Raw genomic sequence first — 56,780 nt, 5'->3', positions numbered from 1 at the left:
CCGCGCATCCAGCTCGGCACCTTCCAGCCGGCGATCCAGTGGGCGATCACGCCGGCGAGGACGCCGCCGACGATGGCGCCGAGGAAGCCGGTGGCCGGGAGCCCGGTGGCCGGGTCGCCGCTGTCGGTGACGTTGAAGATGTTCATGGCGAGACCGCCGACGATGAAGCCGGGGGCGATGCCCGGGCGGTCGGCGATCGCGTAGGCGATGTAGCCGGCCAGCGCCGGGATGAAGAACATGAACGCCGTCTTGCCGATGATGAAGAGCAGCGCGCCGAGGTACGCCGCGAGGCCGGAGCCGAGCAGCACGTGGTCGAGCCCGTACGCCGCGGGGTCGGGCAGGTCCGCCAGGGAGTGGTCGACGGCGATGTCGCCGTACGCGTCCGTGATGTCGTAGCCGCCGAGCAGGAAGCCGAGCGCGATGAGCAGGCCGCCCGCCGCGACGAACGGGATCATGTAGGAGACGCCGGTCATGAGCACGCGCCGCGTGCGGCCGCCCCACGACTCGTTCTCGCTGCCCCGCTCGCCGGGCGACGCGCCCGGGCCGTCGCCGTCCACGCGGGCGGCGTTCGGGTCGCTGGCGGCCGCGAGGGCCTCGACGATCATCGCGTCCGCGTCGTCGATGGGGCGCTTGACCGAGGAACGGACGAGCGGCTTGCCGGCGAAGCGACCGCGGTCGCGCACCCCCACGTCGACGGCGAAGATCGCGGCGTCCGCCGCGGCGATGACGGACGGGTCGAGCGGCGTCGACCCGGCCGAGCCCTGGGTCTCCACGTGGAGCGTGACCCCGGCGCGGCGGGCCGCGGCCTCGAGGGCCTCGGCCGCCATGTAGGTGTGGGCGATGCCGGTCGGGCAGGCGGTGACCGCCACGAGCGACGGGGGGTTGCCGACGTGGCGGCCCGGGTCCGTCGCGGCGCCGCCGGCGGGGGTCGTGGCGGCGCTCGCGGCGGTGGCTCCCGTCGCGGCGGCGGGTGCCGTCGTACCGGCCGGGGTGGCGGCGGGCAGCGAGACGACCTCCTCGACGATCGTCACGACCTCCTCGGGGGTGGTCGCCGCGCGCAGCGCCTGGGTGAACGCGGGCTTGGCGAGCGCGCGGGCGAGCTGCTGCAGGATCTTCATGTGCAGCGCGCCGCCGCCGTCGGGGGCGGTGATGAGGAACGCGAGGTCGGCCCCGCCGTCCTTGGCGCCGAAGTCCACGCGCGGCGCGAGCCGCGCGAAGGTCAGCGTCGGGTGGGCGACGCCCGCGGTGCGGCAGTGGGGGATCGCGATGCCGCCGGCCAGTCCGGTGGCCGACTTCTCCTCGCGGTCGCGCACGTCGGCGAGCACCGTCTCGGGGGCGTCGGTGCGGCCGGCCTCGGCCAGCACGGCGACGAGGGCGCGGATCGCGTCGTCCTTCTCCGGCCCGAGGTCGGCGTCGAGCCGGACCAGGTCGGGGGTGATCAGCGCGGGGCTGGTGTCGTGGGTCATGAGTCACCTCGGGTGAACGGGACGGGGGAGACGGCGACCAGCTCGGGACGGACCTGGTCGGGGAGCGGAATGGTGGTGCCGGGGAGCCCGGCGGCGGCGCTGCCGTAGGCGACGCCGAGAGCGAGGCGCTGCTCGGCGGGGAGGCCCCGCCGGCAGCCGAGGAGGTAGCCGAAGAGGCTGGAGTCGCCCGCGCCCACCGTGCTGACCACGGTGGTGGGGGGCGGGGTGGCGTGCCAGGCGCCGACGGCGCCGGTCGCGTCGCGGTGCAGCAGGACGGCGCCGTTGCCGCCGAGGGTGGCGAGCACCGTGCCCACGCCCTGCTCGAGGAGCTGGTGCGCCGCCGCGGCGGTCGCGGCCGGGTCGGCCTCGAGGACGTCGGCGTCGGCGCCGGTGAAGGAGGCCAGCTCCTCGGCGTTGGGCTTCATCAGCTCGGGGGCCGAGCCGGGGAGCGCGGCCACGAGGGCCTTGAGCGGGGCGTCGCTCGTGTCCACCGCCACGCGCGTGCCGCGCGAGCGCAGCCGGGCGGTGAGGGCGGCGTACCACTCGGGCGGCGCACCGGGGGGCAGGGACCCGGCGAGCACGGTCCAGTCGGCCTGGCCGGCGTGGTGCAGCAGCACGTCGGTCAGCTCGTCCAGGACCCGGGCGTCGACCTCGGCCCCCGGGCTGTTCAGCTTGGTCGTCGTGCCGTCGGGCTCGGCGAGCGTGACGTTGACGCGCACGGGGCCGCTCGGGTGCACGGGGCGGCAGTCGACCCCGCCGGCGAGCAGCTCGAGGACGAAGGGGTCCTCCCGCAGCGCGGGGAGCACGGCGATCGAGGGCTCGCCGGCGGCGACGGCCGCGCGGGAGATGTTGACGCCCTTGCCGCCGGGCTGGGACGTCGTGGTGGCGACCCGGTGCACGGCACCGCGGGCCAGCCGCTCGGTGAGCGCGACGGTCTGGTCGACGCTCGGGTTCGGGGTGAGGGTGAGGATCATGCGAGGTCGACCTCCAGGCCGGTGGCGCGCAGGGCGGCGAGCTCGCCGGGGTCGGCGTCCGTGGTCGTGACCAGGGCGTCGACCTCGTCGAGCTCGGCGAACTTCCGGGTGTGCTCCTCGCCGACCTTCGTGCCGTCGGCGAGGGCGACGACGGAGCGGGCGGCGGCGACGAGCGAGCGCTTCACCGCGGCCTCCTCCGCGTCGGGGGTGGACAGGCCGTGCGCGGTCGAGATGCCGTTCGCGCCGACGAAGGCGACGTCGACGCGGAGCCGCTCGAGGTGGACGACGGTCTCGGGGCCCACGGCGGCCAGCGTCTGCGGGCGCACCCGACCGGGCAGCAGGTGCAGGTCCAGCTGGGGCAGGCCCGCGAGGCGGGCCGCGATCGGCACCGAGTGGGTGACCACCACGAGGCGGTGGGCCGGCGGGAGCGCGGCCGCCAGGGCCGCGGTGGTGGTGCCCGCGTCGAGCAGCACCGTGCTCCCCGGGCTCGGCAGGTAGCGGACCGCGAGGCGCGCGATGCGCTCCTTCTCGGCCGTGCGGGTGCGGCTGCGGTCCGCCACACCGGCCTCGATGACGTGGAGGGCGTCGGCGGGCACGACGCCGCCGTGCACCCGGCGCACGAGGCCCCGGCGCTCGAGGCCGGACAGGTCGCGGCGCACCGTCTCCGTCGTCACCGCGAACTCCGCGGCGAGCGCCGTCACGGACATGCGGCCCTCGGCCGCCACCCGTTGGGCGATCGCGTTCTGTCGTTCCTCGGCGTACATCTCCGCCTCCCTGGGCCGCCCGGTCGCGCCGGCGCTGATCCGGACGATCTGTGTTCGTGTTGTTCTATGCCCGTTCATGTTGACTGTCAAGGGGTCGGGGCGCAAACTCGGGGCATGGTCACCGCTGACTCCGCCGGCTCCGCTGCCGCCACCGGCCCCGCCGCTCCCGCCGCTCCCGCCGCCCCCGTCCGGACGCGCCGCGGGACGCCCGTCGTGCCCGGCGTCGCGCACGCCCCCGTGCTCCGGGTGGCGACGGAGGTCGACCCCGCGGCCGTCGCGGCCCTGCGCGCCTCGGCGCCGACCGAGGAGGAGCCCGCGCTCGCGGCGTACGACGCGGCTGCCGCAGCCGTCGCGGACGGGTACGTCGCCCGCGCCGCGCGGGTCGAGGGCGCGGCCGCCCAGGTGCTCACCGCGAGCGCCGGTCTCGCCCGCGACCGCGGGCTGCGCTCGGGCGTGCGCAAGCAGCTGCGGGGCGGGGCCGACCTGCTCGGCGCCGTCGAGTCGGCGGTCGACACCTTCGTCGCGCTGTTCGAGCAGCAGGGCGGCCTGATGGCCGAGCGCGTCACCGACCTGCGCGACATCGAGCGCCGCCTCGTCGCCCGCCTGGCCGGCGCCCCGGAGCCGGGCGTCGTGCTCCCGACCACGCCGGTCGTGCTCGTCGCCGCCGACCTGGCGCCCTCGGACACCGCCGGCCTCGACCCGGCCGTCGTGGTCGGCCTGGTGACCGAGCGCGGCGGCGCGACCAGCCACACCGCGATCATCGCCCGCCAGCTCGGGATCCCCTGCGTGGTCGGCGTCGCGGGGGCCCTCGAGCTGCCCGACGGCGAGCCCGTGCTCGTGGACGGTTCCGCCGGCACGGTCGAGCTCGCGCCCGACGCCGAGGAGGCGGGGTCCCGCGTCCGGGCCGACACCGAGCTGCGCGCCGCCACCGCGGCGTGGACCGGCCCGGCCGCCACCCGCGACGGCGTGCGGGTCAAGCTGCTCGCCAACGTCGCCGACCCCGCCTCCGCGCAGGCGGCGGCGAGCGAGCCGGTCGAGGGCGTCGGCCTGTTCCGCACCGAGCTGTCCTTCCTCGACCGCCCGACCGAGCCGACGGTGGCGGAGCAGGCGGACATCTACGCCGAGGTGCTCGCGCCGTACGCCGGCCGGGGCCAGCACGTCGTCGTGCGCACCCTCGACGCCGGTTCCGACAAGCCGATCGCCTTCGCGACCCACGAGGGGGAGGAGAACCCCGCCCTGGGCGTGCGCGGCCTGCGGCTCGCCGCCGACAACCCCGCGCTGCTGGCCCACCAGCTCGACGCGGTGGCGGAGGCCGCGCGGCGCACCGGCACCGAGGCGTGGGTCATGGCGCCCATGGTCGCCACGCGCGACGAGGCCGCGGCCTTCGCCGAGCAGGTGCACGCCCGGGGCCTGAGGGCGGGGGCGATGGTCGAGGTGCCGGCCGTCGCGGTGCTCGCCCACCGGGTGCTCGAGGTCGTCGACTTCCTGTCGATCGGCACCAACGACCTGACGCAGTACACGATGGCCGCCGACCGGCTCGCCAGCGACCTGGCCCACCTCACGGACCCGTGGCAGCCCGCGGTGCTCCACCTCGTCGCCATCACGGCGGCGGCGGGCCAGCAGGCCGGCAAGCCCGTCGGCGTCTGCGGCGAGGCCGCCGCCGACCCGCTGCTCGCCTGCGCGCTCGTCGGCATGGGCATCACGTCGCTGTCGATGGCGCCGAGCGCGGTCCGCGCCGTCGGCGCCATGCTCGCCCGCGTCACGGCCGACGAGTGCCACCAGGTCGCCGAGGCCGTGCTCGCCGCGTCCGACCCGACGGCGGCCCGCGCCGCCGCCCGGGCGGTGCTCGCCGCGGCCGAGGGCGGGCAGCCGGAGGCCTGAGCCCCGCCGTACCGCGCTGTTTTGGGGGCGTCGCGGCGCCGCTGGTACGTTTCTCCGGTTGCCGTCAGGACGGCCGCGGAACCCAGTGCCCGGGAGAACAGGCCCCGGCGCGCCGCGCAACGAGTCGAGAGGAGCCCGCATGTCGATCGGAACCGACGCGGAGACCAAGAAGAGGATCATCGCCGAGTACGGCACGACGCCGGGCGACACCGGCTCGCCGGAGGTGCAGGTCGCGCTGCTGAGCCACCGCATCGCGCACCTCACGGAGCACCTGAAGCAGCACAAGCACGACCACCACAGCCGTCGTGGCCTGCTGCTGCTGGTCGGCCAGCGCCGCCGCCTGCTCAACTACCTCAGCAAGACGGACATCAACCGGTACCGCTCGATCATCGAGCGCCTCGGCCTCCGTCGTTGATCGCGCCAGGAGCGGTCGCCCACCCGGGCGGCCGCTCCTGCTGCATCCGGCCTCCTTCGTCCAGCGGCGCCGAGCCGCTATCGTCGGAGCCGTGCGCGCCGCCCGACGGCGCGCCCCGCACCACCGGCACCACCCCGTAGGCACCACCCCGTAGGACCGCAGGACAACAGAACACCGGAACCATCCACCAGGAGCGACCCGCACCGTCCGGCCCGGTCCTCGGTAGTGGCCCTCGGATCCCCGCGTCGCACGTCGACCGGCCGGCTCCGCGGGCCTCGATCGAAGACCGGCACGCAAGCCGCGGGACCTCGACGAGGCCCCACCCGCGCGTGGACGGCCCCCGTGCATCGCGACAGGCGAGCACGCCGCGGTTCGCTCCGCACACAGAACAGGGATCTCCTTGACCGAGTCCACCCCCACCGGGCCCGTCATCTCCGCCGTCGAGACCGTCCTCGACAACGGACGCTTCGGCACCCGCACCGTCAAGTTCGAGACCGGGCTGCTCGCCCGGCAGGCCGCCGGCTCCGTGACGGCGTACCTCGACGACGACACGATGCTGCTGTCCGCCACGACGGCGGGCAAGCACCCCAAGGACCACTTCGACTTCTTCCCCCTGACGATCGACGTCGAGGAGCGGATGTACGCCGCGGGCCAGATCCCCGGCTCGTTCTTCCGCAGCGAGGGCCGCCCGGGCGAGGACGCGATCCTCGCCTGCCGCCTCATCGACCGCCCGCTGCGCCCGACCTTCAAGAAGGGCCTGCGCAACGAGGTCCAGGTCGTCATCACCGTGATGTCGCTCAACCCCGACACCCCGTACGACGTGCTGGCGATCAACGCCGCGTCCATGTCGACGCAGCTCTCCGGCCTGCCGTTCTCCGGCCCCATCGGTGGCGTCCGAGTGGCGCTCATCGAGGGTCAGTGGGTGGCGTTCCCGACCCACAGCCAGCTCGAGGACGCCGTCTTCGACATGGTCGTCGCGGGTCGCGTCACCGACTCGGGCGACGTCGCGATCATGATGGTCGAGGCCGAGGCCACCGAGCAGACCTGGACCCTGGTCCAGGGCGGCGTGCAGGCCCCCACCGAGGAGGTCGTCGCCGGCGGTCTCGACGCGGCCAAGCCGTTCATCAAGCAGCTGGTGGAGGCCCAGGCCGAGCTCGCCAAGGCCGCCGCCAAGCCGGTCGCCGACTTCCCGGTCTTCCTCGACTTCGAGGACGACGTGTACGCCGCCGTCGAGGCCGCCGTGAGCGGCGAGACCGCCGCGGCGCTGACGATCGCCGGCAAGCAGGAGCGCGAGGAGAAGCTCGACGAGGTCAAGGCCGCGCTGCTCGAGCGCATCGGCTCCGACTTCGAGGGCCGCGAGAAGGAGGTCGGCGCCGCCTACCGCGCGCTGACCAAGCAGCTCGTCCGCGAGCGCGTCCTGCGCGACAAGGTGCGCATGGACGGTCGCGGCCTCGCCGACATCCGCCCGCTGCACGCCGAGGTCGGCGTGATCCCGCGCGTCCACGGCTCGGCGCTGTTCGAGCGCGGCGAGACGCAGATCCTCGGCGTCACGACGCTCGGCATGCTCAAGATGGAGCAGCAGCTCGACACGCTGTCGCCGGAGAAGCACCGCCGCTACATGCACAAGTACGTGTTCCCGCCCTTCTCCACGGGCGAGACCGGTCGCGTCGGCTCGCCGAAGCGCCGCGAGGTCGGCCACGGCGCGCTCGCGCGCCGCGCCCTCCTGCCCGTGCTGCCCTCGCGCGAGGAGTTCCCCTACGCGATCCGTCAGCTCTCCGAGGCCATGGGCTCCAACGGCTCCACCTCGATGGGCTCGGTCTGCGCCTCCACGCTCGGTCTCCTGCACGCGGGCGTCCCGCTGAAGGCGCCGGTCGCGGGCATCGCGATGGGTCTCATCTCCGGCGAGGTCGACGGCCAGACGCAGTACGTCGCGCTGACCGACATCCTCGGCGCGGAGGACGCGTTCGGCGACATGGACTTCAAGGTCGCCGGCACGCGCGAGTTCGTCACCGCGCTGCAGCTCGACACCAAGCTCGACGGCATCCCGGCGCAGGTGCTGGCCGGCGCGCTGACCCAGGCCCGCGACGCGCGCCTGGCGATCCTCGACGTCATGGACGAGGCCATCTCCGTCCCCGGCGAGATGTCCGCCACGGCGCCGCGCATCATCACGGTGAAGATCCCCGTCGACAAGATCGGCGAGGTCATCGGCCCCAAGGGCAAGGTCATCAACCAGATCCAGGACGACACGGGCGCCCAGATCTCGATCGAGGACGACGGCACCATCTACATCGGTGCCCAAGAGGGCTCGGCCGCCGAGGCCGCCCGCTCCGCGATCAACGCCATCGCCAACCCGACGATGCCCGAGGTCGGCGAGCGCTACCTCGGCACCATCGTGAAGACGACGAACTTCGGTGCGTTCGTCTCGCTGATGCCGGGCAAGGACGGCCTGCTGCACATCACCAAGCTGCGGGCCCTCAACGACGGAAAGCGCGTCGAGTCCGTCGACGACGTCGTCTCCGTCGGCCAGAAGATCCAGGTCGAGATCGGCGAGATCGACGACCGCGGCAAGCTGTCGCTCGTCCCCGTGGTCGAGGAGGCCGGCGAGCCGGCCGCCGAGGCCGCCGAGGTCGAGGGCGACTCCGCGGAGTGACCTCCCCGCACACCACCGGTCCGGCCGGCCAGCAGTCCGCTGCTGGCCGGCCGGCCCCGTTCCCGGCCCCCTCCCCGGCCCGCGCGGGGGGCGGCGTCGAGCCGACCCCGCTGCCGGCGGGCGTCCGCCGTACCGTCCTGCCCAGCGGCCTGCGCGTCGTGAGCGAGCACGTCGCCGGCGTGCGCTCGGCGAGCATCGGTGTCTGGATCGGCGTGGGCTCGCGCCACGAGGTGCCCGCGCTGCACGGCGGCTCGCACTTCCTCGAGCACGTGCTGTTCAAGGGCACGCGCGACCGCTCGGCGCTCGACATCTCCGTCGAGCTCGACGAGGTCGGCGCGGAGGTGAACGCGTTCACCGCGAAGGAGTACACGTGCTTCCACGCGCGGGTGCTCGACGCCGACGTCCCGCTCGTGCTCGACGTCATGGGCGACATGCTGACCTCCTCGCTCATCGCCGACGCGGACGTCGAGGCGGAGCGCGAGGTGATCCTCGACGAGATCGCCATGCACGACGACGACCCCGACGACGTCGTCCACAACCTCTTCGCCGCGCAGGCGTGGGGGGACTCGCCGTACGGCCGCCCGATCGCGGGCACCGAGGCCTCCATCGAGGCCATGTCGCCCGCGGCGGTGCGTCGCTTCCACCGTCGTCACTACCGGGCGCCGCGGATGGTGGTCTCGGCGGCGGGCAACGTCGACCACGACGCGCTGGTCGCCCTGGTGACCCGCGCCTTCGGCCGCCGTGGCTTCCTCGACACCGAGGCGGCCCCCGAGACCCCGCCGCTCGCCGACGCGGCGCCGCGCCCCACCGTGCGCCGGGTGCGCCCGGGACGGGCGAGCGCGACCCGCGGCTTCGAGCAGGTCAACGTCGTGCTGGGCACGGCGGGCCTCGCACGGGGCGACGAGCGCCGCTTCGCGATGGGCATCCTCACCACGGGCCTGGGCGGCGGCACGTCGTCGCGCCTCTTCCAGGAGGTGCGCGAACGGCGCGGCCTGGCGTACTCCGTCTACGCCTTCACCACGCAGCACGTCGGCGCCGGGCTCGTCGGCGTCGCGGTCGGGTGCCTGCCCGCGAAGCTCGACGCGACCCTCGAGGTGGTGCGGGCCGAGCTGGCCGCCGTGGCCCGCGGCGGCCTCGACGCCGACGAGGTACGCCGGGGCGCCGGCCAGCTGCGGGCCGGGCTCGTGCTCGGCATGGAGGACACGGCCTCGCGGATGCACCGCCTGGGCAAGGGCGAGCTGCTGGGGGAGCGGCTGCTCGGCGTCGACGAGGTCATCGAGCGCATCGACGCGGTCACCGTGGACGAGGTGGCCGAGCTGGCCGCGACCGTCCTGGGCGGCCCCGAGGTGCTCGCGGTGGTCGGCCCCTCCTGACGCGGGCCGGCCCGGGGCCGGCCGGGGCCGGTCAGATCTGGGCGGTGACCCGCTGCCCGACGATGCCGACGGAGCCCTGCTGCGGGTTCTGCACGACCGAGACGCGGAAGCCGCCCTCGGTGAGGGCCCGGCTCGCCGACTCGACGATGCGCTGCTTGCCCTCGGGACGCGTGGCCTCGTAGAAGAGGAACAGCTTGCCGCCGGGCAGCAGCTTCTCGTGCAGCAGCGCCACCTCGTCGGCGGCGCCGCGCACCCAGAACAGGTTGACGTTGAAGGCGAACGCCTTGTGGAGCCGCTTCACGGGCACGCGCAGGGTCGCGAGGTCGATCTGGCGCACCGTCAGCCGGCCCGCGTCGACGTATGCCGCGCAGCGCCGCTTCGTGCGGTCCACGCCCGACTCCGAGCGGTCGATGGCGAAGAGCTTGCCGGTCTCCAGGCGGGAGCAGACGAGCTCCGCCGCCGCGCCGGGCCCGCAACCGACCTCCAGGAGCTGGTCGCCGGGCTGGACGTCCATGACGTCGACTCCCCAACGGATCCGGGCCGGGATGGTCTGCTGCCTCATGCGGTACAGCCTGCCACCTGCGCCGAGCGGGTGCTGGCACCGCCACGGCCGGCGGACCCCTCGACCGGGTGGGCGACGGCGGCCGCGGCCCGCGTAGGTTGTCCTGCTGTGAGCGAGAACGGGACGCAGCGGACCCGGGTCGGCGTGCTGGGCGCGCGCGGCAAGGTCGGCCAGGAGATCTGCCGGGCGGTCGAGGCCGCCGACGACCTCGAGCTGGTGGCGCAGGTGGACGCCGGGGACGACGTCGCGGTGCTGCGCACCTCGGGCGCCGAGGTGGTCGTGGACTTCACCCACCCCGACGTGGTGATGGACAACCTCGAGGTGTGCGTCGCGGCCGGCATCCACGCCGTCGTCGGCACCACCGGGTTCGACGACGAGCGTCTCGACCGGCTCCGGTCGTGGCTCGCGGACTCGCCCGGCACGGGCGTGCTCATCGCCCCCAACTTCTCCATCGGCGCGGTGCTGATGATGCGGTTCGCGGCCGAGGCCGCCCGCTTCTACGAGTCGGTCGAGGTCGTGGAGCTGCACCACCCGACGAAGGCCGACGCCCCCTCGGGTACGGCGCGCCGCACCGCCGAGCTCGTCGCCGCGGCCCGGCGCGAGGCGGGCTGCCCGCCGATGCCGGACGCGACGTCGACGGCGCTCGACGGCGCCCGCGGCGCGGTCGTGGACGGCGTGCCCGTCCACGCCCTGCGCATCCGCGGGATGGTGGCCCACCAGGAGGTCGTGCTCGGTGGCCCGGGGGAGACCCTCACGATCCGCCACGACTCGATGGACCGCGCGTCGTTCGCGCCCGGCGTGCTCGTGGGCGTCCGCGAGATCGGCGCCCACCCCGGCCTCACGGTCGGGCTCGAGGCGTTCCTCGACCTCGACTGAGCGCTGGAGCGGACCGCGCGGGGCTCAGCCCACGCCCGCCGCGCGCAGCCCCGCGGCGGTGAGCGCGGCCAGCACCACGACGAGGAGGAAGTTCGCGCGCAGAGCGAGGGCGACGACCGCCACCGCGAGCCCGGCGACCCGGGCGTCGACGACCAGCCGCGACCCGTCCGCGACGGCCTGCACCGCCACCAGGGCGGACAGCAGGGCGATGGGCAGGGCCAGGGCCACCCGTCGTACGACGGGCCGTTCCAGCACCTCCGCGGGCAGGGACAGGCCCGCGAGCTTGAGCAGGTAGCTGCCGGCCGCGAGCACCAGCAGCGCGACCCACGTGGTGCTCACGACGCGCTCCCTTCGGCGGGGACCGGGCCTGGCGGCGAGCGCCGGGGCAGGAGCGCGGCCAGGAGGGCCACGGACGCGGACGCGAGCACGGGTACGCCGGCCGGCGTGGCGGGCACGAGCAGCAGGGCCAGCGCAGCCGCCACCACGGCGACGACGACGGCCGGCCGGTCGCCCAGCCGCGGCCACAGCAGGGCGAGGAACGCGGCGGCGACGGCCGCGTCGAGACCGTAGGTACGGGGGTCGCCGATGGCCGTGCCGGCGAGCGCGCCGACGAGGGTCATGAGGTTCCACAGCACGAAGACCGACCCGCCGGTGACGAGGAAGCCGAGGCGGGCGTGGTCGGTGCGGGTGGTGGCGGTCGCCACGGCGCTGGACTCGTCGATCACGAGCTGCGCGGCGCCGGCGCGCCGCAGTCCCCGCCAGCCGAGCAGACGCACCAGGCCGAGGCCGTAGAGCATGTTGCGCGCCCCGAGCATCAGGCCGGTGGCCGCGCCCGACCAGGGGGAGCCGCCGGCGGCGAGCACGCCGACGAAGGCGAACTGGGAGGCGCCGGAGAAGACCAGCAGCGACAGTGCGCAGGCCTGCCAGACGTCGAGCCCGCCCGCGACGGCGACGGCCCCGAAGGAGGTGCCGTAGAGGCCGGTCGCGACGCCGATGGCCAGGCCCTGGCGCACCAGGGCGCGCCGCCCGTCGACCTCCTCGGCCGGGCCGCTCACCCGGTCAGCGGTAGTCGTCGCCGAGGCGGGTGCCGATCTTGACGCGCGGCTTGGGCAGGCGCCACGGCTTGATCTGCAGCGAGCGGCTTACCGCGTAGAAGGTGAGGCCCTTGAAGGGCTCGTCGGGGAAGCGGCGGCGCACCTCGCGGCGCAGGCGGAAGCGCAGGTAGAGCACGTCGAGCACGACCAGCAGCAGCATCGTCGTCAGCACCAGGGTGCCCATGGCGACGAGGTCGGCGTTGCCCGAGTACTGCAGGACGAGCGAGAGCACCATGACCGGCAGCGTCAGCTCGGTGAAGGAGAAGCGCGAGTCCACGAAGTCGCGGGTGAAGCGGCGCACCGGCCCGCGGTCGCGCTTCGGCATGAAGGTCTCGTCGCCGGTCTTCATGGCCTGGCGGACCTTGTCCTGGCGGGCCTTGCGGTCGGCGCGCTCCTTGGCCGCCAGCTCCTTGCGGGAGCGGGCGGGCTTCGCGCGGGCCCGCGCCGCCGCCTCGGCCTCGCGCCGGCTCGGCGTGGGGCGACCCTTGGCGGCGGGGTTCCTCGAGGGGCGTCCGTCCACCTCGCCCGCGGGGTCGGGGGCCTCGGTGGTCGAGGGGCCCGGGTCGACGGGGGTGGAGCTACGACGGAACAACGCTGGCCTCACAGGACGGACGGTGGGGAGCGCACGGCACGGGGCCGGGACGCTCGCGGAGGTGCCAGGGTACCGGCCCGCCGCGGGCCGCACCCACCCTCGCCCGCCTTGAGGTTTGCGCCTAGTGTTGAGCGGGAAGCCGCAGCGGGCCCCGACCGCGGTCGGGAGCACCGGACGCACCGCCGCACGAGCACCGCCCGAGGAGAGGCCACCCGATGAGTCTGATGAAGCGCATGAGCCTGATCTTCAGGTCGAAGGCCAACACCGCCCTCGACCGGGCCGAGGACCCGCGGGAGACCCTGGACTACAGCTACCAGCGCCAGATCGAGCTGCTGAGCAAGGTGCGCCGCGGCGTCGCCGACGTCGCCACGAGCCGCAAGCGCGTCGAGCTGCAGGTGAACCAGCTCGAGCAGCAGGCCCAGAAGCTCACCGACCAGGCGCAGAAGGCGATCCAGGTCGGCCGCGAGGACCTGGCCCGCGAGGCCCTCACGCGCAAGTCGGGCCTGAGCCAGCAGATCGCCGACCTCCGCACGCAGCACGCGCAGCTGCAGGGCGAGGAGGAGAAGCTGGTGCTGGCGCAGCAGCGCCTGCAGGCCAAGGTCGAGTCCTTCCGCACGCGCAAGGAGACCATCAAGGCCACCTACACGGCGGCCGAGGCGCAGACGCGCATCAACGAGGCGATGTCCGGCATCGGCGAGGAGATGGGCGACGTCGGCCTGGCCATCCAGCGCGCCGAGGACAAGACGGCCCAGATGCAGGCCCGCGCCGGCGCGATCGACGAGCTGCTGGCCTCGGGTGCCCTCGAGGACGCCTCGTCGCTCAACCGCGGCGACGACATCGCCCGCGAGCTCGACGCGCTCAGCTCGGGTGCCGACGTCGAGGCCGAGCTCGCCGCCCTCAAGGGCCTCTCGGCCCCGTCCGCCCCCCAGGCCATCGAGGGTGCGCCGGCGAGCGGCGACATCCTCCAGCCGGAGGCGGTCAAGCGCACGGAGGGCGGTCAGCAGTGATCGTCCGCATCCTGGGTGAGGGCCAGTTCGACATCACCGACGCCTGCTTCGCGTCCCTGAACGCGCTCGACGACGCCGTGGAGAAGGCGGTCGAGGACGGCGACGAGGCGGCCTTCCGCCCCGCGCTGGCCGCGCTGCTCGCCGGCGTGCGCGCCGAGGGCGTGCCGCACGCCGCCGACGCGCTCGACGAGTCCGACCTGATCCTCCCGCCGGAGGACGCCTCCCTCGAGGAGGTCCGGGCGATGCTCGGCGACGACGGTCTCATCCCCGGCTGACGCCGGGCACCGCATGGCTCGGACCCGTTTCCTCCCCGATCGGGGCCTCACCGCCCGGATGACGCTCGTGCTCTTCCTCCTCGGCGCCCTGTTCGTGGCGCTGGTGGTGGGGATCATGTACGCCGTCCGCAGCCCCGGTCTCGCGGTGGTGGTGGGCCTCGTCGGTCTCGCCATCGCGTTCTTCCAGTGGTGGTCCTCGGACACGCTCGCGATGCGCGCGATGCGCGCCCGTGAGGTCTCCCCGCAGGAGGCGCCGGAGCTGCACGGCATGATCGACCGGCTCTGCGCGCTGGCCGACATGCCGAAGCCCCGGGTGGGGGTCGCCGACATGGACATCCCCAACGCGTTCGCCACCGGGCGCTCGCCGGACCGGGCGGTGGTCTGCGTGACGACCGGGATCCTGCGCCGCCTCGACGCCGAGGAGCTCGAGGGCGTGCTCGCCCACGAGCTGTCGCACGTCGCGCACCGCGACGTCATGGTCATGACCATCGCCTCGTCCGCGGGCATCGTGGCCGGCATGGTCACCCGGGGCGCGCAGTACGGCGCGTTCATGGGCGGCGGCCGGGACCGCAACGGCAAGGGCGGGGGCGCCGCGGCCCTGCTCCTCGCGCTGGTGATCTCGCTCGTGGTCTACGCCATCAGCTTCTTCCTCACCCGGCTGCTCTCGCGCTACCGCGAGCTGTGCGCCGACCGCTCGGGCGCCTACCTGACGCTCAAGCCGGCGGCGCTGGCGTCGGCGCTGCAGAAGATCACCGGGGAGATGGCCTCGATCCCGCAGCGGGACCTGCGCACGTCGCGGGCCATGAACGCGTTCTTCATCGCTCCCGCGATCAGCGGGGCGTCGCTGTCGACCATCACCTCCACGCACCCGTCGCTGGAGCAGCGGCTCGAGCAACTGGCGCGCATCCAGGCCGACCTCGGCCGACCGGGGGTGTGACGTGGGGTTCTGGGACGCGGTCCTGGGGCGCCGTGCGCCGAAGCAGGCCGACCTCGACGCGCTGTTCGGCGTGCCGAGCGCGGCCATCACCCTGCAGACCGCCCTGGGGCTCGAGCCCACCGGCGTCGGCTCGGTCTGCTTCCGGTCGGCGGACGGAGCGGCCTTCCGGTCGACGGAGGCCGACATCGTGGCCCTCCTCGACGCGGACCCCCGCACGCCGGCCGCCGAGCGCACCGTCGACGAGTTCGGCTTCACCTGGCTCGTCGTACGACGGGACCCGGCGGACGTCGCGGGCCTGTGCACCGACCTGCACGCGGTGAACGTGCTGCTGGAGGAGCAGGGGTTCGGGCCGTCGCTGCTCTGCTCGGTCGTCGGCTTCGCCGCCCCCGGCGACGGTCCGCGCCTGGGCCTCGTGTACCTCTACAAGCAGGGCACCTTTTACCCGTTCGCCCCCACCGGCGCGGACACGCGTGACAACCTGACGGAGATCAACGTGCGCGACCAGCTCGCGACCGAGCTGCCGGTGGAGCCGAGCCTGCAGCGCTGGCTCGCGCTCTGGGGCGCACCCGGGCTCTGAACCGCTGGACCGAGGCCCCGCGCAGGCGCGGGGTGGGAGGAGGACGGGCCGATGGGCCAGCAGGCGAAGGACCTCGAGGAGGCGATCGACCGCTACGGGTTGCTCGACCCCCCGCCCCGCGAGGTGCAGGCGGTCGTCGAGATGGCGGCCTTCGTGGCCCGCGTGCCCCTGGCGACCGTCAACGTCATCACCTCGACCCAGCAGCACCAGATCGCGACGGTCGGCTTCGATGCCTCGATCTGCCGGCGTGAGGACTCCATGTGCGCCGTCACGGTCGAGCTCGGCAGCCCCGTCGTGGTGCCCGACGCCCGCCTCGACGAGCGCTTCAGCGCCAACCCGTTCGTCGACGGTCGCATCAACACGGTCCGGTTCTACGCCGCGCACCCGCTGCGGACGCAGGACGACGTCGTCATCGGCACGCTGTGCGTCTTCGACACCGAGCCGCGCGAGCTCGACGAGACCCAGCGCCTGGCGCTCTCGACGCTCGCCGACCGCGTGGTCGACACCCTCGAGCTGTCCCGGCGGGCCCGTGCGCTCGACGCGTCGCTGCGCCGTACCGAGGAGATGCGGGACGAGCTCGCGCGCTCCAACGAGCACCTCGCGGCCTTCGCCGGCCAGGTCAGCCACGACCTGCGCAACCCCCTGTCGACCGTGGCCATGTCGCTCTACCTGCTGCAGGAGCAGCTGGAGGAGCAGGGCGGCGCCCGCACGGTCGACCGCGCGCTGCGCGGCACGAAGCGGATGGAGGCCCTCATCGAGGACCTCCTGGCGTTCGCCCGCGTCGGGGGCACCCTGCGCCGCGACGACGTCGACCTGGGCCAGGTCGTCGCCGCCGTCCTGGGCGACCTGGACGGTGCGCTGTCCGGCGCGTCCGTAACGGTGGGCGAGCTGCCCACCGTGTGCGGCGACGCCACCCAGCTGCGCGCCGTGCTGCAGAACCTCGTGGCCAACGCGGCCAAGTTCACCCGGCCCAGCGAGCCGGCGGCCATCGACGTCGCCGGGCGGCGCGTGGACGGCGGCTGGCGCATCGAGGTCGCCGACCGGGGGCTGGGGATCGCACCGGAGGACGCCGGGCGCGTGTTCGAGCCGCTCGTGCGCCTCGACACCCAGGCCGACGGGTCCGGCATCGGCCTCGCCACGTGCCGACGGGTGGTGGAGGCCCACGGCGGACGCATCGGGCTGGAGCCCCGCGAGGGTGGCGGCACCGTGGCCTGGGTCGAGCTGCCCGACTCCTGAGGCCCCGGGCCGGGGCTTCAGCGCGCGGTGCGCCCCGGCAGGTCGAGCATGCGCTGCAGGGCGACCTTCGCCCACTCCTGCGTCTCGTCGTCCACCCGGATGACGTTCGGCACCTGGCCCGCGACGAGCGACTCGAGCGCCCACACCAGGTGGGGCAGGTCGATGCGGTTCATCGTGGAGCAGTAGCAGACCGTCCGGTCGAGGAACGAGATCTCCTTGTCGGGGTGCGCCGCGGCGAGCCGCTTGACGAGGTTGAGCTCGGTGCCGATCGCCCAGCGCGAGCCGGGCTCGGCCGCCTCGATGGTCCGGATGATGAACTCGGTCGAGCCGACGAGGTCGGCGCGGGTGACCACCTCGTGGCGGCACTCGGGGTGCACCAGGATCTTGACGTCGGGGATGGTGGCGCGCAGCTCGTCCACGACCTCGGGGGAGAAGCGGCCGTGCACCGAGCAGTGGCCCTTCCACAGGATCATCTTGGCGTCGCGCAGCTGCTCGACCGTCAGCCCGCCGTTCGGGCGGTGCGGGTTCCACACCACGCAGTCCTCGAGCGAGAGACCCATCTCGAGCACCGCGGTGTTGCGGCCGAGGTGCTGGTCGGGCAGGAAGAGCACCTTTCCCCGGCCCTCCGGGCGCTGCGCGAACGCCCACTCCAGGGCGACGTCGGCGTTGGACGAGGTGCACACGGCGCCCCCGTTGCGCCCGCAGAACGCCTTGATGTCGGCGGAGGAGTTCATGTAGGTCACGGGCACGACGTCGTCGGCGACGCCGGCGTCCACGAGCGCGTCCCAGGCGTCCTCGACCTGGGGCAGCAGCGCCATGTCGGCCATGGAGCAGCCGGCGGCGAGGTCGGGCAGCACGACCTGCTGGCTGTCCGAGGTGAGGATGTCGGCGGACTCGGCCATGAAGTGCACGCCGCAGAACACGATGTACGGCGCGTCGGGGCGCGCCGCCGCCTCGCGGGCCAGCTTGAACGAGTCGCCCGTGACGTCGGCGAACTGGATCACCTCGTCGCGCTGGTAGTGGTGCCCGAGCACGAAGACCCGGTCGCCGAGCGCCTCCTTGGCCGCCCGGGCGCGCGCGACCAGCGTCGGGTCGGAGGCCGGGGGCAGGTCGCCGGGGCAGTCGACGCCCCGCTCGGAGTCGAGGTCGCTGCCGCGACCCAGGGGGAGCAGGGTCAGCTCGACGGTGGTCATGGGCTCCATGGTAAGCGCCGGGCAGGATGGGCGCGTGCGTGTGCTCATCGCCCCGGGCCCCTTCGCCGGCACCCTGACCGCCGGTGAGGCGGCCCGCGCCGTCGCCGACGGCTGGCGCTCGCGCGCCCCGGGCGACGAGCTCGACCTCGCCCCGGTCGCCGACGGCGGCTCCGGCTTCGTCGAGGTGCTCCACGCCGCCCTGGGGGGCCACCTCCTCGCGGTGGCCGTCCGCGACCCGCTCGGCGGCACCGTCCCCGCCACCGTCCTGCGGGCGGGGGACACGGCGTACGTCGCGTCGGCCCAGGCCTGCGCGGTGGGGCCCGGCGACCCGGCGACGGCGGAGCGGGCGTCGTCGTACGGCGTGGGGCAGCTGGTCGCCGCGGCCGTCGGCACGGGTGCGCGGCGGGTCGTGGTCGGCGTCGGTCCCAGCGCGGCGACGGACGGCGGGGCCGGGCTGCTCGCCGCGCTGGGGGCCCGGGCCGACCGCGCGCTCGACGCCGGGCCGGTGGCGCTCGACGGCGTGCGGGAGGTGGACCTCTCGGCCGCCCGCGCGGCCGTGGCAGGCGTCGAGCTGGTCGTGGCCCACGACGTGCCCATCCCGCTCACCGGCCTGTTCGGGACGGCCAAGGCCGCCGGGGTGGAGCGCGGGATCGCCGAGGAGCGGGTGCCGGCCGTCGACGGTCTGCTCGAGGGGTGGGCGGCGGCCGCGGGCCGGCGTACCTCGCTCGAGCCGGGGGCCGGGGCCGGGGGCGGGGTCGGGTACGGGCTGCTGCTGCTCGGGGCCGCTGCGGCGCCGGGTGTCGAGCTGGTGCTCGGCGCGGTCGGTCTCGAGGACCGGGCCCGCGCGGCGGACCTCGTCGTCACGGGGGAGGGCCGGCTCGACCCCGCGAGCCGGACCGGCAAGGCCCCCCACGGCGTCGCCCAGGTGGCGACCCGTGCGGTCCGGCCGTGCGTGGTCGTCGCCGGCGAGGTGCTGGTGGGGACCCGGGAGATGCGTGCGATGGGGGTGGAGACCGCCTACGCCGTGGTCGACGTGGCGGGGCGGGAGGCGGCGACCTCGGACCCGTACGACGCGCTCGCCCGCACGGCGGCCCGCGTGGCCCGGGCCTGGTCGCGCTGACGGCCCGCCCCACGCTGACACCCCCGCCTCGCGCGGGGCGGCGCGGCCGGGCACCGTGGGAGCGAACCGGGCCGCGGTCCGGATCGCGTCCGTCCAGGCCTCGGGAATACGGCAGGGGTGTGTCACCATTGACCTCACTGCACGAACAACCGCCGAACCTCCAGGGAGTGCACATGACCGAGCAGGTGGACATCCAGACGACCACCGAGCGTCGCACCGACCAGATCAACCTGAGCGCGACCGCGGCGTCCAAGGTCAAGAGCCTGCTGGAGCAGGAGGGTCGCGACGACCTCTCCCTCCGCATCTCGGTGCAGCCCGGTGGCTGCTCGGGCCTGCGCTACCAGCTGTTCTTCGACGAGCGGACCCTCGACGGCGACGTCGTCACCGACTTCGACGGCGTGACCGTGGTCGTCGACCGCATGAGCGTCCCCTACCTCAACGGTGCCGAGATCGACTTCGTCGACACCATCGAGAAGCAGGGCTTCACGATCGACAACCCGAACGCGACGGGCTCCTGCGCCTGCGGCGACTCGTTCCACTGAGCCGCGTCCGCCGGGTCGCCGGCGGACCAGCGCGAGCGCGACGAAGGCCCCACCTCCACGGAGGTGGGGCCTTCGTCGTCCCGGCGCCCCCGGCGCCGAGAGAGGCTGGCGGCGGGTGTCAGTCCTGGTAGATCGCGGAGGCCAGGCGCGCGGCGGCGGCGCTGACGGCGATCTCGGGCTTGCGGACCTCGCGGGGCTGGTCGTCGTACGCCAGCGAGGGTGCGGGGCGCAGCGCCGCGCGGGCCAGGCGCGCGGCGGGGGTGTCGAGGCGCAGCTCGCGGGTGGCCGCCCGGCAGTCCTGGACCAGGTCGGCGGGGGCGGCGGGGTCCGCGTAGGCGGGGCGGGGGGACGGCGTGGCGGGGGTCATGTCGCGAACGTAGGCGCTACCGCCGGGTAGACCCAGGGCTACCTGACGGTAGTGTCCCGGGCCCGCGCCGCGCGACGCCGCGGGACGGGGGCTGGGTGCTCCGCCGGGCCTCGCGTAGGGTCGGGCGTCGTGTCGCTCCTCATCACGGGATCCATCGCCACCGACCACCTCATGACCTTCTCGGGCAAGTTCGCCGACTCCCTCGTCGTCGACCAGCTCGACAAGCTGTCGGTCTCCTTCCTCGTCGACGACCTCGACGTACGACGGGGCGGGTGCGCCGCGAACATCTCGTTCGGCCTCGGCAACCTCGGCCTGCGGCCGATCCTGGTCGGCGCGGTGGGCGAGGACTTCGCCGACTACCGCTCCTGGCTGGAGCGCCACGGCGTGGACTGCGACTCGGTGCACGTCTCCGACACGCGCCACACCGCGCGCTTCGTCTGCACCAACGACGCCGCGATGGCCCAGTTCGCGACGTTCTACGCCGGCGCGATGAGCGAGGCCCGCGAGATCGAGCTGCAGCCGATCGTCGAGCGCGTCGGCGCGCCCGACTACGTGCTCGTCGGCCCCAACGACCCGGCCGCGATGCAGCGCCACACCGACGAGTGCCGCCAGCGCGGCTACCGCTTCGTCGCCGACCCCTCCCAGCAGCTCGCCTTCGGCGACGGCGACCTCATCCGCCCCCTCGTCGACGGCGCGGACATCCTCTTCTCCAACGAGTACGAGGCCGCGCTCATCGTTTCCAAGACCGGCTGGACCCACGAGGAGGTCCTCGAGCGGGTCGGCACCTGGGTGATCACGCTCGGCCCCGACGGGGTGCGCCTCGAGCAGGAGGGCGCCGAGCCGGTCGTGGTCGGCGCCGTGCCCGAGATCGCGAAGGTCGAGCCCACCGGGGTCGGCGACGCGTTCCGGGCCGGCTTCCTCGCCGCGCTCAGCTGGGACCTCGAGCACGAGCGGGCCGCGCAGGTCGGCTGCCTGCTCGCCGTGTACGTCGTGGAGCAGGTCGGCACGCAGGAGTACACGCTCGGCCGCGCCGCGTTCCTCGAGCGCCTCGAGGGCACCTACGGTCCCGAGGCCGTCGCCGAGGTCGAGCCGCACCTCCAGACGTTCCGCCCCTGACCGACGTCCCGCGCCCGGCCCCTCAGGCGCCGAGCGCCACGCGGTAGCGGGCCACCCCGTCGGCCGCGCGGTCCTCGCCGAGGAACCGGTGCCCCCGCATGCGGCACCACGCCGGCACGTCGACGCGCGCCGCCGGGTCGTCGGCCACCACGGCGAGCTCCGTCCCGTCGGGCCGTCCCCGCGCGGCCTTCGCGAGCGCCAGCACCGGCGCCGGGCACGGCAGCCCCCGGCAGTCGAGCTCGGTCACATCCCCACCTCCGCCCGCAGCCGTGCGACCACGCCCGGCAGGACGTCGAGGAAGCGCTCGACCTCGTGCTCCGGCGTACCGGGGTGCAGGGAGAGGCGGACGTTGCCGTGGGTGAGCGCACCCATGGCCGCGAGCACGTGCGAGGGCTCGTGGGTCGACGCGGTGCACGCGGAGCCGCTGCCCACGCCGAAGCCGGCGCGGTCGAGCTCGGTGACGAGGGCCTCGCCGTCGACGTAGAGGCACGAGAAGGTCAGCAGGTGGGGGAGCCGGTCGTCCGGGTCGCCCACGACGTCCACGTCCGGCACGCGGGCGGCCACCTCGCGGCGTACCCGGTCGACGAGCCGGTGCAGCCGTGCGCCGGTCTGCTCGGCCTCGGACACGACGGCCCGGAGCGCGGCCGCGGCGGCGACGGCGCCGGGCACGTCCTCGAACCCGCTCGCGCGCAGGTCGCTGCGGTCGTCGGCGGGGTACGGGTCGCGCCAGCGCACGCCCTTGCGGACCAGCAGCACCCCGACCCCGGCGGGCCCGCCCCACTTGTGCGCGGACGCGGCCGCCACGCCCCACCCGGCGGGCAGCGGCTGCCAGCCCACCGACGCGCACGCGTCGACGAGCAGGGGCACCTGGCCCGCGAGCCCGGCGAGCTCGGCGGCCGCGGCGACGGGCTGCGTCGTGCCGACCTCGTGGTTGGCCGACTGCAGGGCGAGGGCGGCGACGTCGCCCGGGGCCAGGGCCTCCCGCAGCGCGTCGAGGTCGAGCCGTCCGGACGCGTCGACCGCGACGGGTCGGGCGGAGCAGCCCAGGTCCCGCACGGCCCAGTCGGTGGCGTGCAGGACGGCGGAGTGCTCGACGGCGGAGTGGGCGAGCACGGTGCCCGCGCGGCGCCGGCCGCGCGCCAGCCCGAGGAGGCCGCGGTGGACCGCCTCGGTGCCCGAGCCGGTGAAGGTGACCTCGTCGGGACGCACGCCGAGGGACCCGGCGAGCACCTCGCGTGCGTCGTCGAGCAGCCGGCGGGCCTGCCGGCCGCCGTGGTGCAGGCGGCGGGGGTCGGCGTACCCCTGCTCGTACGCCGCGAGCAGCGCCGCACGGGCGGCCGGGTGCAGCGGGCGGGCCGACGCGGCGTCCAGGTCGGTCCACGGGGGCGGGGGAGCCGCGGACGGGGGGCCCGACGGGGCCGGCGGCCCGTCCGACGGGGGCGCGCCGAGGTCCCCGGGGCCCGTCACGGCGCCGCCGGGAGCGGGTGTCTGCTCCTCGCCTTCCACGGGTACCGACGTTAGTCCTACGCTGTGTAGGAGGTGAGGCGACCCTGGGGGTCGCTCCTCCCTGTGATTCGGATAAAGTTCCCCCCGTCGTGTGATCGTCCAAGAGAGAGGCTCGTTCGTGGGTCTGCAACTCCACCGGCGGTCCGGCGCCGGCACTGTCCGCGGCGCCGCCGCGGGCAAGCCCCGACGCGCCGCGCTCGCCGCGTCGCTCGGCCTCGCCCTCCTCGTCCTCACCGGGTGCTCCGAGGAGAGCCAGTACCAGCTGCGTCACCTCGGCCTGCCCGGCCAGGCGACGGAGGAGGCGCCGTACATCGCCGACCTGTGGATCTGGTCGTGGGTCGCCGCGCTCGCCACCGGCATCATCGTGTGGGGCCTCATCCTGTGGGTGGTCGTGCGCTTCCGCCGCCGCAGCGCCGACGAGGTGCCCGTGCAGACGCGGTACAACTTGCCGCTCGAGATCTTCTACACGATCGCCCCGGTCATGATGGTGATCGTCTTCTTCTTCCACACGGTCAGCGTGCAGAACACGGTGCTCGACGACTCCGAGCCGGACATGACGCTCGAGATCGTCGGCCAGCAGTGGTCGTGGACGTTCAACCACCCCACGGACGGCGTCGGTGACACCGACAAGGAGAGCGTCGACGAGGGCGAGTACGCGTACGTGGTGGGCACCGCGTCGCAGCTGCCCACGCTCGTTCTCCCGCAGGGCGAGACGGTGCGGTTCAACCTGCACTCGCCCGACGTGGTCCACAACTTCTGGATCCCGGGCTTCCTCATGAAGATGGACGTCGTCCCGGGCCGCACGAACAGCTTCCAGGTCACCCCGACCGAGCTGGGCGTGTTCAAGGGCAAGTGCGCCGAGCTCTGCGGCACCTACCACTCCCGCATGCTCTTCAACGTCGAGGTCGTGTCCCCGGAGGACTACGACGCGTACGTAGAGGGCCTCGTGGAGGCCGGTGACGTCTCGGACGACGGGCCCATCCTCGGTGGCACCGAGTCCCGCACCTCGCTGCGCAACTTCGACGACCCCAACGGAGGCGACGAGTGACCGCCACACAAGCTCCCACGACGGGGACCGTGGTCCCCGGGAGGAAGCCTCTCGGCGAGAACGTCGTGCGTCTGCTGACCACGACGGACCACAAGCTCATCGGCAAGATGTACCTGGTCACCTCGTTCGCCTGGTTCTGCATCGGCGGACTGATGGCCCTCGTCATCCGGTCCGAGCTCGCGTTCCCCGGCCAGCAGGTCGTGAACGACGAGGTCTACAACCAGATGTTCACGATGCACGGCACGATCATGCTGCTGCTCTTCGCGACGCCCCTGTTCTTCGGCTTCGCCAACGTGATCATGCCGCTGCAGATCGGCGCACCCGACGTGGCGTTCCCGCGCCTCAACATGTTCAGCTACTGGCTGTTCCTGTTCGGCGGCCTCATCGCCGCGGCGGGCTTCCTCACGCCGAACGGCGCCGCCAGCTTCGGCTGGTTCGCCTACGTGCCGCTGTCGAACGAGGTCCGCTCGCCGGGCGTCGGCGGTGACATGTGGATCATGGGCCTCTACATGGCGGGTCTCGGCACCATCCTCGGTGCGGTCAACTTCATCACCACCATCATCTGCATGCGCGCCCCCGGGCTGACGATGTTCCGGATGTCGCTGTTCACGTGGAACACCCTGATCACGAGCCTGCTCGTGCTCATCGCCTTCCCGATCCTGGCCGGCGCGCTCCTCATGCTGGAGGCGGACCGCTCGATCGGCACCCACGTCTTCGACGCGTCGCACGGCGGCCCGATCCTGTGGCAACACCTGTTCTGGTTCTTCGGGCACCCAGAGGTGTACATCATCGCCCTGCCGTTCTTCGGCATCGTCACCGAGATCCTGCCGGTCTTCAGCCGCAAGCCGATCTTCGGCTACGTCGGCCTGGTCGGCGCGACCCTGGCGATCGCGATCCTCTCGGTCGCCGTGTGGGCCCACCACATGTTCGTCACGGGTGCGGTCAACCTGCCGTTCTTCTCCGGCATGACGTTCCTCATCGCGGTCCCGACCGGCGTGAAGTTCTTCAACTGGATCGGCACGATGTGGGGCGGGTCCCTGTCCTTCGACAACCCGATGCTGTGGTCGATCGGCTTCCTCACGACGTTCCTCTTCGGTGGTCTGACGGGCGTCCTGCTCGCGAGCCCGCCGCTGGACTTCCACGTCTCCGACTCCTACTTCGTGGTGGCGCACTTCCACTACGTCGTGTTCGGCACGGTCGTGTTCGCGATGTTCGCCGGCTTCTACTTCTGGTGGCCGAAGATGACGGGCCGCATGCTCGACGAGCGCCTCGGCAAGCTGCACTTCTGGCTGCTGTTCTTCGGCTTCCACACGACGTTCCTCGTCCAGCACTGGCTGGGTGTCGAGGGCATGCCGCGCCGGTACGCCGACTACCTCGCCGAGGACGGCTTCACCACGCTCAACCAGATCTCCACGATCGGTGCCTTCGTGCTGAGCGCGTCGCTCCTGCCGTTCTTCTACAACGTCTACGTCTCCGCGAAGGGGCCGAAGGTCGAGGTGGACGACCCGTGGGGCTGGGGCCGCTCGCTCGAGTGGGCGACGTCCTCGCCGCCGCCGCGCCACAACTTCCACTCCATCCCGCGCATCCGCTCGGAGTCGCCGGCGTTCGACCTCCACCACCCGGAGATCGCCGCCCTCGAGCTCGAGCAGAACGCCGCGGAGCACCAGGGTCGGTTCGCCGACGCCCCGGACACCCAGGGTCGTGAGGAGCTCCTCAACGACCGAGGTGTCGACGTCAGGAAGGACGACGACAAGTGAAGGCCCTGCGCGCGGAGGTCTGGATCTTCGCGATCTGCACCATCTTCCTCATCCTGGTCTCGCCGGCGTACTGGTTCGTGACCGACGCCAGCGGCGAGGGCGGGGACTGGACCGGCACGTCCGCCCTGGTCATGACCACCCTGCTGGCGGCCATGGTGACCTGGTACCTCGGCTTCCAGGCGCGCAAGCTCGACGAGCGCCCGGAGGACCGCAAGGACGCCGAGATCGTGGAGGGCGCGGGCGAGCTCGGCTTCTTCCCGCCGTACTCCTGGTGGCCGCTGTGGGCCGCGTCGACCTTCGGCGTGTGCGTGCTCGGCGTCATCTTCGGCTGGTGGCTGTTCATCATCGGGTGCGCTCTCGGCATCCTCGCCCTCTCGGGCTGGGTGTTCGAGTACTACCGGGGCGTGCACGCCCACTGATCGTCCGGGCGTCCGGCCCCTGCTCCCGCAGGGGCGAGGTCGCCGGGGTTACGCTGGAAAGCGCTCGTCGGGTCTCCCGACGGGCGCTTTTCGCGTGGTGCCCGGTGCTCGGCCGGGCCGGAGGGAGAGGGATGTCGGAGTTCCGCACGCCCCGCGGGGTGCACCTGGGACGGCGCAGCCTCGTCCGGATCGTCGGCGCTGTCGGCATCGCCGCCGTCGCCGGTGGTGCGCTGGCGGCCTGCACCTCGGACGACGACACCGGCAGCGGCTCGGCCGCGTCGGGTGACGCGTCCGCCCCCGTGCCCACCATCGTCACGAGCGTGGGCGCTGACGAGGAGGTGCCGGTCGACCACCTCCTCCGCGTGGAGGCGCAGGGCGGCCGGCTGGCCTCCGTCACCGTCACGACGGTGGAGGGCGCCGAGGTGCCCGGCGAGGTGCTCGAGGACGGCCTGAGCTGGGCCGCCACGGCCCTGCTCGACCCGGGTACGTCGTACCTGCTGCGGGCCAGCGCCCGCAGCGACGGCGGCGGCGAGGCGACGGCGGAGGTGCCGTTCTCGACCGTGGCGCTCTCGCTCGACGAGCAGACCTTCCCCTCCATCGCCCCGCTCGCCGACGAGGAGGTCGGCGTCGGCATGCCGGTGGTCGTGTCCTTCGACCTGCCCGTGACCGACCGGGCCTCCTTCGAGCGGCACATGAGCGTCACCAGCGAGCCGGCCCAGCCCGGGTCGTGGCACTGGTACGACGACACCCAGGTCCGCTGGCGCCCCGAGGCCTACTGGCAGCCCGGTACGACGGTCACCGTCGACGTGGCGGTGAACGGCGTGCCGGCCGGGGGCGGCATCTACGGCCAGGAGAGCCGCTCCGTGACCTTCCGCGTCGGCCGCTCGGTGATCCACCGCGTCGACGCGGCGACCCACACCATGACGACGGTGATCGACGGCGCGCAGGCGCGCCGGATGCCCATCAGCGCCGGCAAGCCCGGGTTCGAGACGCGCTCCGGCGTGAAGGTCGTGATGGAGAAGTTCCGCACCAAGACGATGGACGCGGCGACGACCGGCATCAGCCCCGACGACCCGGAGTACTACAACATCGAGGACGTCGAGTACGCGCTGCGCGTCACCAACTCGGGGGAGTTCCTCCACGCCGCCCCGTGGTCGTCCGGCTCGCAGGGCGTGGCCAACGTCAGCCACGGCTGTGTCGGGATGGCCACGCAGGACGCGGCCTGGGTCTACGAGAACACCCGCCGCGGCGACGTCGTCGAGGTCACGGGCACGGACCGCCGGATGACGATGGAGAACGGGTTCGGCGACTGGAACGCGACCCCCGAGGAGTACGCCGCCGGCTCGGCCCTCTGACGCGTCGCGGGGATGCGTCCCGTCAGGGGTACGCGAGCCGCTCGGGGGAGAGCACGTAGTGGGTGCGCAGCCACTCGTGCTGCAGGGCGAACCCCAGCGCCAGGACCCCGACGAGCACCAGGGCCTGCGCCGCGCGGTGCCACGTGCGTCCCAGGGTGGGGAACGGCCACCACACCACGAGCAGGAACAGGGCGTAGCGGGTGATGCTCGGCGTGGGCCGGGTCGTCAGCAGCAGGAACGCGCCGTACGACAGCACCCACGCCCGCAGCTCCGGCGCCCAGACCCGGGCAGCGGGCTGCAGGACGATCGCCAGGACGACCGCCAGGACCACGGCGACGTCGACCGCCGGGCCCACGCCCCCCGAGCCCAGCAGCAGGGCCGCCCAGGTCTGCCAGCTGCGCTCGTCGGTGAGCACCCAGGCGGCCTGCGTGCTCAGGTAGGCGTCGGGCTCGCCCGTGACCACCGCGGCCGTCAGCGGCCACAGGCCGAAGGCCGCGGTCGCCGCTGCGGCGGTCACGGCCAGCCGGACCACCTCGGCGCGGGGGAGGGGGCCCTCGGCGCGCCAGCGCAGCGCGGCGTGGACCAGGACGACGGGCACGAGGGCCAGGGCGATGGGGCGGGTGAAACCGAGGACCACGGCCCCCAGCACCACCAGGCCGTAGCGGCGCCGGGAGAGGGCGTCCAGCACGAGCACGAGCACGAGGAGGCTGACGGCCTCGGAGTAGCCGGTGACGAGGACCGCGCCGGCGGGACTGACGCTGAGCGCGGCGGTGGTGAGCAGCCCGACGTACGCGCCCGCCCGACGCGCGACCATCCGGTGCAGGAGGCAGAGCGCGACCGTGGAGGCCACGATGCCGAGGACGGCGGCGGCCAGACCGAACGACAGGCCCGTGAGCGCCATCAGCAGTCGCGTCGCGAACGGGAACAGCGGGAAGAAGGCCCAGGGGTTCTGCTGCACCTTGCCCTCGTAGCGGGGGAGGTCGGTGGGATAGCCGTCCTCCGCGATGGTGCGGTACCACTGCCCGTCCCAGTTGCTGGCGAGGTCGCCGTACCCCGGGGCGGCAGGCACGGGCTCGAGCAGGTAGAAGCCCTGTCCGACGTCGAGGGCGCTCTGCTCCCGGCCGAGCTGCCAGAGCACGACGACGTCGACGAGCCGCGTCAGCGCGACGACGAGGAGCGGCGGCAGCCACCACGGCCACCGCGCGGGCGCGGGACCGGACGGGGCGGGGCGGGGGAGGGGAGGGGCGCCCGTCGCGGCCCCGGAACGACGACGAGCGCCCGGATCCGTGGAGGATCCGGACGCTCGTGCGTCGTCCGTCGTCAAGGGCGGAGGGTCGCGGCGGGTGCCGGGACTCAGTGACCCTTGGTCAGCGTCACGTGGTCGTCGTCGTCCGCGGAGGACCCCGCCCCGAGCTCGTGCGCACCGTCGTGGTGGTGGTGCGCCTCGTCGATCTCCGCCTGGGTCGGCGGCTGGACGTTGTCGGCGAACCACAGCTTGCTGAGGCGGCCGCGGAGACCGTCGGTGCGCGACCCGGGCTTGCGCACGCCGTTGGCGTCCGTGCCCGGCTCGAGCTCCGGCAGCCGGTCGCCCTCACGACCGGTGATGACCAGCTGCTTCGCCGCCGGCAGGGGCTGGTGGCGCTCCGAGTAGGCACCGTCGGGCGAGCGCTCGATGATGCCGGTCTCGTAGCCGTGCAGCGCCTGTTCCTTCGCGTGCCGCTGCAGCGAGATGCACCAGCGACGCGTGATCATGAAGGCGATCAGCGGTCCGATGAAGATGGCTGCCCGCAGGAAGTACGTGATCTGGTTGATCGACAGGTCGAACCGGATGGCGATGATGTCGTTGCCGCCCGCGATCCACGCCATGGCGTAGAAGGTCATGAGCGACACCATCAGCGCCGTGCGCGTCGGAGCGTCCCGCGGTCGCTGGAGCAGGTGGTGCTCCCGCTTGTCGCCGGTGATCCAGTTCTCGATGAACGGGAGCAGCAGCAGGATCGTCCACATCACGCCGGGCACCACGATGATCGGCAGGAAGACGTTGAACGGGAACGTGACGCCCCAGAACTCGAACTCCCAGCCCGGCATGATGCGCAGCAGGCCGTCGGGCCAGCCCATGTACCAGTCAGGCTGCGAGCCGGCCGTCACCTTGGACGGGTCGTACGGCCCGTACATCCAGATCGGGTTGATCGTCATCAACGCACCCATGACCGCGGTGACGCCGAAGACGATGAAGAAGAACCCGCCGGCCTTCGCGGCGTACACCGGGAGCATGGGGAAGCCCACGACGTTGCCCTCGGTGCGGCCGGGGCCGGGCCACTGCGTGTGCTTGTGGTAGACGAGCAGCAGCATGTGCGCGGCCACGAGGGCCAGCAGCACGCCGGGGATCAGCAGCACGTGGATGATGTAGAGCCGCGGGATGATCGCGGTGCCCGGGAACTCGTCACCGAAGAGCAGGAACGAGCCGTACGTGCCGACCACGGGGATGGACTTGATGAAGCCGTCGGCGGCCCGGACGCCCGTGCCCGACAGCAGGTCGTCGGGGAGCGAGTAGCCCGTGAAGCCCTCGAGCGTGCCGATGAGGAGCAGCAGCGAGCCGATCACCCAGTTGAGCTCGCGGGGCTTGCGGTGCGCGCCCGTGAAGAACACGCGCATCATGTGGATCATCATCGAGGCGATGAACAGGTGCGCCGCCCAGTGGTGCATCTGGCGCACCAGCAGACCGCCGCGGACCTCGAACGAGATGTGCATCGAGGAGTTGAAGGCCTCCGACACGTAGCTGCCGCGCAGCGGGGCGTAGGAACCCTGGTACTCGACCTCGACCATGCTGGGGTTGAACCAGAAGGTCAGGAAGACGCCGGTGAGCAGCAGGACGACGAAGCTCCACAGAGCGATCTCGCCGAGCATGAAGGACCAGTGGTCCGGGAAGACCTTGCGGAGGTTCTTCTTGGCCAGTCCCGCGAGGCCCAGGCGCTCGTCGGCCCACTGGGCCCCGGCACCGATCCTCGACGGCTTGCCCCCGGCGACGGCGGTGGCGCCGTTCGTCGAGGCGACCTTGGACGTCGTGCTCATGGTCAGCCACGCTCCCAGTAGCTCGGTCCGACGGGTTCGCTGAAGTCGTCCACGGCGTACAGGAAGCCGTCCTCGTCCTCCGCCAGGTGCATCTGGGGGAGCGCGTGGCCCGCCGGCCCGAAGATGACCTTGCCGCTGTCGGCGAGGTCGAACGTGGACTGGTGGCAGGGGCACAGCAGGTGGTGGGTCTGCTGCTCGTTGAGCGCGATGGGGCACCCGACGTGCGTGCAGATCTTGGAGTAGCAGACGATCCCGTCGACGTCCCAGTTCTCCCGGTCGGGAGCGCGGACGATGTCACCGGGGGACATGCGGAGCAGGATGACCGCAGCCTTGGTCTTCTCGATGTTGAGGCGCTCGTGCTCCAGCGCCGGGCGCAGCTCCTCGCCGTTGGCGTCGAGCGGCGGCGGCAGGTGGCCCTCGCTGTCCGCGACGAGACCCTCGGGCTCGCCGTTGACGAGGTCACCGATCTGGAGGTCCGCCTTGTTGATGCGCGTGCCGACGACGTCGCGCACGACGTACATGCCCGGCATCCAGAACGTCTTCTCGAGCTGCGCGGGGCTCATGTCGTTCGGTCCGAGGTCGCGGAAGGCCACCACGAGAGGCACGCCCGCGAGACCCAGCGCGCCCAGGAGGGTGTTGCGGATGAGCGGGCGGCGACCGATGCCCGACTCGTCGAGGCCGGCGTTCAGCGCGGCGAGCGTCGTGTCGCGGTCCTCCGCCGACGAGCTGGCCGGGTGGCGCAGCTCGGAGATCTCCTCGTCCGCCATCAGCTTGCGGGCCCAGTGGATGACGCCGACGCCGATGCCCAGCATGACGCCGCCGAGCGTGAGGCCGAGGAACAGGTTCGAGGCGCCGAGGCCCAGGAACGTGTCCATCTCGTCGCCGATGGAGAAGGCGAAGTAGGCGACCACGAAGAGGACCGCGCAGATCATCGAGAAGACGAAGAACGCGGCGACCTGGCGCTCGGCGCGCTTCTCGGCCTTGCGGTCCACGTCGGTGGGGCGCCACAGGTGCGCCGGCAGGCCGGGGGCCTGGTCCTCGAGCGGGCGCGAGGTGGGCGTGGTGTCCGTGCCGCCCTGCTGCGCCGGGAGGTTGTCGTGCTCGCTCACGCCTGTCCCTTGCCCTTCTGGGTGCGAGTGGTGTGCGCCGCGATCCACACGGCGAAGCCGACGAGGCCGCCGATGCCGAGCAGCCACGCGAAGAGGCCCTCGCTCACGGGGCCGAGACCGCCGAGGCTGAAGCCGCCCTGCTGGGGCTCCTCCTCGAGGGTCGTGAGGAACGCGATGACCTCGCGCTTGTTCTCCGGCGGGATGTTGCCGTCGGAGAAGACGTCCATCTGGCCGGGGCCGGTGAGCATGGCCTCGTAGATGTGCTTCTCGCTCGTCTCGCGCAGGCCCGGGGCGTAACCGCCGCGCGGCATGGCGCCACCGCGGCCGTTGAAGTTGTGGCACGCCGTGCAGTTCGTGAGGAAGATCTGCTGGCCGCGGTTGATGGCGGCGTCGCGCTCCTCCGCGCTGAGGCTGTCGAGGTAGTCGCTCGAGTACTGCTCCTCCTCCGGGATGCCCGGGCCGGGGCCCAGGGAGGCGACGAAGGCGGCGAGCGCCTCGATCTCCTCGTCGGAGTAGGCGACGTTCTTGCTCGGGTTCTGCTGGCCGGGCTGGACCATCGGCATGCGGCCGGTGCCCACCTGGAAGTCGACGGAGGCGGCGCCCACGCCCTGCAGCGAGGGGCCGAGCTGGTTGCCGTTGACGTCGAGCACGCCTTCGCCGTTCTGGCCGTGGCACGTGGCGCAGCCGACGAGGAAGAGCTCACGGCCCTGCTCGACGAGCTCCGCGTTGTCAGCGGCCTCCTCGGCCTGACCGGCGGGCGCGAACGCGGCGTACGCCGTGCCCGTCAGGACGAGGCCGAGCAGCAGCACGACGAGGCCCGCGAGCGGGCCCCGGCGGTGGCGGGAGAGCCGGCCGGCGGATCGGTTCAGGAAACGCAACGTGATGTCCCTTGTTCTGGTCCGGACGATTCGGTCGTGCGGTGGGTCGGGGGAGGGGTCGGTGACCGGTGGGTCACTGGATCCAGTAGATGGTGGCGAAGAGGCCGATCCACACGACGTCGACGAAGTGCCAGTAGTACGACACGACGATCGCCGAGACCGCCTGCTCGTGGGTGAAGCGGCGCGCGATGAACGTGCGGCCCAGGACGAGGAGGAAGGCGACGAGGCCACCGGCGACGTGGATCCCGTGGAACCCGGTCGTCAGGTAGAACATCGAGCCGTAGGCGGAGCTCTGCAGCGTCAGTCCGGCGTGGACGAGCTCGGCGTACTCCAGCGCCTGGCCGGCGAGGAAGACGGCGCCCATGACGTACGTGAGGATGAACCACTCACGCATGCCCCACTGGCCGACCTGCCAGACCTTGCCGCTGCGGCCGACCTTCGGGCCGCCCTGGGCGGCGGTGCGCTCGACGGCGAACACGCCCCACTGGCAGGTGAAGGACGACAGCACGAGGATCGCGGTGTTCGCGAAGGCGAACGTCACGTTCAGGTGCTGGGTCTCTTCGGCCCACAGGCCGGGCTCCGCGGCACGGATCGTGAAGTACGCCGCGAACAGCGCCGCGAAGAACATCAGCTCGCTGGAGAGCCAGATGATCGTTCCGACGCTGACCATGTCGGGCCGGCCGTGCTGCCCACGCAGACGGGAGGCCGGGATCGCTGCAGTTGCTGTCGCCACGCGGTCATTATGTCCTGTCCACCGAGGCTTGTGACCCCACCCCCCGGAAGAAGTCTTACGCAGCGTCGTAGACGCCTCGGGGCCGCTGGGGATCGGGCGCCCGGCGGGCGCCCGGCGGGCCCCCTGCGGGCCCCGTCGGCAGCGGGTAGCATCGCGCGAGTGAGCGCGACGACGACTGCCTCGACCGAGGGCCACGGGCCCGGCGCGACCCGGCTGCGCGTGCTGGTCTACAGCGACGACGTGCGCACGAGGGAGCAGGTCGTGCTCGCGCTGGGTCGCCGGGTGCACCCCGACCTCCCCGAGCTGGAGTACGTCGAGGTGGCGACCGCCGCCGTGGTGCGCCAGCAGCTGGACACCGGCCGGATCGACCTCGCCGTCCTCGACGGCGAGGCCGTGCCCGCCGGCGGCATGGGGATCGCGAAGGAGCTGAAGGACGAGATCTACGCGTGCCCGCCCGTGCTCGTGCTGACCGGCCGCCCCCAGGACGCGTGGCTCGCGACGTGGTCGCGCGCCGAGGCGGCGGTGCCCCACCCGCTCGACCCGGTCCTGCTCGCCGAGACGGTCGCCGGCCTGCTGCGCGGGCGCCCGGCCGTCGCCGCCCGCTGACCCGCGATGGGCACCCACAGCTGGCCCGAGGTCCTCTCCGCGCTCGTCGCCCGGCGTGACCTGACGCCCGACCAGGCCTCCTGGGCGATGGCGGAGGTGCTGGCCGGGGAGGCCACCCCGGCCCAGGTCGCCGGGTTCGCCGTGGCGCTGCGCGCCAAGGGCGAGACCATCGACGAGGTCGCCGGTCTGGCGGACGCGATGATGGCCGCCGGCACCCGGCTGGAGGTGCCCGGCCGCCTGCTCGACGTGGTCGGCACCGGCGGAGACCGGTCGATGTCGGTCAACATCTCGTCCATGTCGGCCATCGTGGCCGCCGGTGCGGGCGCCCGGGTCGTCAAGCACGGCAACCGCTCCGCCTCCTCGAAGTCGGGGAGCGCGGACGTGCTGGAGGCCCTCGGCGTCCGCCTCGACCTCGCCCCCGAGCGGGTGGGCGAGCTCGCCACCGAGGTCGGCATCACCTTCTGCTTCGCCGCCGCCTTCCACCCCGCGATGCGGCACGCCGCCGTGGCCCGCCGCGAGCTCGGCATCGGCACGACCTTCAACTTCCTCGGCCCCCTGACCAACCCGGCCCGCCCGGCGGCCCAGGCCATCGGCTGCGCCGACCCGGCCATGGCCCCGGTCATGGCCGGCGTCTTCGCCCGCCGCGGCGTCGACGCGTGGGTCTTCCGCGGTGACGACGGCCTCGACGAGCTCACCACGACGACCACGTCGCGGGTCTGGGTCGTGCGGGGCGGCGAGGTCGTGGCCGCCACGGTCGACCCCGCCGACCTCGACCTGCCGCGCGCTACCACCGAGGACCTGCGCGGCGGCGACGTCGACCACAACGCCGACGTGGTGCGCCGCGTGCTCGCCGGCGAGCGGGGGCCGGTGCGGGACGCGGTGCTGCTCAACGCGGGCGCGGCGCTCGCCGTGCACGCGGAGTCGCCGGCGACGGACGACGTCGTCGAGCAGCTGCGGGTCGGCACGGAGGCCGCCGCGGTCGCGATCGACTCCGGTGCTGCGGCCGCGACGCTCGAGAAGTGGGTCGCGGCCTCCCGCTGACGGCCGGTGCCCGGAGCGACCCGAGGGCGCGTCAGACCGAGGCGAGGTCGAGCACGTACGCGCGCCCGTTGCGGCGGAAGCCGAGGCGCTCGTAGTAGGGGTCCTTCATGTTGGGCGGCGTGATCACGTGCCGGATCCCGCGGTGGCGCAGGATGTCGCTGCGCAGCCACACGTACTCGCCGGCGGCGCAGTCGCGGAAGCCCGGGGTGACCCAGTCGAGCTCGACCTGCGCCACGTCACCGTCGGTGCGCAGCACGACCACGCCGACCGTCTCGTCGCCCTTCTGCACCAGGTAGGCCTGACGGTCTGTGTCCGACGGGCTCCACGCGAAGTCGGGCTGGTGGCGGTGGATGTCGACGTCGTGGGCGCGCAGCACGTGGTTGAGGTAGGCGTCACCGGAGCCCACGGCCAGCACCGTGAAGTCGCGGTGCGACTCCGGCTGCCGCAGGACGCGCGCGAGGAACCACACGTTGATGGCCAGCAGCACCACGTTCATGGCCACCATCGGCCAGACGCCGATGAGGAGGTTGAAGACCGCGAGGGTGACGGTGGCGGCGGCGTTGAGCACGCGGAACCGCAGGACCCGCGTCTGGAGGATGGAGCACACCAGCAGCGCGGAGCCCGTCCAGCCCAGGAGGGGGAGCCAGTGCTCCAGAAGCCACGTCACCCTGGAATGTTACGAGCGTGTTGCGCGCCGGACCGGGGTCGTGGCTGTGAACTCACTCACCCGGGTGGCGCAGCAGGACGTGGTCCCCCCCGGCGTCGACGCGCTCCCAGCCGAGGTCGCGCTCGACCGCGTAGCCCAGCGACGAGTCCTCCTGCAGGAGCGCCCACCGCGCCCCGGTCTCCGCCACCATCTCGTCCCACCGCGGCTCCACGTCGGTGATGTCGGCGTTGCGACGCAGCTCGGCGACCGTGAACGTGTCGCCGTACCCGTGCATGACGAGGTCGAGCTGCGGGTGGCGCCACATGAGGTACCCGCCCGAGCCCCAGTCGTCGAGCAGGACCGTGCCGGCGGGCAGCGCCTCGAGCACGGGCGCGGCCCACGCGAGGTCGTCGTCGGGCTCGTCAGCCGTGCGCAGGGCGAGCACGACCACGGCGACCACCGCGAGCGCGACCGCCGCGCCGCCGGCGGCCCGCTCGAGCCGGCTCGGTGCGCCGTGGCCCGGCTCGTCGGGGTCGTCGGGGTCGTGGGGGTCGGTACGCCGGAGCGCGTGCGCCAGGACGGGCGCGAGCACGGCTGCGCTCACGGGGACGGTGCGGGCCGAGTAGAGCGCCCAGGCGAGGGCGAGGAGCGCGAGGAGGCACGTGGTCCAGGACGGGCGCCGCCGCCGACGGGCCAGCACCGCGACCAGGAGGGCGAGGAGCAGGGCCAGCGCCGCCGGGCTGAGCACGGTGAAGTCGGTGGGCCCCCACTCGGCGAAGAACTCGGAGCGCCCGCCGACGGCGACGACGGCGCCGTACGCCGCGGGCCCCACGGGGGTGAGGGCGGCGACGACCGCCCCGGCGAGCGGGACGGTGGCGAGGCGCAGGACCGTGCGCCCGTCACGGGTGTCGAGCCACGCGCCCGCGCAGGCCAGCACCCCGACGAGGAGGCCGACGGGCCACATCCCGTGGCAGGTCACCCACAGCCAGGTGAGGGGCACGAGGTGGTACGGCGCGCGCCGGTCCGCGACCGCCCGCAGCCACGCGGCGGTGAACCAGGCGGTCAGGACGTAGCTGATGACCTGCGGGCGTGCCGTGAGGTGCCCGGCGCTGGCGAGCATGACGGCGAGCACGAGGGCGGCGGCGGCGACGGGCCCGAGGTGGCGACGCACGAGCGCCCACAGCAGGCCCAGGTAGGCCACGACGAGCGCACCTGAGGCGGCGGCGACCGCCCCGAGCCCGCCGTGCCGCTCCAGCCAGGCCATCGCGACCTGGGGGAGCCACTGGGTCGGGACCCAGGACTGGGTCGCGAAGGTCGAGACGCTGCCCGGCGAGCGCAGGCTCCAGGCGCCGTCGAGGAACTCCCGCCCGAAGCGCAGGTGGAAGTAGGTGTCGTCGTTCGGCAGCGGCCCCTGGCTGCCGGCCACGACCAGGGCGAGCCCGGCGAGGAGCAGCAGGAGGCCGACGCTCGGCCCGAACCACGCGGGCGCGGCCCCGGGGGTCCGCGCCACGGGTCAGTCCAGCCCGAGCGAGAAGGCCGACTCGAGGTCGTGGCGCGAGTAGGCCCGGAACGCGATGTGGGTCTCGGTCGACAGCACGCCGTCGACCTTGTTGAGGCGGTCGGCCACGACGGCCGCGATGTCGTCGTGGTGACGCACCCGGACCAGCGCGATCAGGTCGATCTGCCCGGTCACCGAGTAGACCTCGCTGACGCCCTCGAGCGCTGCTATCGCCTCGGCCACCTCGGGGATGCGGTCCACCTCGGCGTTGACGAAGACGATGGCCGTGATCATGGCCGGTGAGCCTAACGGGCCGGACGGTGCTGCGGGGAGAGCGAGCGCGCGTCCTCGAATGGCGCGGCGGCCGTGCGCGCCTGCTCGCCCGCCTCCCCGATCCACAGGTGCCGGGCGGCGCCCGCGACGGGGCAGCTCCACTCGCCGTCGACGTCGACCAGGCGGACCCCGGGCGTCTCGAGCCACGACAGCACGGCCTCGCTCTCCTCGGCGCTGGCGGCCGGCACGGGCCCGGGGGCGGGACGCACGGTCTCGGCGCCGGCGCGCAACGACGCGACGTACGCGTGCGCGTCCTGCCCCGGCGGGATGACGCCCGCGGCCGCGAGCCGACCGTGGCGCACGACGTGCACCGCCCAGCGGCCGTCCGGGCCGCGGTGGGCGGCGACCAGCTCGGCGCAGCGGGTGAGGGCGACGAGCCGCTGCGTGCGCGACGCGCCGCGCACGAGGGCGGCCAGCCGGTCGCGGTGGGTGCCGGCCTCCTCGAAGCGCTCCTCGGCCGCGAACCCCGCCATCCGGGCGGTGAGGTGGTCGACCACGGGGGTCGGGTCGGCGACCAGGCTGGTGCGCACCCGGGTGACCACGGCGTCGTACGTCGCGGGGTCGACGCTGCCGTCGCACGGCGACAGGCAGCGCCCCATCTCCGCGAGCACGCACGCGCTGCGGGAGGGCTCGAGGGGCAGGCGCCCCGCGCACTGGCGCAGGGGGAACGTCTCGTGGAGGGCGTCGAGGCAGCGCTCGGCGGTGCGCCGGGAGCCGAAGGGGCCCAGGTAGGTCGCGTCGTCGGCCAGCACCTTGGTGACCAGGGAGAGCCGCGGCCAGGGCTCCCGGGTGAGCTTCACGTAGTGGGTCTTCTCGGGGAACCGGGAGCGCCGGTTGTAACGCGGCTTGTGCTGCGCGATGAGGCGCAGCTCCCGCACGCGGGCCTCGAGGGGGGTGGCGCACTCGACGGCCTTCACGGCGGTGGCGATGCCGATCATCTCGCCCATCCGGGACCGGGTCTCCGACGCCGTGAAGTAGGACCGCACCCGGGTGCGCAGGTCTTTCGACGTGCCGACGTACAGCACCCGGGCGGCGTCGTCGGTGAAGAGGTAGACGCCCGGCGCGTGGGGGAGGCCCTCGGCGAGGTGGCGCTTGCGGCGCTGCGCCTCGGTCACGCGGGAGCTGAACTCCTGCAGGTCCTCCAGCGTGTGCACGCCCAGGTTGCCCAGCCGCGCCATCAGGCCGTGGAGGACGTCGACCGTCGCGCGGGCGTCGTGCAGCGCCCGGTGGTCAGGGGTCGTGGCCGCGCCGAAGAGCCGGGCGAGCGACGACAGCTTGCAGTTCGGGGCGTCGTCCTTCGTGATGACGCGGCGGGCGAGCCGGGCCGTGTCGAGCACCTCGAAGCCGGGCCACGGCCGCCCCAGCTCGCGGGCGTAGTGCTGGAGGAACCCGACGTCGAACGGCGCGTTGTGGGCGACGAGCACGCAGCCGCGGGCGAACTCGAGGAAGGCGGGCAGGACGGTGTCGATGCGCGGGGCCTGCACGACCATGGCGTCGGTGATGCCGGTCAGCACCGAGATGAAGGCGGGGATGGCCTCGTCGGGGTTGACCAGCGTCTGGAACTCGCCGAGCACCTCCCCGCCGCGCACCTTGACGGCACCGACCTCAGTGATCTTCGAGCCGGCCGCCGCGGAGCCGCCCGTGGTCTCGAGGTCCACCACGCAGAACGTCACGTCGCGCAGCGGGCGCCCGAGGGTGTCGAACCCCCGCTGCTCCTCCCACCGGGACGGGGCGGACGACGGGGCGCGCGGGGGGTTCCTGCTCATGGGCGGGGACGCTAGGGGGTGGCGCCGACGTTCTCGGTCGGACGGGCCGTCCGTCGCGGCACTAGGCTCGAGGACGCCATGACCCCCGACGACGCACCGGCCGAGCGGCCCGACCTCCCCCCGCCGTGGGAACCGCTGCCCGATCCGGTGCGCGCCAGGGTGGGCCAGCTGGCCGCCCAGGTGCTGCCCGCGGTGGGCGTCCTGCCGCCGGCGCTGCGACCGGTGGCCGCGTTCACGCCGCAGCGGCGCGCGCGGCTGGGCGGGACGCAGATCCTGGCGGCCCTCCTCGACGATCCCGACCTGCGGGAGCGAGTGGGCACCCAGGTCGCCGCGCGGGGCCCGTTGGCCGAGGTCGGGCGCCTGGTCGCGGCGACCGGTGCAGCCGAGGGGGCGGCCGACGAGCTCGGGGCGCTCGACCCCCTCGACGTTGCCGCCCTCCTCTGGCTGCTGCGCCCCGAGGGCGGTGAGGAGCCGTACGGCGCCGCGCTGGCCCGCCACGCGGCGTCGCTCGAGGACGCGAACCGTCAGCAGGACGTCCGCGACCGCGACCGCCTGGAGCGTCGTGTCGCCGACCTCGAGGACGAGCTGGTCCGCCAGCGCGACGAGGCCAAGGAGCAGCTCGACGCGGCGCGGGCCGAGAACACGGCGTTGCGCCGCAAGCTGGGGGAGGCCCGGGCGGAGGCCCGGACGGCTCGCGCCGAGGCGGAGGTCGCCCGGTCGGGCCTCGCCGACGTGGAGGCGCGCGCGGGCTCGGCGACCACCGCCGCCCAGGGCGACGTCCGCCGCCTGCGCAAGCAGGTCGAGGAGCTGCAGGCCGAGCTCGCGTCCCGCCGTACCGACGAGCGGTCGGGCGCCCGCGCCGGCCGGGAGGCCGCGACCGTCCGCACGCGGCTGCTGCTCGAGACCCTGACCGCGGCCGCCCAGGGCCTGCAGCGCGAGCTCGCCCTCCCGCCCAGCGAGGGCACCCCGGGCGAGCGGCTGGAGGCCGCGATGGCCGCCGAGGGGACGCGTACGACCTCGGCGGCCGGGGCCATGGGCACCGGCAGCCCCGCCCTGTTGGAGCAGCTTCTGTCCATGCCCCGGGCCCGCCTGCTCGTCGACGGCTACAACGTCACGAAGCAGACGTGGGGGAGCGCCTCGCTCGAGGTGCAGCGGATGCGCCTCGTGAACGGCCTCGCCCCCGTCGTGGCCCGCACCGGGGCCGAGACCACCGTCGTCTTCGACGCCGCGTCCTCGCCCGTGCGCCCGGTCGTGGCGGCGCCGCGTGGGGTGCGCGTCGCCTTCAGCCCCGAGAACGTGATCGCCGACGACGTCATCCGTGACCTCGTGGCCCTCGAGCCGGCCGGGCGCGTGGTCGTCGTGGTGACGAGCGACCAGGCCGTCGCCCGCGACGTGCGCCGCGCCGGGGCGACCGTCATGGACGCCGTGGCTCTGGCCGGGCTGCTCGTCCGGTGAGGACACCGGCCGCCAGGTAGCAGACCACGACCACCAGACCGGTCCACGTGGCGACGACGAGGGGCTGCTCGACGAGCGCGTGGACGAACGCGTTGGCACGCCACGCATCGGCCTGGCTCATCCCGCCCAGGTCGAAGACGGCGCCGAGCGAGACGGCAGCCACCTGGAGACCGATGACGGGGGCGAGGGCCGCCCGTGCCCACCTACCGGCATCCGGGACCGCCAGGGCGTAGAGCGGCGCCACGCAGGCCAGCGTCTCCAGGGGGAGTCGATAGCCCCAGAAGGCGTCGCCCCCGTGGAAGACGTTCAGCTGCCCCTGGACGAGGAGGTACCCGAGCCCGCCCAGTGCCAGCCAACGCGCCCAGTCCGGTTGCCGGGGCCAGGACCGTACGACCGCCGGGAGGAGCAGCAGCAGGAGTGGCGTCCACACGAGCAGCCCCCGATCGGGAGACGCCCAGAAACCCAGGTGGTTCACGGCGGTGGCCCACCAACCGTCCTCACCGGCGCCCAGCGCGACGGTCCGGCTCCGGTAGCCGCCGAGCGGCGACCAGGACCCGTAGGCCCACCTCGTCCAGATGCTCGCAGCGGCCAGGAAGCCGCCCGACACGCCACCGATGACGAGCGCGACACGGGGCGACCGGCGGGACCACGCCAGTCCCAGGCCCACCGCGGCGACGATCAGCGCCGTGTGGGCCCGACCCCACACGGCCACCCCGCCGAAGGTCCCCGCGAGCCACCACGCCTCGCGACGGGCCGCCCACGCGAGGCCGACGATGCCGACGACGGTGACGGAATGGGTCCACGTCGCGCTCCCGGCCACGGACCACAGCGGTGTGCCGAGGGCCAGGACGAGGGTCGCGAGCGCCGCCGTCGGACGGCCGACCGGCCCGGCCAGGAGGAGGAAGAAGAGCGTCATGGCGCTGGCGGTGAGGAGCGCCGCGGTGAGGGCCTGCGGGACGAAGGAGAACTCGTCGACCCCGACGGCCGCCGCGACGACGTAGGCGGGCACGCCCGCAGCGATGACACCCGGGCTGCGGTGGGGCACGCGATGGCCGTTGGGCGCCTCGCCGATGAACAGCGCCTGCTCGAGGTCGGCGACGTCGTCGGTGCCGGCGCGTTCCAGTCCGATCCCGGCCAGGTCCACGTCCTCCACCCACGGGTCCCCGGTCGTGGCGATGCTCCAGGAGGCCAGCGAAGCCGATGCGACGTCGACGCTCGTGCCGGACCGGTCGCTCGTGGCCCCGTAGCAGAGGACGAGACCGACGAAGAGAGCCACCGCCCACGCGGCCGTGCGCTGGCGGATGGAGGTCACGGCACTCATGCGGTCATGATCGGCCGCCGGCGCTCCGGATGCAGGGGTTCGGGGGATCTGCACGCCCGTGACGCGCCGGGTTCGGCTGCCGTTCAGGTGCGGACGCGAGAACGGCCTGGTCCGTCGTCCGACCGGGAGGTCATCGTGCTGCTCTGGGTCGTCATCCCTGCCCTGAACGAAGCCGAGAACCTCCGGGTCCTCGTGCCGCGCGTCGTCGACCACGCCGCTGCGCTCTCGCCCGACGCCCGCGTCCTCGTCGTCAACGACGGCTCCACGGACGACACCGCGGCCGTGATGCGCGAGCTCGCCGCGGCCCACCCGGCCGTCGAGCTCGAGATGCTGCGCCACAACATGGGCAAGGCCGCCGCGCTGCGCCGCGGCTTCGAGCGCGCGCTCGAGGGTGGCGCCGACGTCGTCGTCATGATGGACGCCGACGGCCAGGACGACCCCGCCGAGCTCCCGCAGCTCGCGGCCGCGCTCGAGGCCGGCGCCGACCTCGTCACCGGCGCGCGCCTCACGCGCCGCGACCGGTTCGTCAAGCGCACGACGTCGCGGCTCTACAACCGCACGACCGCCGTGCTCTCCGGCGCCCCGGGCAAGGACTTCAACTCGGGCTTCAAGATGATGCGCGCCGAGGTCGCCGCCGACGTGGCGCCGATGCTGTACGGCGAGATGCACCGCTACCTCACCGTCGTCGCGCACGACCTCGGGCACCGGGTCGCGGAGGTGGCCGTCGAGCACCACCCCCGGATGTCCGGGTCGAGCAAGTACGGCCTCGCCCGCTTCTGGCGCGGGTTCGCCGACCTGGTGACCATCCGCTTCCTGCTCTCGTACGAGAACCGGCCCTCGCACCTGTTCGGCGGCATCGGCGGCGCGGCCCTCGGGCTGGGCACCCTCGTCCTCGGCTACCTCACGGTGCTGAAGGTGCTGACCGGCGCGACCATCGGCGACCGTCCGCTGCTCCTGGCCGGCGTGCTGCTGGTGCTCGTGGGCCTCCAGCTGCTGCTCTTCGGCCTGCTCGCCGAGCTCGTCGTGCACGCGCGGCACCAGACGGCGCCCGCGCCGAGCGTCCGCCCGACGTACGACGCGCGCCGCCTCGTCGACGCCCCCGCATCACCGGCGCCTGCTCCCGTCGGGTCGGCGGTGCCGGCCGCGGCCGAGCGCCCCGCGTGACCGAGGTCGTCGACCGCCCCCGCGCCCCGCACGCACCCGCGGCGCCGCGGCCCGCCGTACCCCCGGTGCCCCGGCCGCTGCTCGCCGTGGCCGCCCTGGTGGTGGCGACCACGACGGTCGTCGCGGTCCTCGGCGCCTGGCAGACGGGGGTCTCGTGGGACGAGACCTACCACGTGGCGCGGATGCGCAGCTTCCTCGAGCACGGGTGGTACCTGCTCGAGGGCGACCTCGACGGCGACCGGCCCGGGGCCTGGGAGGACCAGGCCTACGTCTACGCCCCGGTGACCGCGCTGCTCATGCACGCCGCCGTCGTGCTGGCCGGCCTCGAGGGGCCGGGCGAGGTCGTCGCGACGGGGGAGGCCTACGCCGTGCGTCACCTCGTGGTCGTCACGATCGCCCTCGTCGGCACGGCGGCCGTCGCGCTGACCGCCCGCGTCCTCCTGCGCTCGTGGGGCTGGGGACTCGTCGCCGCCGCGGTGCTCGGCAGCATCCCCATGTGGACCGGGCACGCGATGTTCAACGTCAAGGACGTGCCCGTCGCGACCGGCTGCACCCTCGTGACCGCCGGCCTCGTCCTGCTCGTCACCCGGGCACGCGGGGCCGGGACGGCCCGGTACGGCGTGCCCGCCGCGGTGCTGCTCGTGCTGCCGGCCGCGCTGCTCGTCCTCGCCGGGTGGGTGCTGGCGCTGGGCACGAGGCCCGGCATCTGGCCGACCCTCGTGGCCAGCCACGTCGCGGCCGCCGTCGTGCTCCACCCGCGCCTGCGGTCGGCAGCGCCGCTGCGGTCCGCTCCCTGGGTGCTCGCCACGACGCCGGTGGCGGCGTGGCTGGTGCTGCTGGCCGTCTACCCCGCGGTGTTCGCGACGCCGCTCACCACGCTGTGGGAGTCGGCCGCGTCGTCGTCGCGCTTCGACGACGCGCGCGGGGAGTGGTTCTACGTGCCGGCCCTGCTCGTCGGCGAGGTGCCGCTGCTGCTGCTCGTGCTGGTGCTCGCCGGGAGCGTCGTGGCCCTGCGGCGCGTGCTCACCGGGCTGCGGCTGCCGGCCGGCGACACCGCCACCAGCGCCTGGCTGCTCGTGGGCGTGCAGGCGTGGACGCTGCCGCTGCTCGCCGTCGTGCGCGAGTCGAACCTCTACAACGGGCTGCGCCAGCTGCTGTTCATGGTGCCCGCGATGGCGCTGCTGGCGACGCTGGCCGTCGCCGCGCTCGTCGGGTGGGCGGCGCGGGCCCGGGAGGCCGCGCAGACCGCGGCGCCCGCCCGCCCGTCCCGGGTGCGGCCCCGGGTCCTGCCCGGGGCACTGCTCGCGCTCGTCGTCGTGGGCCTCGTCGCGCCCACGCTCGACCAGCTCCGCCTGCACCCCTACGGCTACACGTTCGCGACCCTCCCGTCGTACGGCGTCGCGCAGGCCGCGGACTCCGACTACTGGCGCACCAGCGTGCGCGAGCTCGCCCCCTCGGTGCCCGCGGGCTGGGTGACGTGCTCGCCCGCGCTCGACGAGGAGCGCCGCTCGCTGCGCCGCTCGCTCGACGGCGACGAGAACTGTGCCGTCGACCTCATCGGCCCGCTCTCGGCGTACGCCGACGTGCGCGGCACCGACCCGGTCGCGGGGCCGGCGCTGGGACCGACGGAGTTCTGGGCCGTCACCGCCGGGCCGCGTCGCCCGGGCACGAACTGCACCGAGGTGGCGAGGGTGGACCGCCCGGGGCCGCTGCCGGGAGTGGGCACCCTGCTGGGGCTCCCGGAGCGCGACGTGATGAACCGGCTCGCGCGGTGCGAGCTCGTGCTGCCCGACCACGACGGGTCGTTCCTCACCTTCGGGCCGGGCGGCGACGGCGGCGACCTCGAGCTGGGGGGCTGGACGGCGCACACCGCGCAGCCCGGCATCCGGCTCGACGGCGAGCGCGCCGAGGTCGGGTTCACGCTGCCCGGCACCGGTGAGCGGGTGCTGCGGGTCGGCCTCACCGACGCCGCGGGCATCCGCGTGCTGGTCAACGGCACCGAGCTTGACGCCCGGGTCGAGGGCGGCGCGCTCGTCGCCACGGTGCCGGGCTCCGTGCTCGCGGCGTACGGCGAGGGCCGCGTCGTGGTGGCGCTCGAGCGCGAGGGCGGGGCCGACGGGTACGCGGACGACGGGGGCGGGGACGACCGTCCCCGCCTGCTGACGATGGAGCTGACCGGCGGCGCCGGCGGCGCAGGAGGTGACGGGTGACGTGAAGGGTCTCTACGTGCGGGTGCTGCGGGCGCTGCGGGGCGTGCTGCGGGTGACGGGGCTGCTCGGCCTGCTCGACCGGTGGGCCGCGCGCTCGCGGACGGGTCTGTGGGTGCGCTCCTGGCTGTCGATCTACGACCTCGACGAGCTGGTGCGCCACGACGTGCCCTGGTGGACCTTCGAGGCCGCCGACGCCGTCGACGCCTTCCTGCGGGAGCGGCCGGGGGCCCGGGCGCTCGAGTGGGGGTCGGGCGCCTCGACGGTGTGGCTCGCGGCGCGCTGCGCCGAAGTCGTCTCCATCGAGCACGACGCCGCGTGGGCGCGCGCGATGGAGCGGGTGCTGCCCGCCAACGCGGAGCTGCGCGTCGTACCCCCGCGGGACGCGCGCACCCGCCTCACCCGCGAGGTCGTGCCGTCGCGCAAGCGGGGGTTCGAGGACCTCGACTTCGCGGACTACGTCGCCGAGGTCGACCACGTGACCGGCCAGCTGGACCTCGTCGTCGTGGACGGGCGGGCCCGGGAGGCGTGCCTGCTGCGGGCCGTCGACCGCGTCGCGCCGGGCGGTGTCGTGGTCGTCGACAACGTGGACCGGGAGCGCTACCGCGACGCGATCGACGAGGTGCGGGCCGTGCTGGGCGACACCGTCAGCGTGACGTGGACCCGCGGGCGCACCCCGACCCTGCCCTACCCCACGCGCACGGCGCTGCTCCGGCTCGCCCCCGCCGCCCGGGCCGCGTGAGCGCCGGCCGGGCGCGGGCCTGGGCCGTCCGCCTCCTCTTCCTCGCCGTCGTCCTCGGGTGCGCGGCGTGGAGCCTGGACGGCCGCTGGCACGAGGTGGGCGACGCCGTGCGCCGCGTGCACCCGGTCCCGCTGGCCGGCGCCGTCCTGCTGACCTGCGTCGGGCTGCTCGCCACCTCGGTGGTGTGGCGCCGCACGCTGGCGGCGTTCGGGTACGCCGTGCCGCCCCGCGAGGCGCGGTCGGTCTTCTTCACCAGCCAGCTCGGCAAGTACGTGCCCGGGGCGGTGTGGGCCATCGGTGTCCAGGCGCGCCTCGCCGCCCGTCACCACGTGCCGGTGCGCGTCACGATCACGACCGCGCTCGTCTTCACGGGCATCCACCTGCTGACCGCGGGGCTGCTCGGCGGGGTGCTGGTGGCGGCGGACCTGGCCCCGGCGCCGGGACCGCGCTGGCTGGGGGTGCTGGCCGCGGCGGGCTGCGCGCTCGGCCTGGTGCCTGCGGTGAGCCGCCGGCTGCTGCGCCGCGCCGCCGGCGCCGACCTCGCGGTGGGGTGGCGCGAGCCCCTCGCCGTCGTCGGGCTGATGGCGCTGACCTGGACGGCCTACGCGCTGGCGCTGCTGCTCCTCGTCGAGGACCGGTCCCCGCGCTCCCTCGCCGCGCTCGCGGGGGCGTTCGCCCTCGGGTACGTCGCGGGCGTGCTCGTCGTCGTGGCGCCGGCCGGGCTCGGGGCGCGGGAGGCCACCTTCGTCGCGGTGCTCTCGCCCCTGACCGGGCTGCCGATGGCCACCGCCGTGGCGCTGCTCGCGCGGGTCGTGCACACGGTCGCCGACCTGCTCGTGGCCGCGGCCACGTGGCGCCCGGCGCGACCCGCCGCGACGCCGGTGGGTGAGGCGGCAGGGGCCACGACGGGGGTCGCCGGGGCGGTCCCGGGCGGGGCCGGACGGGAAATGTCGGTGGCCACCGGCAGGGTCCCGGCACATGACGACGATCGACTGTGACACCTGCCAGGTCCGCGGGCTCCACTGTCACGACTGCGTGGTGACGGCCCTGCTGGGGCCGCCTCCCACGACCGGCTTCGACGTCGAGGAGCGCCGCGCGCTCGAGACCCTCGCCGCGGGCGGGCTCGTGCCGCCGCTGCGCATGGTCACGCCCCTGACCGGGCCCGACGTCGAGACGGGCTGAGGGGCCGGCGGCCCGTCGGGCCCGGTGTGATCCGTGCCACGTCGCGCCCGTGGACGGGCGGTTTGCCGGGTCGCGGAGGCCGCGACTACCCTCGCCCGAGGCGTCCGTGGCAGTGGTCCAACCAGGTCCGCGCGGACGCCGCGCCGAGTCCGGCCCATCTCGCGGTGGTCCGGAGCCGGGGACCCGGTCTCCCTGGGGTGAATCGCGCACGAGCCGCCGCCGACCGGTGGTGGGGAGTGCGTGTAGGGCAAGTCGTGCCCGAACCCGTCAGCTCACCTGGTAGGCGTACGACGTTGTGAGGAGAGCGCCCGCTCGTGCTCGACGGACGGAAGCGGATCAAGGTCGGCCTCGCGGCCGCAGCGGTGGTGGGGATCTCCCTCCTGCCGAGCACCCCGGCCCAGGCCGAGCCCGACGTCGACGACGTCCGGGCCCAGGTCGAGGACCTCTACCACGCGTCCGAGCAGGCCGCGGAGCGTCGCAACGACGCCGAGCTCGAGCTCGAGCGGCTGACCGAGGAGCTCGCGCTCCTGCAGGCCGACGAGCAGGCCCGGGCTGCCGGCTTCGCCACGGTCCGGGAGCAGGTCGCCGACGCCGTCGTCGCCCAGTCGCAGGGCACCGGCGTCTCGCCGCTCGCCGAGGCCGCGCTCTCCGACGACCCGGCCGGCTTCCTCGCCCAGATGTCGACCATCGCGTCGTACAACGACGTGCAGGGCCGCATCGTCGACACCTACACCACCGAGCTCCAGGCCCTCGAGATCCGTCGCGAGGCCACCGAGCAGCGCGTCGAGCAGATCCGCGCGATCGAGGAGCAGGCCGCGGCCGAGAGCCGCGAGATCGACGCGAACGTCGCCGAGGCCGAGGAGCTGCTCCAGCGCCTCGAGGCCGAGGAGCAGGCCGAGATCTTCGCGGCCGAGGCCACGACCACCGACCCGGGCGAGGCCGCCGAGATCGCCGCGGGCGCCCCCGACGTGCCCGTCTCCGGCCGCGCCGCCGCCGCCGTGCAGTACGCGCTCGCGCAGGTCGGCGACAGCTACGTGTACGGCGCCTCGGGCCCGGACGCCTTCGACTGCTCCGGCCTGACCTCGATGGCCTGGGCCCAGGCCGGCGTCTCGCTGCCCCACTCGTCGTCCGCGCAGTACAGCTCGGGCCGCAAAGTGGGCCGCGACGAGCTGCAGCCCGGCGACCTGGTCTTCTACTACAGCCCGATCAGCCACGTGGGCATCTACATCGGCGGCGGCCAGATCGTGCACGCCGCCAACCCGCGCTCCGGCGTGGCCGTGGCCGGCGTCGGCTCCATGCCCTACACCGGCGCCGTCCGCCCGGGCTGAGCCGCCGCGGCAGTTGCCGTCGGCTGGCACAGTTGGCCGTCGTGACCGAGACCCCCGCCCTCCGCGCACCCGCGCGGGAGCGGGGGTCTCGTCGTACCGGGCTGGTGGTGGCGGCCGTCGGCGCGGTCGCGTTCGTGGCCCTGGCCGCCCTGCTGGTGCCGTGGCACCCGGTGCCCGGGGGAGTGCCGGACCCGGTCGACCCGACGACCGTGCTGAGCGCGGAGCAGGTCGCACGGGGCGAGGCGCTGGGTGCCTACAGCCGCGCGGTCAGCTGGACCTCGCTGGCCGTGTCGACGCTCCTGGCCCTGTGGCTGGGGCTCGGCCGACGTGGGGCGGCGCTCGTCCGTCGCCTGCCGGGGCCGTGGTGCGTGCAGGTGCCCCTGGGCGTGCTGGCGCTGGCGGTCATCGGCCGGCTGGTGACGCTGCCGTTCGGCATCGCCCTGTGGCGGCGGCGGGTCTCGGAGGGGCTCTCGACGCAGGGGTGGGGCGACTACCTGCGGGACGTGGCCACGGGTGTCGGGGTGAACGTGGTCGGCACCTCCGTCGTGCTCCTCGTCGTCGTGGCCTGCGCCCGGCGGTGGCCCCGGGCGTGGCCCGGGGTGGCCGCGGGCCTGGCGGCCGTGCTGGTGGGTCTGGGCTCGTTCGCCTACCCCGTGCTCGTCGAGCCGCTGTCGAACGACTTCACGCCCCTGCCCGCCGGCGAGCTGCGCACGCAGATCGAGGAGGTGGCCGCCACGGAGGGCGTCCCCGTCGACGACGTGCTCGTCGCCGACGCGTCGCGGCGCACCACGACGCTCAACGCCTACGTCTCCGGCCTGGGCGGGACCCGCCGGGTCGTGCTCTACGACACGGCCGTGCAGGCGCTGCCGCGCGAGGCGCTGCTGTCGGTCGTCGCCCACGAGCTGGCGCACGCGAAGAACCACGACGTCGCGGTCGGCACCGCCCTCGGTGCCGCCGGCGCGGTGGTGGGCGTCGGCCTGCTGGCCGCCCTCGTCGGTACGCCGGCCCTGCGCCGCCGGGGCGGGGCCTCCGGCATGGCCGACCCGGCCGTCGTGCCGCTCGTGCTGGCCCTGCTCGCCGTCGGCACCGTCCTGGTGGCGCCCGTGCAGAACGGCATCAGCCGGCAGGTGGAGCGGCGGGCCGACGTGGTGGCCCTGGAGACGACCGACGCCCCGGAGGCGCTCGTGGCGCTGCAGCGCGAGCTCGCCGTCCGGGCCGTCGCGGACCCCACGCCGTCGACCTGGGGCCAGTTCTGGTTCGGCAGCCACCCGACGACCATGGAGCGGATCGCGGTGGCGCGGGGATGGGACCGGGACTAGGGCAGGTCGGAGACGCGCGAGCCCGAGGTGTCGAAGAGGCCGTCGACGGCGCCGCCGAACACCAGCACTGCGGCGATGAGGGCGACGGCGACGAGCGAGACGAGGAGCGCGTACTCGGCGCTCGTGGCGCCGCGCTGGTCGCGGCGCGTGGCAGGCTTCCGTGGTGGGTTCAACGTGGCCTCACTCGAGTCGTCTCCGCTCGGAAATGCAGAGCGGGGCGGACCCCCTACCGGGTGTGGTCCGCCCCGCTCCAGCCGAGCTCAGGTCACTTGATGGAGCTGCTGGCCTTGGTGAAGATGCCGGAGATGGAGCCGCTGAGGAGGACCACCGCGGCGATGATGGCCACCGCGATGAGGGCCACGAGCAGGCCGTACTCGACGGCGGAGGCGCCGCGCTGGTCCATCTTGGACTTCTGGGCGCCGAGGAGGATGGAGAGGAACTCGATCATGGGGGTGCCTTTCGGGGAGGTGGAGCTTCGGGGGTTCGACCGGGTCTCCCCGGCGTTGACCCAATCCTGCGACGCGACGACCCCCCGGGACATCGAGTGAACGTCCGCACCTCGCTGACGCGGAATGACTAGGACCTTCGGCCCACGTCCCGCCCCTTCACCGACCGGGGGGCCATAGGTCCCACCACCTAGGTCCCGCCCCTGGCGCGCGCGGGCGACCTACCGGACACCCGTGTGCGGGCTCGGTGTCCGCAGCGGTGGCGCCGGCGCTCTCAGGCGCGCGGCGGCTGCACGCTGGACAGCAGCCCGATCCGCATGGCCGTCACCACCGCCTGGGCGCGGTTCGTGGCGCCGAGCTTCTGGTAGATCCGGGCGATGTGGGACTTCGCCGTCGACTCGCTGACGTGGAGCCGGCGGGCGATCTGCTGGGTGCCGAGGCCGTCGGCGAGCAGCACGAGGATGTCGTGCTCGCGCTCGGAGAGCCGCGTCGACTCGCCCGACATGCGGCGCACCATGGCCTGGGCCAGGCCGGCGCACACGAACGTGCGCGGCGAGCGGGCGGCGTGGGCAGCGGTCCGCACGACCTCGGCCGCCGGGGCGTCCTTGCCGACGAACCCGGAGGCCCCCGCTTCCATGGCCGCGAAGATCTGGTCGTCGCCCGAGTGCATCGTGAGCAGCACGAGGCCGATCTCGGCGGAGTCGCCCCGGCACCGGCGCACGATGTCGATGCCGGTGCCGTCGGGCAGCTGGAGATCGGTGACGACGACGTCGGGCTCGGTGGCCGCGATGACGTCCAGCGCCTCCGTCACCGAGCCCGCCTGGCCGACCACCCGCATGCCGGGGTCGCGCATGAACGCGGCGGCCAAGCCGGCCCGGATGAGCTCGTGGTCGTCCACCAGCACGACCCGGATGGCCTCACCCGCCGCCTCCCCGGGGACGCCGGACCGGACCTCGTCGGGGTGTGCGGTCATGACAGTGCTCCTTCCGGTGCTCCTCGGATCGCGCCGCGGCGCGACCCGAGGGAAACGTAGACGACGGTGCCGAGGTGGCTGCTGTCGATGGTCAGCGACGCGCCGACGAGCGTGGCCCGCTCCCGCATGATGGTGAGGCCGTGCGAATCCGCCCGGCGGGGCCCCAGGCCTCGCCCGTTGTCGCGCACCACGATGCGGGCACGGGGTGCGTCGACGAGGCACTCGACGTCGATCTCCGAGGCCTCGGAGTGCTTGACCGCGTTGGTCATCGCCTCCTGGGCGATGCGGAGCAGCTCGGCCTCGACCTCGGGGCGCAGGCGGGCCGTGCGCTCGTCGACGGTGCAGCGGATGGAGATGCCGGAGGAGTCGCTCAGTCGTCGGGCCAGGCCCGAGATGGCCTCACCCAGGCTCTGGTTGGCGTCGACGTCCATCCGCAGCGCGGTGACGGACGCCCGCACCTCGCTGACGACGCGGCTGATCGTGGCGCGCAGCAGCTCGACCTGGGGACGTACGTCGTCGGGCAGGTCCCCGGCGGCGACGGCGTCGAGGAGGTAGCCCATCGACGCGATGTCCTGGGCCACGCCGTCGTGCATCTCGCGGGCCAGCCGCCGCCGCTCGTTGCGGGTCGCGGCCAGGTTGACCTCGCCGAAGATGAGCGCGGTGTCGAGCTGGGCGGTGAGCCGCCGCAGCCCGTCCGCAGCGGCCTGCAGCTGCTGCTCGAGCGAGCGCCGGGTCGTCGGCAGGGTGGGGGAGCACTCGCCCTCGAGCAGCACCGCCCGTCCCGCCACCCCGACGGGGCGCACGGCGAACCGGCTTCCCAGCACGACGGGACGGCCGCTCGACAGGACCTGCGTGAGATCGAGCGGGGCGTCCGCGGCGGTGCGGGAGCCGTGGTCGGGGGCCTCCAGGAGGGAGCCCGTGACGAGCGGCCGGATCTCCCCGTCGACCACGACCCACAGCGAGACCCTGGTCGCCGGGACTGCATCCTGGAACGCGGAGATCACCCGGGCCCCGATCGAGGGCGCGTCGAGCCCGGCGTCGAGCACGTCGGAGAGCTCGAGCAGCTGCTCCAGGAGCACGCGAGCGTCGCGGTAGGGCGTCAGCTCCTCGCTCGAGGCTTGGGCGTTGCGCACGAAGCAGCCGAGGAGGCCCAGCCCCAGGGCCACGACGTACCCCGCGACGAGCTGTGCCAGCAGCCCCGCGTCGACGGTGCCGACGAGGGCCGCGACGACGCTGAGCAGCGTCCCCACCTGGACGAGGATCACCAGGACCAACCCCCGGACGCCCTTTCGCAGGCCACCGAGGAACGGGACGACCGCCAGCGCGGCGGCGTGGATGAGGCCCGTGCGGTCGAGGGCGAAGCCGCAGGCGGCGGAGACCGCGACCGCCTCGGCGGTCAGCGCGGCGAGGACGGGGATGCGCGTCGTCGCCGAGAGGGTGATGGCGACCGCCCAGATGACGGCGAAGGCCATCACGACGACGAGGCCGTCGGTGTCGCCCGCGACGACCGCGGGGACCCCGATGGTGACGAGGCCGAGCACACGGGTCAGGGCGCCCGTCGCGAAGTGGACGGGCGCGGGACGGGTGATGCCCCTAGCCACCGAATCCCGAGTCGATGATGGACAGGGCCGCCGGCCCGATGACGACGATGAACAGGCACGGGAGGATGAAGAGCACGAGCGGCACCATGATCTTGACGGGCACCTGCTGGGCCCGCTTCTCGGCGTGCTGACGGCGCTTCACGCGGATCTCGCCCGCCTGGGTGCGGAGCACCTGGCCGATGGGGGCACCGAAGGCGTCGGCCTGCACGAGGGCCCCGACGAATGCGTTGAGGTCCTCGATCGGCGACCGGTCGCGTAGTGCCTCGAGGGCCGCTCGCCGGCTCTTGCCCAGCTGCATCTCCCGCAGCATGCGGGCGAACTCCTCGGCCACCGGCCCGTCCGTGTTGCGCGCGACCTGCTGCAGCGCGGCGTCGAAGCCCAGGCCGGCCTCGACGCTGATGGTGAGGAGGTCGATGGCGTCCGCCAGGTCCCGCTGCATCCGCTCGCGCCGGTCGTAGGCGCGCTGGTAGAGCCAGAGGTCCACGGCGTAGAAGCCGAGCACGCCGGCGCCGACGACGAGCAGGAGGGCCAGGGCAGGCCGGGGGCTCAGCAGCAGGGCGAGCAGACACCCTCCGACGAAGCCGGCCACGGCACCGCCCACCTTGCTGGACGCGACCTTGTCGACCGTCCAGCCCACGGGTCCTCCGGCGAGGTCGAGCTTGCGCTGGATCCGCCCCCGGGACTCGCCCCCCGTCAGGCGGCGCCCGACCCGGTTGAAGCGCTCGAGGAGAGGTGTCAGCACGCGCTCGTCGAACGACTTGTCGACGTCCTGCTTCAGCTCGTCCGGGGCGCTACCCATGGCCTCGAGGAGGGCCAGCGAGCGCGTGATGCCCCCGGCCTCGGCCTCGGCGCGTCCGACGGCCAGCCAGGCCACGACGAGGGCGGCGGCGAGGAGCACCCCGCCGAGCACGAGGAGCATCGTCATCTCAGACCTCCACCTTGACCATGCGGCTCATCCAGAACACCCCGAGGGCCAGGAGCAGCACACCGGCCCCGAGGACCACCCACCCGCGCGGGTCGACGAAGAGCGGCATGATGTACGCCGGCTGGGCGACCAGCTGGAACAGCATGAACCCGGGCGGCAGCACGGCCAGGATGACGGCCGACATCCGCCCCTCCGCCGACAGCGACTGCACCTGGCGGCGCAGGTACTCCCGCTCGCGCATCGTGCCCGCCACCGTCTGCAGCAGCTCCGACAGGTTGCCGCCGACCTCGCGCTGGATGCGGATCGCCATCACCACCCATCGGAAGTCCTTGCTCTCGAAGCGGTCGGCCACGTCGGTCAACGCGTCCTCGACGCCCACACCGAGGCGTGTCTCCACCAGTACCCGCTTGAACTCGCTCGCGACGGGCTCCTGGCCGTCGCGCGCGATCGTGTCGCAGGCCTGGGCCAGCGAGAGGCCCGCGGAGAGGGCGCCGGACATGAGCTGCAGCGTGTCGGGCAGGGCGGAGTCGAACCGCTTGCGCCGCTTCGTCCGTCGCCGCCCGAGGTAGACCCACGGGAGCACCGCCCCGGCCGCCAGGAACAGCAGGCCGATCAGCAGGTTGCCCCCGCCGACGAGCAGTCCGACGATGCCCGCGCCCACGAACACGGCCACGTGCACGAGCAGCCACTCGGCGGGCTTGAGCGCGCTGCCGGCGCCCTCGAGGCGGGCCGAGATCGCCGACTCGAGCCCCTGGTTGCGTCGCAGCACCTGGGTGGCGGCGTCCTTCGCCTGGGTGAGGGCCGCGTCGGGGTCGCGTCGGGTGCTCTCCGCCGGGCGGCCGGGGCTCGTGGCGCGGACGGCCTCGGTGTACGTCGTGACCCGCTCCTCCGCGGTCATCGGTCCCCGGCGCCGGGGCGCGGCGGCGAGGGCGAGCGCGCCGAGGATGCCGACCCCGAAGACGCCGACGCCGGCGTACATGGCCCAGGAGGGGAGCGTCGTGCCGGAGCCCGAGGACGGTGCCGCGGCGAGGTCGGGGCCCTGCGGGGCCGCCGCGGAGCCGAGGTCGCCGAGCGGGGCGAGGGCGGAGGCCGCGAGCGCCTGACCCCCCGTCGTGCCGACGCTGACGGCGATGGGCGCCGTCGCGGAGTCCACGCCCGGCGGGACGGTGACGTCGAGGACGAGCTGGTTGGCGAGCGTCTCCGCCTGCCCGGCGAAGACGCCGGCGAGGCTGTCGGGGTCGGCGGCCACCAGCGTGCCGCCGGACGCGACGGCGAGGTCGGTCAGCGCCTGCGGCGAGGCGTCGTCGTCGAGCGCGACGGCGTCGACGCGCACGCCGGACGAGCGCAGCGTCTCGACCGCGGCGGGCAGCGAGCCGCCCACGCTGTCCTGGCCGTCGGAGAGCAGGAGCACCTGCCGGGCGCCCTCGGTGCCGGTCAGCGCGACGGCGGCCTGGACGCCGTCGTACAGGGCGGTGTCCTCGTCCATCTCCAGGTCGGTGACGGCCGCGGTGGCCGCCGCCCGGTCCTGGGTGGGCTGCAGGACGGTGCGCGCCTCGCCGTCGAACGTGACAACGCCGACGAACAGGTCGTCGGGGACCGACGCGACGAAGGTGCGCGCGGCCGCCTCGGCGGCCTCGATCCGCTCGCCCGCCATCGAGGTGCTGGTGTCGATCGCGAGCACGGCGGTACGACGGACCTGGTCGCCCGCGACGGAGGCCGCCACCTCCGCGTCCTCGCCGTCGAGGGTGACCGCGACCTCGTCCAGGTCGGCCACGGCGCCGTCGGGCAGGGAGACGAGGACGCGCAGCGAGTCCTCGCCGGCCTCCATCAGGTCGATCGAGACCTCGCCCGGCTCGGCCGCGCCGGCGGACGGGGGGGCCGCGCCGAGCGCGAGCACGCCGAGCAGCACGGCGCCGGTCAGCGTCGCGGCCCGCGGGAGGGAGCGGGGGTGGGGCATCAGAACCTGTCCATGGCGAAGAGCATGGGGTCGACGGTGACGTCGTGGTACGTCATCTTCTCCAGGAACTTCGGCCGCAGGCCGGTCGACCTGAGGCGCCCCAGCGAGCGACCCGTCGCGTCGAACCCGGCGCCGTGGTCGTAGACGAAGATGTCCTGGAGCGTGACGACGTCGCCCTCCATCCGCTCCACCTCGGTGATGTGGGTGATGTGGCGCGAGCCGTCCTTGAGGCGGGTCTGGTGCACGATCAGGTCGATCGCCGAGGCCATCTGCTCGCGGATGGCGCGCATCGGCAGGTCCATGCCCGCCATCAGCACCATGGTCTCGATCCGGGACAGCGTGTCGCGCGGGCCGTTGGAGTGGGCGGTGGCGATGGAGCCGTCGTGGCCCGTGCTCATCGCCTGCAGCATGTCGAGCGCCGAGGCGTCGCGGACCTCGCCGACGATGATGCGGTCGGGGCGCATGCGCAGGCTGTTCTTCATGAGGTCGCGGATGGAGACCTCGCCCTTGCCCTCCACGTTCGGCGGCCGCGACTCCAGGCGCACGACGTGATCCTGTTTGAGCTGCAGCTCGGCGGCGTCCTCGATCGTCACGATGCGCTCGTCGCTGGGGATGAACGAGGAGAGCACGTTGAGCGTCGTGGTCTTCCCGGCGCCCGTCGAGCCCGACACGATGATGTTGAGGCGACCCCGCACGCAGGCCTCGAGGAAGTCCGCCGTGCGCGGCGTCAGCGAGCCGAACGCGATGAGGTCGTCGACCGTCAGCGGGTCGGCCGCGAACTTGCGGATCGTCAGCGCGGACCCGTCGATCGCCAGCGGGGGCACGACGGCGTTGACGCGGCTGCCGTCCGGCAGCCGGGCGTCGACCATCGGGCTGGACTCGTCGACGCGTCGACCGAGCCGCGACACGATCTTGTCGATGATGCGCCGCAGGTGGGCCTCGTCGACGAACGTCGACTCCACGGGCACGATCCGGCCGCTGCGCTCGACCCACACCTGGTGCGGACCGTTGACCATGATCTCGGAGACCTCGGGGTCGCGCAGGTGCACCTCGATGGGGCCGTAGCCGAGGATGTCGTCGCTGATCTCCTGGGTGACCCGCACGCGGTCCGCGTTGCTCAGCGGCCGCTCCTGCGTGGCCAGCACGTCGTGCAGGACCGAGCGCACCCGGGCGTCGAGCTCGGCCTGGTCCATCTTCGCGTCGTACAGCTGCGGGCCCAGCTGCTGCAGCAGCTGGGCGTGGACGCCGGCCTTGACCTCCTCGATCCGGTCGTTCTGCTGGGCGGCGAGCACGCGCCGGGCGCCCGAGGGGGCCGGGCCGGCCTCGGGGCGCGCCGGGGCGGCGGGCAGCTGCGGCTTGTGGCGCCCGGGCGTCTCGCC

General features: G+C 74.1%; 55 protein-coding genes and 1 riboswitch (1 of these 56 running past the window's edge). Of the genes, 27 read left to right on the top strand and 28 right to left on the bottom strand.

Features of this window, described 5'->3' with window-relative positions:
• The 3 genes in view from KK617_RS07360 to KK617_RS07350 are tightly spaced (each overlapping or abutting the next) and all read right to left on the bottom strand, a layout consistent with a single transcriptional unit that may run on beyond the window.
• Positions 1-1,466, bottom strand: partial view of a fructose-specific PTS transporter subunit EIIC gene (locus tag KK617_RS07360; protein WP_277499156.1) — the 5' portion only. The gene continues 745 nt to the left of window position 1, outside the view; the window shows 1,466 of its 2,211 coding nt (coding positions 1-1,466); its start codon is at positions 1,464-1,466; the stop codon falls past the left edge of the window.
• Positions 1,463-2,440, bottom strand: a complete 978-nt coding sequence (locus KK617_RS07355) for a 1-phosphofructokinase family hexose kinase (RefSeq protein WP_277499153.1) — start codon at positions 2,438-2,440, stop codon at positions 1,463-1,465. Before KK617_RS07355 ends, KK617_RS07360 begins: the two co-directional genes overlap by 4 nt.
• Positions 2,437-3,294, bottom strand: coding sequence for a DeoR/GlpR family DNA-binding transcription regulator (locus tag KK617_RS07350; protein WP_277499150.1), 858 nt, complete (start codon positions 3,292-3,294; stop codon positions 2,437-2,439). The genes KK617_RS07355 and KK617_RS07350 overlap by 4 nt, the downstream gene beginning before the upstream one ends.
• A gap of 24 nt (positions 3,295-3,318) precedes the next feature.
• Here KK617_RS07350 and ptsP point away from each other — a divergent pair, with 24 nt between their 5' ends.
• The 4 genes from ptsP (at position 3,319) to KK617_RS07330 (ending at position 9,523) form a co-directional block, all read left to right on the top strand.
• Positions 3,319-5,085 carry a phosphoenolpyruvate--protein phosphotransferase gene (gene ptsP, locus KK617_RS07345; protein ID WP_277499149.1) on the top strand — a complete coding sequence of 589 codons (1,767 nt, stop codon included), beginning with the start codon at positions 3,319-3,321 and terminating at the stop codon, positions 5,083-5,085.
• Positions 5,086-5,224: 139 nt separating this feature from the next.
• A complete protein-coding gene (gene rpsO, locus KK617_RS07340; protein ID WP_277499148.1) occupies positions 5,225-5,500 on the top strand; it encodes a 30S ribosomal protein S15 in 276 nt (91 codons plus the stop codon).
• Positions 5,501-5,900: 400 nt separating this feature from the next.
• Positions 5,901-8,150, top strand: coding sequence for a polyribonucleotide nucleotidyltransferase (locus KK617_RS07335; protein ID WP_301801231.1), 2,250 nt, complete (start codon positions 5,901-5,903; stop codon positions 8,148-8,150).
• Entirely contained in the window at positions 8,147-9,523 is a 1,377-nt protein-coding gene (locus tag KK617_RS07330; RefSeq protein ID WP_277499147.1) for a pitrilysin family protein, read from the top strand. The genes KK617_RS07335 and KK617_RS07330 overlap by 4 nt, the downstream gene beginning before the upstream one ends.
• A gap of 31 nt (positions 9,524-9,554) precedes the next feature.
• Here KK617_RS07330 and KK617_RS07325 read toward each other — a convergent pair whose 3' ends face one another.
• Positions 9,555-10,085 carry a class I SAM-dependent methyltransferase gene (locus KK617_RS07325; RefSeq protein WP_277499144.1) on the bottom strand — a complete coding sequence of 177 codons (531 nt, stop codon included), beginning with the start codon at positions 10,083-10,085 and terminating at the stop codon, positions 9,555-9,557.
• A 108-nt stretch (positions 10,086-10,193) separates the two neighbouring features.
• Between KK617_RS07325 and dapB the strand changes: the two genes are divergently transcribed.
• On the top strand, positions 10,194-10,961 hold the full coding sequence (gene dapB, locus KK617_RS07320) for a 4-hydroxy-tetrahydrodipicolinate reductase (protein WP_277499142.1): 768 nt from the start codon (positions 10,194-10,196) through the stop codon (positions 10,959-10,961).
• A gap of 24 nt (positions 10,962-10,985) precedes the next feature.
• On the opposite strand, the gene KK617_RS07315 is transcribed toward dapB, so the two are convergent.
• From KK617_RS07315 to KK617_RS07305, 3 genes are read right to left on the bottom strand one after another with little or no spacing between them, the layout of a single operon-like run.
• Positions 10,986-11,300, bottom strand: coding sequence for an AzlD domain-containing protein (locus tag KK617_RS07315; RefSeq protein ID WP_277499140.1), 315 nt, complete (start codon positions 11,298-11,300; stop codon positions 10,986-10,988).
• Entirely contained in the window at positions 11,297-12,016 is a 720-nt protein-coding gene (locus tag KK617_RS07310) for an AzlC family ABC transporter permease (RefSeq protein WP_277499137.1), read from the bottom strand. Before KK617_RS07310 ends, KK617_RS07315 begins: the two co-directional genes overlap by 4 nt.
• Before the next feature lie 4 nt (positions 12,017-12,020).
• Positions 12,021-12,659, bottom strand: a complete 639-nt coding sequence (locus KK617_RS07305; RefSeq protein ID WP_277499136.1) for a DUF3043 domain-containing protein — start codon at positions 12,657-12,659, stop codon at positions 12,021-12,023.
• A gap of 203 nt (positions 12,660-12,862) precedes the next feature.
• On the opposite strand from KK617_RS07305, the gene KK617_RS07300 reads away from it, so the two are divergent.
• The 5 genes from KK617_RS07300 to KK617_RS07280 are packed head-to-tail and all read left to right on the top strand — an operon-like array spanning position 12,863 to position 16,679.
• Positions 12,863-13,654, top strand: coding sequence for a PspA/IM30 family protein (locus KK617_RS07300; protein ID WP_277499135.1), 792 nt, complete (start codon positions 12,863-12,865; stop codon positions 13,652-13,654).
• Positions 13,651-13,929: a hypothetical protein gene (locus KK617_RS07295; protein WP_277499134.1), complete on the top strand. Its 279-nt coding sequence runs from the start codon at positions 13,651-13,653 to the stop codon at positions 13,927-13,929. The genes KK617_RS07300 and KK617_RS07295 overlap by 4 nt, the downstream gene beginning before the upstream one ends.
• 13 nt (positions 13,930-13,942) lie before the next feature.
• Entirely contained in the window at positions 13,943-14,866 is a 924-nt protein-coding gene (htpX, locus tag KK617_RS07290; protein ID WP_277499133.1) for a zinc metalloprotease HtpX, read from the top strand.
• A gap of 1 nt (position 14,867) precedes the next feature.
• Entirely contained in the window at positions 14,868-15,443 is a 576-nt protein-coding gene (locus KK617_RS07285) for a hypothetical protein (protein WP_277499131.1), read from the top strand.
• A gap of 51 nt (positions 15,444-15,494) precedes the next feature.
• Positions 15,495-16,679: a GAF domain-containing sensor histidine kinase gene (locus KK617_RS07280; protein WP_277499129.1), complete on the top strand. Its 1,185-nt coding sequence runs from the start codon at positions 15,495-15,497 to the stop codon at positions 16,677-16,679.
• Positions 16,680-16,696: 17 nt separating this feature from the next.
• On the opposite strand, the gene nadA is transcribed toward KK617_RS07280, so the two are convergent.
• A complete protein-coding gene (gene nadA, locus KK617_RS07275; protein ID WP_277499128.1) occupies positions 16,697-17,872 on the bottom strand; it encodes a quinolinate synthase NadA in 1,176 nt (391 codons plus the stop codon).
• A 34-nt stretch (positions 17,873-17,906) separates the two neighbouring features.
• Here nadA and KK617_RS07270 point away from each other — a divergent pair, with 34 nt between their 5' ends.
• Both KK617_RS07270 and erpA read left to right on the top strand, forming a co-directional pair.
• Positions 17,907-18,992 (top strand): glycerate kinase, encoded by a 1,086-nt coding sequence (locus tag KK617_RS07270; protein WP_277499127.1) that lies wholly within the window; start codon positions 17,907-17,909, stop codon positions 18,990-18,992.
• A gap of 173 nt (positions 18,993-19,165) precedes the next feature.
• Positions 19,166-19,534 (top strand): iron-sulfur cluster insertion protein ErpA, encoded by a 369-nt coding sequence (erpA, locus tag KK617_RS07265; protein WP_277499125.1) that lies wholly within the window; start codon positions 19,166-19,168, stop codon positions 19,532-19,534.
• Between the two features lie 118 nt (positions 19,535-19,652).
• On the opposite strand, the gene KK617_RS07260 is transcribed toward erpA, so the two are convergent.
• A complete protein-coding gene (locus tag KK617_RS07260; protein WP_277499123.1) occupies positions 19,653-19,901 on the bottom strand; it encodes a hypothetical protein in 249 nt (82 codons plus the stop codon).
• Positions 19,902-20,030: 129 nt separating this feature from the next.
• Between KK617_RS07260 and KK617_RS07255 the strand changes: the two genes are divergently transcribed.
• The gene (locus KK617_RS07255) at positions 20,031-21,017 is read left to right on the top strand and encodes a carbohydrate kinase family protein (protein ID WP_277499120.1); all 987 of its coding nucleotides are present in this window, start codon (positions 20,031-20,033) and stop codon (positions 21,015-21,017) included.
• Between the two features lie 22 nt (positions 21,018-21,039).
• On the opposite strand, the gene KK617_RS07250 is transcribed toward KK617_RS07255, so the two are convergent.
• Complete coding sequence (locus tag KK617_RS07250; RefSeq protein ID WP_277499119.1) at positions 21,040-21,264, bottom strand: sulfurtransferase TusA family protein; 225 nt, start codon at positions 21,262-21,264, stop codon at positions 21,040-21,042.
• The gene (locus tag KK617_RS07245; RefSeq protein ID WP_277499118.1) at positions 21,261-22,523 is read right to left on the bottom strand and encodes an aminotransferase class V-fold PLP-dependent enzyme; all 1,263 of its coding nucleotides are present in this window, start codon (positions 22,521-22,523) and stop codon (positions 21,261-21,263) included. The genes KK617_RS07250 and KK617_RS07245 overlap by 4 nt, the downstream gene beginning before the upstream one ends.
• A gap of 118 nt (positions 22,524-22,641) precedes the next feature.
• Here KK617_RS07245 and coxB point away from each other — a divergent pair, with 118 nt between their 5' ends.
• The 4 genes from coxB (at position 22,642) to KK617_RS07225 (ending at position 27,102) form a co-directional block, all read left to right on the top strand.
• Entirely contained in the window at positions 22,642-23,571 is a 930-nt protein-coding gene (coxB, locus tag KK617_RS07240) for a cytochrome c oxidase subunit II (RefSeq protein ID WP_277499116.1), read from the top strand.
• Complete coding sequence (gene ctaD, locus KK617_RS07235) at positions 23,568-25,328, top strand: cytochrome c oxidase subunit I (protein ID WP_277499114.1); 1,761 nt, start codon at positions 23,568-23,570, stop codon at positions 25,326-25,328. The genes coxB and ctaD overlap by 4 nt, the downstream gene beginning before the upstream one ends.
• Positions 25,325-25,747 carry a cytochrome c oxidase subunit 4 gene (locus KK617_RS07230; protein ID WP_346812910.1) on the top strand — a complete coding sequence of 141 codons (423 nt, stop codon included), beginning with the start codon at positions 25,325-25,327 and terminating at the stop codon, positions 25,745-25,747. Before ctaD ends, KK617_RS07230 begins: the two co-directional genes overlap by 4 nt.
• Positions 25,748-25,878: 131 nt before the next feature.
• On the top strand, positions 25,879-27,102 hold the full coding sequence (locus KK617_RS07225; RefSeq protein WP_277499112.1) for an Ig-like domain-containing protein: 1,224 nt from the start codon (positions 25,879-25,881) through the stop codon (positions 27,100-27,102).
• A gap of 22 nt (positions 27,103-27,124) precedes the next feature.
• Here KK617_RS07225 and KK617_RS07220 read toward each other — a convergent pair whose 3' ends face one another.
• The 5 genes from KK617_RS07220 to KK617_RS07200 form a co-directional block, all read right to left on the bottom strand.
• Positions 27,125-28,426 (bottom strand): hypothetical protein, encoded by a 1,302-nt coding sequence (locus KK617_RS07220; RefSeq protein ID WP_277499110.1) that lies wholly within the window; start codon positions 28,424-28,426, stop codon positions 27,125-27,127.
• 29 nt (positions 28,427-28,455) lie between these two features.
• The gene (locus KK617_RS07215) at positions 28,456-30,171 is read right to left on the bottom strand and encodes a cytochrome bc complex cytochrome b subunit (RefSeq protein ID WP_277499108.1); all 1,716 of its coding nucleotides are present in this window, start codon (positions 30,169-30,171) and stop codon (positions 28,456-28,458) included.
• 2 nt (positions 30,172-30,173) lie between these two features.
• On the bottom strand, positions 30,174-31,280 hold the full coding sequence (locus KK617_RS07210) for a Rieske 2Fe-2S domain-containing protein (protein WP_277499107.1): 1,107 nt from the start codon (positions 31,278-31,280) through the stop codon (positions 30,174-30,176).
• The gene (locus KK617_RS07205; protein ID WP_277499106.1) at positions 31,277-32,158 is read right to left on the bottom strand and encodes a cytochrome c; all 882 of its coding nucleotides are present in this window, start codon (positions 32,156-32,158) and stop codon (positions 31,277-31,279) included. Before KK617_RS07205 ends, KK617_RS07210 begins: the two co-directional genes overlap by 4 nt.
• Before the next feature lie 73 nt (positions 32,159-32,231).
• Complete coding sequence (locus KK617_RS07200; protein ID WP_277499166.1) at positions 32,232-32,855, bottom strand: heme-copper oxidase subunit III; 624 nt, start codon at positions 32,853-32,855, stop codon at positions 32,232-32,234.
• 195 nt (positions 32,856-33,050) lie between these two features.
• Here KK617_RS07200 and KK617_RS07195 point away from each other — a divergent pair, with 195 nt between their 5' ends.
• Positions 33,051-33,497: a hypothetical protein gene (locus KK617_RS07195; RefSeq protein WP_277499105.1), complete on the top strand. Its 447-nt coding sequence runs from the start codon at positions 33,051-33,053 to the stop codon at positions 33,495-33,497.
• A 6-nt stretch (positions 33,498-33,503) separates the two neighbouring features.
• On the top strand, positions 33,504-34,538 hold the full coding sequence (trpD, locus tag KK617_RS07190; RefSeq protein ID WP_277499104.1) for an anthranilate phosphoribosyltransferase: 1,035 nt from the start codon (positions 33,504-33,506) through the stop codon (positions 34,536-34,538).
• 31 nt (positions 34,539-34,569) lie between these two features.
• On the opposite strand, the gene KK617_RS07185 is transcribed toward trpD, so the two are convergent.
• From KK617_RS07185 to KK617_RS07170, 4 genes are read right to left on the bottom strand one after another with little or no spacing between them, the layout of a single operon-like run.
• Positions 34,570-35,205 (bottom strand): hypothetical protein, encoded by a 636-nt coding sequence (locus tag KK617_RS07185; protein WP_277499102.1) that lies wholly within the window; start codon positions 35,203-35,205, stop codon positions 34,570-34,572.
• Positions 35,206-35,257: 52 nt separating this feature from the next.
• A complete protein-coding gene (locus tag KK617_RS07180) occupies positions 35,258-36,694 on the bottom strand; it encodes a transglutaminaseTgpA domain-containing protein (RefSeq protein ID WP_277499100.1) in 1,437 nt (478 codons plus the stop codon).
• A gap of 3 nt (positions 36,695-36,697) precedes the next feature.
• Positions 36,698-36,976, bottom strand: coding sequence for an Lrp/AsnC ligand binding domain-containing protein (locus KK617_RS07175; protein WP_277499099.1), 279 nt, complete (start codon positions 36,974-36,976; stop codon positions 36,698-36,700).
• 11 nt (positions 36,977-36,987) lie between these two features.
• A complete protein-coding gene (locus KK617_RS07170; RefSeq protein WP_277499097.1) occupies positions 36,988-38,781 on the bottom strand; it encodes a DEDD exonuclease domain-containing protein in 1,794 nt (597 codons plus the stop codon).
• A 78-nt stretch (positions 38,782-38,859) separates the two neighbouring features.
• Here KK617_RS07170 and KK617_RS07165 point away from each other — a divergent pair, with 78 nt between their 5' ends.
• Entirely contained in the window at positions 38,860-40,236 is a 1,377-nt protein-coding gene (locus tag KK617_RS07165) for an NYN domain-containing protein (RefSeq protein ID WP_277499096.1), read from the top strand.
• Here the strand turns inward: KK617_RS07165 and KK617_RS07160 are convergent.
• Positions 40,196-41,557, bottom strand: a complete 1,362-nt coding sequence (locus KK617_RS07160) for a hypothetical protein (protein ID WP_277499095.1) — start codon at positions 41,555-41,557, stop codon at positions 40,196-40,198. The genes KK617_RS07165 and KK617_RS07160 overlap by 41 nt on opposite strands.
• A 135-nt stretch (positions 41,558-41,692) precedes the next feature.
• Between KK617_RS07160 and KK617_RS07155 the strand changes: the two genes are divergently transcribed.
• From KK617_RS07155 to KK617_RS07125, 7 genes are all read left to right on the top strand, one after another.
• Complete coding sequence (locus KK617_RS07155) at positions 41,693-42,721, top strand: glycosyltransferase family 2 protein (RefSeq protein ID WP_277499092.1); 1,029 nt, start codon at positions 41,693-41,695, stop codon at positions 42,719-42,721.
• Complete coding sequence (locus tag KK617_RS07150; RefSeq protein WP_277499089.1) at positions 42,718-44,931, top strand: hypothetical protein; 2,214 nt, start codon at positions 42,718-42,720, stop codon at positions 44,929-44,931. The genes KK617_RS07155 and KK617_RS07150 overlap by 4 nt, the downstream gene beginning before the upstream one ends.
• A 1-nt stretch (position 44,932) precedes the next feature.
• Entirely contained in the window at positions 44,933-45,670 is a 738-nt protein-coding gene (locus KK617_RS07145) for a class I SAM-dependent methyltransferase (protein WP_277499088.1), read from the top strand.
• Positions 45,667-46,668: a lysylphosphatidylglycerol synthase domain-containing protein gene (locus KK617_RS07140; protein ID WP_277499086.1), complete on the top strand. Its 1,002-nt coding sequence runs from the start codon at positions 45,667-45,669 to the stop codon at positions 46,666-46,668. Before KK617_RS07145 ends, KK617_RS07140 begins: the two co-directional genes overlap by 4 nt.
• Positions 46,649-46,852, top strand: a complete 204-nt coding sequence (locus KK617_RS07135; protein WP_277499085.1) for a hypothetical protein — start codon at positions 46,649-46,651, stop codon at positions 46,850-46,852. Before KK617_RS07140 ends, KK617_RS07135 begins: the two co-directional genes overlap by 20 nt.
• A gap of 131 nt (positions 46,853-46,983) precedes the next feature.
• Positions 46,984-47,154, top strand: a riboswitch (cyclic di-AMP (ydaO/yuaA leader).
• Positions 47,155-47,166: 12 nt separating this feature from the next.
• On the top strand, positions 47,167-48,180 hold the full coding sequence (locus KK617_RS07130; protein WP_277499084.1) for an NlpC/P60 family protein: 1,014 nt from the start codon (positions 47,167-47,169) through the stop codon (positions 48,178-48,180).
• Positions 48,181-48,221: 41 nt separating this feature from the next.
• The gene (locus KK617_RS07125) at positions 48,222-49,499 is read left to right on the top strand and encodes a M48 family metallopeptidase (protein WP_277499082.1); all 1,278 of its coding nucleotides are present in this window, start codon (positions 48,222-48,224) and stop codon (positions 49,497-49,499) included.
• Here KK617_RS07125 and KK617_RS07120 read toward each other — a convergent pair.
• The 7 genes from KK617_RS07120 to KK617_RS07090 all read right to left on the bottom strand — a co-directional run.
• Complete coding sequence (locus KK617_RS07120; protein WP_277499080.1) at positions 49,496-49,672, bottom strand: Flp family type IVb pilin; 177 nt, start codon at positions 49,670-49,672, stop codon at positions 49,496-49,498. The two genes, KK617_RS07125 and KK617_RS07120, sit on opposite strands and share 4 nt — an antisense overlap.
• A gap of 92 nt (positions 49,673-49,764) precedes the next feature.
• Positions 49,765-49,947, bottom strand: coding sequence for a Flp family type IVb pilin (locus tag KK617_RS07115; RefSeq protein ID WP_277499078.1), 183 nt, complete (start codon positions 49,945-49,947; stop codon positions 49,765-49,767).
• A 272-nt stretch (positions 49,948-50,219) separates the two neighbouring features.
• Positions 50,220-50,918, bottom strand: a complete 699-nt coding sequence (locus tag KK617_RS07110; protein ID WP_277499076.1) for a response regulator transcription factor — start codon at positions 50,916-50,918, stop codon at positions 50,220-50,222.
• Positions 50,915-52,519: a sensor histidine kinase gene (locus tag KK617_RS07105; protein ID WP_277499074.1), complete on the bottom strand. Its 1,605-nt coding sequence runs from the start codon at positions 52,517-52,519 to the stop codon at positions 50,915-50,917. The genes KK617_RS07110 and KK617_RS07105 overlap by 4 nt, the downstream gene beginning before the upstream one ends.
• Positions 52,512-53,444 (bottom strand): type II secretion system F family protein, encoded by a 933-nt coding sequence (locus tag KK617_RS07100; RefSeq protein WP_277499072.1) that lies wholly within the window; start codon positions 53,442-53,444, stop codon positions 52,512-52,514. The genes KK617_RS07105 and KK617_RS07100 overlap by 8 nt, the downstream gene beginning before the upstream one ends.
• A 1-nt stretch (position 53,445) precedes the next feature.
• Positions 53,446-55,401, bottom strand: a complete 1,956-nt coding sequence (locus KK617_RS07095; protein ID WP_277499070.1) for a type II secretion system F family protein — start codon at positions 55,399-55,401, stop codon at positions 53,446-53,448.
• On the bottom strand, positions 55,401-56,780 hold a 1,380-nt coding region (locus tag KK617_RS07090; RefSeq protein ID WP_346812907.1), incomplete at its 5' end, for a CpaF family protein. The genes KK617_RS07095 and KK617_RS07090, both read right to left, overlap by 1 nt.

The organism is Nocardioides sp. ChNu-99 (genome assembly GCF_029493445.1).
Lineage (GTDB): Bacteria > Actinomycetota > Actinomycetes > Propionibacteriales > Nocardioidaceae > Nocardioides.
Note: the sequence above shows the minus strand (reverse complement) of the source record. Positions and strands in the feature narration are given on the sequence as shown.

Coding starts and splice junctions, on each gene's coding strand:
- KK617_RS07355 (WP_277499153.1), bottom strand. CDS start 2,440: ATGATCCTCACCCTCACCCCGAACCCGAGCGTCGACCAGACCGTCGCG.
- ptsP (WP_277499149.1), top strand. CDS start 3,319: ATGGTCACCGCTGACTCCGCCGGCTCCGCTGCCGCCACCGGCCCCGCC.
- rpsO (WP_277499148.1), top strand. CDS start 5,225: ATGTCGATCGGAACCGACGCGGAGACCAAGAAGAGGATCATCGCCGAG.
- KK617_RS07325 (WP_277499144.1), bottom strand. CDS start 10,085: ATGAGGCAGCAGACCATCCCGGCCCGGATCCGTTGGGGAGTCGACGTC.
- KK617_RS07300 (WP_277499135.1), top strand. CDS start 12,863: ATGAGTCTGATGAAGCGCATGAGCCTGATCTTCAGGTCGAAGGCCAAC.
- htpX (WP_277499133.1), top strand. CDS start 13,943: ATGGCTCGGACCCGTTTCCTCCCCGATCGGGGCCTCACCGCCCGGATG.
- KK617_RS07280 (WP_277499129.1), top strand. CDS start 15,495: ATGGGCCAGCAGGCGAAGGACCTCGAGGAGGCGATCGACCGCTACGGG.
- nadA (WP_277499128.1), bottom strand. CDS start 17,872: ATGACCACCGTCGAGCTGACCCTGCTCCCCCTGGGTCGCGGCAGCGAC.
- erpA (WP_277499125.1), top strand. CDS start 19,166: ATGACCGAGCAGGTGGACATCCAGACGACCACCGAGCGTCGCACCGAC.
- KK617_RS07260 (WP_277499123.1), bottom strand. CDS start 19,901: ATGACCCCCGCCACGCCGTCCCCCCGCCCCGCCTACGCGGACCCCGCC.
- KK617_RS07225 (WP_277499112.1), top strand. CDS start 25,879: ATGTCGGAGTTCCGCACGCCCCGCGGGGTGCACCTGGGACGGCGCAGC.
- KK617_RS07215 (WP_277499108.1), bottom strand. CDS start 30,171: ATGAGCACGACGTCCAAGGTCGCCTCGACGAACGGCGCCACCGCCGTC.
- trpD (WP_277499104.1), top strand. CDS start 33,504: ATGGGCACCCACAGCTGGCCCGAGGTCCTCTCCGCGCTCGTCGCCCGG.
- KK617_RS07175 (WP_277499099.1), bottom strand. CDS start 36,976: ATGATCACGGCCATCGTCTTCGTCAACGCCGAGGTGGACCGCATCCCC.
- KK617_RS07170 (WP_277499097.1), bottom strand. CDS start 38,781: ATGAGCAGGAACCCCCCGCGCGCCCCGTCGTCCGCCCCGTCCCGGTGG.
- KK617_RS07165 (WP_277499096.1), top strand. CDS start 38,860: ATGACCCCCGACGACGCACCGGCCGAGCGGCCCGACCTCCCCCCGCCG.
- KK617_RS07160 (WP_277499095.1), bottom strand. CDS start 41,557: ATGAGTGCCGTGACCTCCATCCGCCAGCGCACGGCCGCGTGGGCGGTG.
- KK617_RS07135 (WP_277499085.1), top strand. CDS start 46,649: ATGACGACGATCGACTGTGACACCTGCCAGGTCCGCGGGCTCCACTGT.
- KK617_RS07115 (WP_277499078.1), bottom strand. CDS start 49,947: ATGATCGAGTTCCTCTCCATCCTCCTCGGCGCCCAGAAGTCCAAGATG.
- KK617_RS07110 (WP_277499076.1), bottom strand. CDS start 50,918: ATGACCGCACACCCCGACGAGGTCCGGTCCGGCGTCCCCGGGGAGGCG.
- KK617_RS07100 (WP_277499072.1), bottom strand. CDS start 53,444: ATGACGATGCTCCTCGTGCTCGGCGGGGTGCTCCTCGCCGCCGCCCTC.
- KK617_RS07095 (WP_277499070.1), bottom strand. CDS start 55,401: ATGCCCCACCCCCGCTCCCTCCCGCGGGCCGCGACGCTGACCGGCGCC.